At 54.8% G+C, this 41713-nt stretch carries 40 protein-coding genes and 1 tRNA gene (1 of these 41 running past the window's edge); 25 read left to right on the top strand and 16 right to left on the bottom strand.

Annotated elements, in window-relative coordinates:
* Window positions 1-700 carry the 5' end (the start) of a hypothetical protein gene (locus tag GEAM_RS13125; RefSeq protein ID WP_034792199.1) on the bottom strand. The gene continues 866 nt to the left of window position 1, outside the view, so only the first 700 of its 1566 coding nucleotides appear in the window; it begins with the start codon at window positions 698-700; its stop codon lies beyond the left edge, outside the window.
* A gap of 165 nt (window positions 701-865) precedes the next feature.
* A complete protein-coding gene (locus GEAM_RS13130) occupies window positions 866-2170 on the bottom strand; it encodes an Nramp family divalent metal transporter (RefSeq protein ID WP_034792201.1) in 1305 nt (434 codons plus the stop codon).
* Between the two features lie 557 nt (window positions 2171-2727).
* On the opposite strand from GEAM_RS13130, the gene GEAM_RS13135 reads away from it, so the two are divergent.
* Window positions 2728-4290, top strand: a complete 1563-nt coding sequence (locus GEAM_RS13135; RefSeq protein ID WP_051899516.1) for a methyl-accepting chemotaxis protein — start codon at window positions 2728-2730, stop codon at window positions 4288-4290.
* Between the two features lie 119 nt (window positions 4291-4409).
* Window positions 4410-5603 (top strand): cytochrome P450, encoded by a 1194-nt coding sequence (locus tag GEAM_RS13140; RefSeq protein WP_034792203.1) that lies wholly within the window; start codon window positions 4410-4412, stop codon window positions 5601-5603.
* 99 nt (window positions 5604-5702) lie between these two features.
* Here GEAM_RS13140 and GEAM_RS13145 read toward each other — a convergent pair whose 3' ends face one another.
* Window positions 5703-7880 (bottom strand): TonB-dependent receptor family protein, encoded by a 2178-nt coding sequence (locus GEAM_RS13145; protein WP_034792205.1) that lies wholly within the window; start codon window positions 7878-7880, stop codon window positions 5703-5705.
* 160 nt (window positions 7881-8040) lie between these two features.
* Between GEAM_RS13145 and GEAM_RS13150 the strand changes: the two genes are divergently transcribed.
* On the top strand, window positions 8041-9186 hold the full coding sequence (locus GEAM_RS13150) for an ABC transporter substrate-binding protein (RefSeq protein WP_034792207.1): 1146 nt from the start codon (window positions 8041-8043) through the stop codon (window positions 9184-9186).
* A gap of 40 nt (window positions 9187-9226) precedes the next feature.
* Here the strand turns inward: GEAM_RS13150 and GEAM_RS13155 are convergent, their stop codons facing one another.
* The gene (locus tag GEAM_RS13155) at window positions 9227-10117 is read right to left on the bottom strand and encodes a LysR substrate-binding domain-containing protein (RefSeq protein WP_034792209.1); all 891 of its coding nucleotides are present in this window, start codon (window positions 10115-10117) and stop codon (window positions 9227-9229) included.
* Window positions 10118-10230: 113 nt separating this feature from the next.
* Between GEAM_RS13155 and GEAM_RS13160 the strand changes: the two genes are divergently transcribed.
* Window positions 10231-10635, top strand: a complete 405-nt coding sequence (locus tag GEAM_RS13160; protein WP_128124446.1) for a hypothetical protein — start codon at window positions 10231-10233, stop codon at window positions 10633-10635.
* A gap of 34 nt (window positions 10636-10669) precedes the next feature.
* On the opposite strand, the gene GEAM_RS13165 is transcribed toward GEAM_RS13160, so the two are convergent.
* On the bottom strand, window positions 10670-10870 hold the full coding sequence (locus tag GEAM_RS13165; protein WP_034792213.1) for a tautomerase family protein: 201 nt from the start codon (window positions 10868-10870) through the stop codon (window positions 10670-10672).
* A 13-nt stretch (window positions 10871-10883) separates the two neighbouring features.
* The gene (locus GEAM_RS13170; RefSeq protein WP_034792215.1) at window positions 10884-11615 is read right to left on the bottom strand and encodes an SDR family NAD(P)-dependent oxidoreductase; all 732 of its coding nucleotides are present in this window, start codon (window positions 11613-11615) and stop codon (window positions 10884-10886) included.
* Window positions 11616-11764: 149 nt separating this feature from the next.
* Between GEAM_RS13170 and GEAM_RS13175 the strand changes: the two genes are divergently transcribed.
* The 7 genes from GEAM_RS13175 (at window position 11765) to GEAM_RS13205 (ending at window position 19959) form a co-directional block, all read left to right on the top strand.
* Complete coding sequence (locus GEAM_RS13175; RefSeq protein WP_034792217.1) at window positions 11765-12676, top strand: LysR family transcriptional regulator; 912 nt, start codon at window positions 11765-11767, stop codon at window positions 12674-12676.
* A 336-nt stretch (window positions 12677-13012) separates the two neighbouring features.
* Window positions 13013-14362, top strand: a complete 1350-nt coding sequence (locus GEAM_RS23145; protein ID WP_244956669.1) for a glycosyltransferase family protein — start codon at window positions 13013-13015, stop codon at window positions 14360-14362.
* A 52-nt stretch (window positions 14363-14414) separates the two neighbouring features.
* Entirely contained in the window at window positions 14415-15692 is a 1278-nt protein-coding gene (locus GEAM_RS23150) for a glycosyltransferase family 2 protein (RefSeq protein ID WP_034792221.1), read from the top strand.
* Window positions 15692-17131, top strand: coding sequence for a radical SAM protein (locus GEAM_RS13190; RefSeq protein WP_034792223.1), 1440 nt, complete (start codon window positions 15692-15694; stop codon window positions 17129-17131). Before GEAM_RS23150 ends, GEAM_RS13190 begins: the two co-directional genes overlap by 1 nt.
* An 11-nt stretch (window positions 17132-17142) precedes the next feature.
* Entirely contained in the window at window positions 17143-17970 is an 828-nt protein-coding gene (locus GEAM_RS13195) for a hypothetical protein (protein WP_034792225.1), read from the top strand.
* Complete coding sequence (locus tag GEAM_RS13200) at window positions 17967-19130, top strand: MFS transporter (protein WP_051899517.1); 1164 nt, start codon at window positions 17967-17969, stop codon at window positions 19128-19130. Before GEAM_RS13195 ends, GEAM_RS13200 begins: the two co-directional genes overlap by 4 nt.
* A gap of 31 nt (window positions 19131-19161) precedes the next feature.
* The gene (locus tag GEAM_RS13205) at window positions 19162-19959 is read left to right on the top strand and encodes a hypothetical protein (protein ID WP_034792227.1); all 798 of its coding nucleotides are present in this window, start codon (window positions 19162-19164) and stop codon (window positions 19957-19959) included.
* 64 nt (window positions 19960-20023) lie between these two features.
* Here GEAM_RS13205 and GEAM_RS13210 read toward each other — a convergent pair whose 3' ends face one another.
* A complete protein-coding gene (locus GEAM_RS13210; protein ID WP_034792229.1) occupies window positions 20024-20962 on the bottom strand; it encodes an alpha/beta hydrolase in 939 nt (312 codons plus the stop codon).
* Between the two features lie 265 nt (window positions 20963-21227).
* Here GEAM_RS13210 and GEAM_RS13215 point away from each other — a divergent pair, with 265 nt between their 5' ends.
* Window positions 21228-22034 (top strand): polysaccharide lyase family 7 protein, encoded by an 807-nt coding sequence (locus tag GEAM_RS13215; protein WP_244956670.1) that lies wholly within the window; start codon window positions 21228-21230, stop codon window positions 22032-22034.
* 46 nt (window positions 22035-22080) lie between these two features.
* On the opposite strand, the gene eco is transcribed toward GEAM_RS13215, so the two are convergent.
* The 3 genes from eco to GEAM_RS13235 form a co-directional block, all read right to left on the bottom strand.
* Entirely contained in the window at window positions 22081-22593 is a 513-nt protein-coding gene (gene eco / locus GEAM_RS13220; protein ID WP_034792231.1) for a serine protease inhibitor ecotin, read from the bottom strand.
* Window positions 22594-23111: 518 nt separating this feature from the next.
* Window positions 23112-24296 carry an ATP-binding protein gene (locus GEAM_RS13230; protein ID WP_034792235.1) on the bottom strand — a complete coding sequence of 395 codons (1185 nt, stop codon included), beginning with the start codon at window positions 24294-24296 and terminating at the stop codon, window positions 23112-23114.
* Complete coding sequence (locus GEAM_RS13235) at window positions 24293-24988, bottom strand: response regulator (RefSeq protein ID WP_034792279.1); 696 nt, start codon at window positions 24986-24988, stop codon at window positions 24293-24295. The genes GEAM_RS13230 and GEAM_RS13235 overlap by 4 nt, the downstream gene beginning before the upstream one ends.
* Window positions 24989-25114: 126 nt before the next feature.
* On the opposite strand from GEAM_RS13235, the gene GEAM_RS13240 reads away from it, so the two are divergent.
* Together GEAM_RS13240 and GEAM_RS13245 are read left to right on the top strand one after the other, a co-directional pair.
* The gene (locus GEAM_RS13240; RefSeq protein ID WP_034792237.1) at window positions 25115-25903 is read left to right on the top strand and encodes a MipA/OmpV family protein; all 789 of its coding nucleotides are present in this window, start codon (window positions 25115-25117) and stop codon (window positions 25901-25903) included.
* Window positions 25904-26017: 114 nt separating this feature from the next.
* Window positions 26018-26461, top strand: a complete 444-nt coding sequence (locus GEAM_RS13245) for a helix-turn-helix domain-containing protein (protein ID WP_051899518.1) — start codon at window positions 26018-26020, stop codon at window positions 26459-26461.
* A gap of 183 nt (window positions 26462-26644) precedes the next feature.
* Here the strand turns inward: GEAM_RS13245 and GEAM_RS13250 are convergent.
* Both GEAM_RS13250 and GEAM_RS13255 read right to left on the bottom strand, forming a co-directional pair.
* Window positions 26645-26721 (bottom strand) — tRNA-Arg (locus GEAM_RS13250).
* Between the two features lie 160 nt (window positions 26722-26881).
* Window positions 26882-27793 (bottom strand): L-lactate dehydrogenase, encoded by a 912-nt coding sequence (locus GEAM_RS13255; RefSeq protein WP_034792239.1) that lies wholly within the window; start codon window positions 27791-27793, stop codon window positions 26882-26884.
* Window positions 27794-27975: 182 nt separating this feature from the next.
* Between GEAM_RS13255 and folD the strand changes: the two genes are divergently transcribed.
* Together folD and ybcJ are read left to right on the top strand one after the other, a co-directional pair.
* On the top strand, window positions 27976-28842 hold the full coding sequence (folD, locus tag GEAM_RS13260; protein WP_034792241.1) for a bifunctional methylenetetrahydrofolate dehydrogenase/methenyltetrahydrofolate cyclohydrolase FolD: 867 nt from the start codon (window positions 27976-27978) through the stop codon (window positions 28840-28842).
* 28 nt (window positions 28843-28870) lie between these two features.
* Window positions 28871-29092 (top strand): ribosome-associated protein YbcJ, encoded by a 222-nt coding sequence (ybcJ, locus tag GEAM_RS13265; protein ID WP_034792243.1) that lies wholly within the window; start codon window positions 28871-28873, stop codon window positions 29090-29092.
* A gap of 97 nt (window positions 29093-29189) precedes the next feature.
* Here the strand turns inward: ybcJ and cysS are convergent, their stop codons facing one another.
* The gene (gene cysS, locus GEAM_RS13270; protein ID WP_034792245.1) at window positions 29190-30581 is read right to left on the bottom strand and encodes a cysteine--tRNA ligase; all 1392 of its coding nucleotides are present in this window, start codon (window positions 30579-30581) and stop codon (window positions 29190-29192) included.
* Between the two features lie 285 nt (window positions 30582-30866).
* On the opposite strand from cysS, the gene ppiB reads away from it, so the two are divergent.
* Window positions 30867-31361, top strand: coding sequence for a peptidylprolyl isomerase B (gene ppiB, locus GEAM_RS13275; RefSeq protein WP_034792247.1), 495 nt, complete (start codon window positions 30867-30869; stop codon window positions 31359-31361).
* Between the two features lie 11 nt (window positions 31362-31372).
* Window positions 31373-32095, top strand: a complete 723-nt coding sequence (gene lpxH, locus GEAM_RS13280) for a UDP-2,3-diacylglucosamine diphosphatase (RefSeq protein ID WP_034792249.1) — start codon at window positions 31373-31375, stop codon at window positions 32093-32095.
* Window positions 32096-32114: 19 nt separating this feature from the next.
* Here the strand turns inward: lpxH and GEAM_RS13285 are convergent, their stop codons facing one another.
* Window positions 32115-32726 carry a MiaE family protein gene (locus tag GEAM_RS13285; RefSeq protein ID WP_034792250.1) on the bottom strand — a complete coding sequence of 204 codons (612 nt, stop codon included), beginning with the start codon at window positions 32724-32726 and terminating at the stop codon, window positions 32115-32117.
* Between the two features lie 182 nt (window positions 32727-32908).
* Between GEAM_RS13285 and purE the strand changes: the two genes are divergently transcribed.
* Window positions 32909-33418 (top strand): 5-(carboxyamino)imidazole ribonucleotide mutase, encoded by a 510-nt coding sequence (purE, locus tag GEAM_RS13290; RefSeq protein ID WP_034792251.1) that lies wholly within the window; start codon window positions 32909-32911, stop codon window positions 33416-33418.
* A complete protein-coding gene (gene purK, locus GEAM_RS13295; RefSeq protein ID WP_034792252.1) occupies window positions 33415-34479 on the top strand; it encodes a 5-(carboxyamino)imidazole ribonucleotide synthase in 1065 nt (354 codons plus the stop codon). The genes purE and purK overlap by 4 nt, the downstream gene beginning before the upstream one ends.
* A gap of 77 nt (window positions 34480-34556) precedes the next feature.
* On the opposite strand, the gene ybbP is transcribed toward purK, so the two are convergent.
* Window positions 34557-36989 (bottom strand): putative ABC transporter permease subunit YbbP, encoded by a 2433-nt coding sequence (gene ybbP / locus GEAM_RS13300; RefSeq protein WP_034792253.1) that lies wholly within the window; start codon window positions 36987-36989, stop codon window positions 34557-34559.
* Window positions 36986-37672 carry a putative ABC transporter ATP-binding protein YbbA gene (ybbA, locus tag GEAM_RS13305; protein WP_034792254.1) on the bottom strand — a complete coding sequence of 229 codons (687 nt, stop codon included), beginning with the start codon at window positions 37670-37672 and terminating at the stop codon, window positions 36986-36988. The genes ybbP and ybbA overlap by 4 nt, the downstream gene beginning before the upstream one ends.
* On the opposite strand from ybbA, the gene tesA reads away from it, so the two are divergent.
* The 5 genes from tesA to GEAM_RS13330 form a co-directional block, all read left to right on the top strand.
* Window positions 37643-38284 carry a multifunctional acyl-CoA thioesterase I/protease I/lysophospholipase L1 gene (tesA, locus tag GEAM_RS13310; protein WP_034792255.1) on the top strand — a complete coding sequence of 214 codons (642 nt, stop codon included), beginning with the start codon at window positions 37643-37645 and terminating at the stop codon, window positions 38282-38284. The two genes, ybbA and tesA, sit on opposite strands and share 30 nt — an antisense overlap.
* A gap of 58 nt (window positions 38285-38342) precedes the next feature.
* The gene (locus tag GEAM_RS13315; protein ID WP_034792256.1) at window positions 38343-39119 is read left to right on the top strand and encodes an SDR family oxidoreductase; all 777 of its coding nucleotides are present in this window, start codon (window positions 38343-38345) and stop codon (window positions 39117-39119) included.
* A 126-nt stretch (window positions 39120-39245) separates the two neighbouring features.
* Entirely contained in the window at window positions 39246-40103 is an 858-nt protein-coding gene (locus GEAM_RS13320) for a co-chaperone YbbN (RefSeq protein WP_034792257.1), read from the top strand.
* A gap of 280 nt (window positions 40104-40383) precedes the next feature.
* Window positions 40384-41292: an SPFH domain-containing protein gene (locus tag GEAM_RS13325; RefSeq protein WP_034792258.1), complete on the top strand. Its 909-nt coding sequence runs from the start codon at window positions 40384-40386 to the stop codon at window positions 41290-41292.
* Window positions 41292-41713: NfeD family protein (locus GEAM_RS13330; RefSeq protein ID WP_034792259.1), on the top strand; the 422-nt coding region annotated here is incomplete at its 3' end. The genes GEAM_RS13325 and GEAM_RS13330, both read left to right, overlap by 1 nt.

A 41713-nucleotide genomic window follows, 5' to 3' on the forward strand; every position in this document is an offset into this window, starting at 1 on the left:
ATTCCAGCGCAAAAAACACGTTGTCATCGTTAGCCAGCGCCTGAATATCCATTTTCGAGGTGTTATCTTTCGGGAAAGGCACGCCGTCGCGCACCAGCTTTTGTCGCGAGGAGAGCGATACCACGCCGGTTTCACTATTTTGCACTTTATCCAGCGCATTGGTGGCGTGGGTGATGCTCAGCGGCGACTCGAGCAGTCGCTTGAGAAAGGCTTTTTCATAAGGCGCCAGCGGCTTATTCAGCTCTGGCCCCTGCAAACGGATGTGCAGGTCTTTGACGTTTTCGCGCGACAGTGTTTTGACGGTGGTTTGTGGCGTCAGGTCATCCCAACGCGCGCCCTCATTCAGCATCTGCTTGTGGATTTTCTGCCCCATATTGCGGCGCATGGCGTAAGTCACCAACCGCGCAGCCTGATCCTCGCCCTCAGGGCCGACAAAAGCTTTGCCTTCGCGGGTGCGCGGCGTGACGCTTTTCAGCCCGCCTGCGTCCTGCGCAGAAGCTTTGCCCTGCTCATCCGAGGCAGACATTTTCCACTCAGACGCCATCGCGCCAGAACCTTTGGAAGAAACACTCACCTGCTTCGCTTGCCCGGCGGCGGTAAATCCGCTGGCCTTGGTGCTGCCGCTCGGACCCGAACTGGAGCCGGACCCCGAGGTTTTCACAGTGGATGGAAGAGGGACAGAACTGATGGCTGAATTCATTAATGCCTCCGGACAAAACGCAAAAGGCGCGAGGCAGACGCAGAGCCATGCCGGGCGCGTTGGTCTTGGTTATGTGGAGGCCGAGGCGGAAAAGTTCCCCCTTGGCTCAGCGAATCAGCTGCGCGAAAGCCAAGGGGGAAGAAGCAAGCAAGGCGGGTTTAAGGCTTATTCCAGACCGGGGATGCTCACCCCAAAAATTTGCAGCAGCAGGATGATGTTCAGCGCCACGATCACCACGGTGCCGAGAATGGAGATCCCCGCAGTCAGGCGACTGTTGACGAACTCGCCCATGATGTCGCGGCGGCGGGTGAACATCACCAGCGCAATCATTGGCGCGGGCAGCGCCAGACTGAGTACCACTTGGCTATACACCAGCGCATCGGTGGCATTCACCCCCAGCGCGACCACGATAAAGGCCGGGACCATGGTGACCAGACGGCGCAGCCAGATAGGAATGCGGAAGCCCACAAAGCCCTGCATGATCATCTGCCCGGCCATGGTGCCGACCACTGAACTGGAAATACCGGAAGCAATCAGCGAGAGCAGGAAGAAGCCCGCCGCGCCAATCCCCAGTAGAGGCGTCAGAGTGTGGTAAGCGGTTTCGATTTCCGCCACCTCGCTATGCCCGGCGTGGAAAGCGCTGGAGGCCATGATAACCATGGCGATATTCACCAAACCGGCGATGCTCAAGGCAATCACCACTTCGATATTAGAAAAGCGCAGCAGTTTGCGGCGTTCGCCCTGATTCTTGGCGTGGGTGCGGTGCTGAGTCAGCCCCGAGTGCAGGAAGATAGCGTGCGGCATCACGGTGGCACCGATGATCCCCACAGAGATGGTCAGCGCCTGCGCGTCCGGCAGCTGCGGGGTGATCATCCCCAACCCAGCGGCAGCCCAGTCGACCGGCACAATAAACATTTCCACCAGATAACACAGCGCGATGACCGCCACCAGCCCGCCGATCATCAGCTCTATCGGTCGGAAACCGCGTTTTTCCACCATTAATAATGCGTAGGTGATAATCGCCGTGATGCCCATGCCGACCAGCAGCGGCATATGGAACAGCAAAGAGAGCGCCAGCGCGCCGCCGAGGAATTCGGCGAGATCCGTCGCCATAGCCGCCACTTCGCTGACGCCCCACATGCCCCACACCACGGGTTTGGGGAACTGGTCGCGACACATTTCGGCTAAGTTTTTGTTGGTGACGATCCCAAGCTTGGCGGAGAGCGCCTGAAACAGCATAGCGATGATATTGGCCATCACCACCACCCACAGCAGGGTGTAGCCGTAGCGAGATCCGGCCTGAATATTGGTCGCGAAGTTCCCCGGATCCATATAAGCGATCGAGGCGATCACCGCAGGACCGGCGAACAGCAACGGCGTCATCAAACCGCGTTTGCGGCCCGACAGCGCGTTGTCGATCGCGGTGTTAGTTCTTTCAGTTAAGGAAGAAGTCTGGCTTGTTCCACTCATACTGCACCTACCCTGTTCTTGCTTGTTATTTTTTTGTGTAGTTTTCACCCGGCTGTAACGAATATAGCATCGGCTATACTCTATGGTGCAAGCTTAGTTTGGCGGTTATTAGGGACATTATGTTTCAAAATATGAAAATCCAGAAAATGCGCGAGATTATGAAAATGAAATGATTTTTTTTACCGATGAAATCGATAGGCAATATTTTAAATATGACAGTTAAAAGACAGCGAATTGAATTAAAAAGCCGTTTAGGCGAATCATTTGAATTAAGTCAGCGGGAATGTCGGCCTTAAAATGCCAAATCCAACCCACACAAATCTTCAATAATTATAGATATTTACCTATTTTTTGAGTGAAATGATTAGACGCAAAATCTTCACCTTTTCTTAATTGACACCCTTTCACCTCGCAGTTTATTTTCTGCCATTCTCAGTGGTTTATTTATTATCAAAATAAAAACCACCGCACTTTACACAGCCCCCACGCTTATTCCACTTCACTGCATTTATCCCGCAGCGAAGTTGCTAAACCCTACAAAAACAAGAGACATCACTATGTGGAAGAACCTCTCCGTCGGCGCAAGAATCTCCGGAAGCTTTGCCGTCATCCTCTGCTCTTTAGCCCTGCTGGCGGGCATTGGTATTGTGCAAGTCGGCAAAATCAACAACGCGCTCACCACCATTAATGACGTGAATAATGTCAAACAGCTTTATGCGGTGAATTTCCGAGGCAGCGTCCACGACCGTTCCATCGCCGTGCGCGACGTGACGCTGGTTTCAGCCGCCGAATTGCCGTCGGTAGTGGCGCACATTGCTCAGTTAGAGAGTGATTATTTGGCTTCCGCCGGGCCGATGAACAAGATTTTTGACGCAGGAACTAACGTCACGCCAGAGGAACGCCAGCAATATCAAAAGATTAAAGATGCTGAAGCCAAAACCATGCCGCTGGTGCATGAGATAATCACCCGCCAGCAGTCCGGGGACTTTGCCGGAGTAAAACAGGAAGTGCTCGATCAGGCTCGCCCGGCCTTTATTGAGTGGCTGGCGACCATTAACGGCTTTATTGATATAGAAACCCACCTTAACGATCATCAGGCGGCCATGGCGCGCGGCGTCGGTAAGGACTTCCAGTATTTAATGCTGATTTTGGCGCTGGTGACCATTGGTTTCGGCGTCTTAATTATGCTCACCACCACCCGCACCATTACGCGCTCGCTGGGCGGTGAACCGGCGCAAATCAAACGCATTGCCGATGCCATTGGCGGCGGCGACCTCTCCACCGCGCTGCAACTGCGCAAAGGCGACAGCAACAGCATTCTGGCGTCACTCAGCCGCATGCAATCGGCCCTGCGCAAAGTGGTCAGTGACGTGCGCAAGCATGCCGAAGGCGTCGCCAACACCAGTGGCGAAATCGCTCTGGGCAGCGCCGATTTGTCGCGCCGCACTGAGAGTCAGGCTTCGGCATTGCAGCAAACCGCCGCGTCGATGGGCCAAGTGGCGGGCACGGTGAAAAACAACGCTGACAATGCCCAGCAGGCTAGCCAGTTGGCGACCTCCACCGCCTCTGACGTTGCCAACGGCAGCGACATGGTTCAGGGCATTGTCCACACCATGCGCGACATCACCGACGAGTCGAAGCGCATCGCCGATATCACGTCGGTTATCGAAGGTATTGCCTTCCAAACCAATATCTTGGCGCTGAACGCCGCGGTAGAAGCCGCCCGCGCCGGGGAGCAGGGGCGCGGCTTTGCCGTGGTCGCCACCGAAGTGCGCTCACTGGCCCAGCGGTCGTCGAGCGCCGCGAAGGAGATCAAAGAGTTAATTGGTCACTCGGTGGAGCGCGTCAATGCGGGCGCGGTTGAAATCAACAACGCGGCGAACGCCATGACCCAAATTCTGCGCTCGGTGAATCAGGTGAATAGCATCGTCAATGAGATAGCCCACGCCTCCGCCGAGCAGGCGTCCGGGGTGCAAGAAGCCGCGCAGGCCATAACCCATATGGACGCCACCACTCAGCAAAACGTCCGTTTGGTTGAATTAACTTCAGCCGCCGCTCTGACGCTGGACGGCCAGTCCCGCGAGCTGCGCGAGGCCGTTGGCGTCTTCAGTCTGGCGTAAGCCGAAACACAAAATTACCCATAACACTGCCAATAACCATAATTTTTTGGCGCTCTTTAGTGATTTTTTCCACTCAGCTACAGAGCGCCTTTTGTTACTCACCCGGGAGTACCCTAGCCATGCAATTAAAAGACCTTTCTTCACCTGAATTTATTGAAAACCCCTACCCGTTTTACCAAAAGCTGCGCGCCAGCGGGCCGCTGCTTCAGGTTGGGCCAAATACCTTCCTCGCCACCCAATTCGCCACGGTCGATGCCCTGTTCAGCGACAAGCGAATTGGTAAAAGCTATATGGATACCGTGCGCATTCGTTACGGAGACAAGGCCGACAGCATCCCGCTATTTAGCGCGTTTAGCCGGATGTTCCTGATGCTCAACCCGCCGGATCACAGCCGCATTCGCGGGCTAATGATGAAGGCGTTCAATGCGCGCAAGATAGATTCACTGCGCGAAATGGCCGTGGCGATCGCCCATGAGCTGATCGACCAAATCGAAGATCAGGGCAACTTAGATCTCACCAAGGATTTCGCCTTCCCGCTGCCGGTGCGCATCATCTGTAAAATGCTCGACGTGCCGGTGAGTGACGCACCGCGACTTGGCGTTGCCACCGGGCTGCTGGTGAAAGCTTTCGACCCGTCGATCAGCGAAGAGGAGATCAATCAGGCCAATGACGCCTTTATGGTGCTGGATGACTACTTCTCGGCGGTGATCCACCAGCGCCGCGAGCAGCCCGGCGAAGATCTGATCTCGCTGCTGGTGCATATCAATGACGGCGGCGAAACCCTGACCCACGATGAGATTGTCTCCAACGTGGTGCTGCTGTTCTTGGCCGGGCATGAAACCACCACCAATATGATCAGTAACTCGCTGATTGCCCTGTTCCGCCACCCGGAGCAGTTGGCGCAGATTAAGCATAATCCTGAGCTGCTGCCGAATGCGGTGCTGGAGTGCCTGCGCTATGACAGCTCGGTGCAAATGACTATGCGCACCGCGCTGGAAGAGGTGGAAATTGGCGGCGTTAAGGTGCCAAAAGGCGCGATGATCCTGCTATTGATTGGCGCTGCCAACCGCGATGCCGGGCAATTCGAGCACCCAGAACAGCTCGACATTACTCGCCGCCTTGGCCGTTCAATGGCCTTTGGCGCGGGCATTCACCACTGCATGGGCCATCGTCTGGCGCTGATTGAGCTGGAATCGGCGCTAAGCGTGTTGCTGACGCGTCTGCCGAATCTGCAACTGCAAGATCTGGATAAGCTGGCGTGGATCCCGCGCGCCAACCTGCGTGGCGTCAGTAAGTTGATCGCCAGCTTCTAATCTTCGAAACCTATCTTTAAACCATAAAAAAATCCCCCGCAGGCGCTGGCCCACGGGGGATTTTTATTTTTTAAGCCACCGCTAAGTGGCTTACTTTTCTTAGAATTTGATGGAGGCCTGCATGAAGTAAGTGCGAGGTTCGCCAACATATTTGCCACTGTTGTTGTCGGTAGAGCGAGTGAAGTAACGCTCATCAAACAGGTTTTTAATCCCTGCGCCGACGGTCAGGTGCGACCAGCGCGGTCCGAAGTCATACTGACCACGGGCGTTCCACGTCATATAGCCCATGATGTCGCCGTATTGGCCGTCAGCAGATTCGTCAGTGATATAACCGTTGCCGGAGTCAGCAGAGCCCGGTGAACGCTGTTTGGACTGCGCGAAGCCGTCGACATTCCACACCCAGTTACCCACTTCATAACGCGTCCCTACGGTGAACACCTGACGGGAGTAGAACGGCAAGTCTTTACCGGCAAACTCACCGTTGACTGACGTCGCTTTGGTGTAAGTATATGAACTGTAGACACTTGCGCCATCCAGTGCGTGGCTCAGTTCGCTCAGATCATAGCTCAGTGCCAGTTCCACACCCTTGTGCTTGGTCGCACCCAGCGAGGTCCAGCCGATGGTGTTGTTGATGTACTGAAGCTGGTTGTCGAAGTCGATGTAGAACGCCGTCAGCTCGGCTTTAACCACGGTATCATCGTAGTGAGTACCGATTTCGTAGGTCTTGGCTTTCTCTGGCTCGAGGCCCGGCGCTGGCTGGCCGCCGCTGCCGCCACGGGTCAGCTGGAAGTATTGCAAGCTGCCGAAAGAGGTGTTGGCGTTAGCAAACAGCTTCCATGAGTCGGTCAGGTGATACATCACGTTGACGGAAGGCAACGGCTCGCTGTACTGCTTCTCACGCGAGATATTCAGGAAGCCGTCATCAACGTGAGTTTTGATGCTTTCATAGCGCAGGCCCGGCGTTACGGTCCAGTTGCCGAAGTTCATCGCATCGTCAATGTAGGCCGCGTGAGCTTCGCTGCCGCCGGAGGAATGCTGGTAGTAGGTAGCGCGTGAATCCGGTGCCGAGTAAGTGGTGCTCGGATCGTACCAGCCAGAGCGGTAGCCCTTCTCGTCGGAGGTTTCGTTCAGATAGCGATAGCCGACCGTCACTTCGTGAGCCATATCCCAGAAGCGGAACAGCTGCGAGTACGTTGGCTCAATGGCGTACGTGGTGTAGTTACGCGGCGCGGCGCTGAAGCGGCTCAGGCCAGCGTTAGCCCCTGCGCCGGTTGAGCCGATGTCGCTGCTACGGAAGCTTTTGGTGAAGTAAGTCAGCAATTCGAACTGGCTGTTGTCTTCCTGATGACGGTATTTGAAGGACATATCCTGACGACGGCCTTCGAACTGGTCAAAGCGACGCACCGACTGGAACGGGTTGTCTTTATACTGCTGCGCGGTCAGGCCGCCCGGCATACCGGCGCTGGCGTTGTAGTAGTGGAAGTTAGCCAACAACTCATCTTTTTCAGTGAAGTTGTATTTGGTTTTGAACATGAAGTCGTCAATGTCGGTGTTATCGTTATTGTCACGATAGCCCTGCCCGTGCAGGCCGGAGTAGAGCAATTCTGCGCCTAGTCCGTTATCCGCCGTGCCGCCTACCGAGGCGCTGGTTAAGGTTTTTAAACCGCCGTGCGCTGCGCCTTCAGTTTGGGTGCTGACATCGCCGCCGAAGGTTTTTGGAATATCCTTGGAGACGAAGTTAATCACCCCGCCGACGTTCTGCGGCCCGTAGCGCACTGCCGCGCCGCCGCGAATGACGTCAATTGACTGGATGTTGCCCATGGAGAGCGGCGCCATGGAGAGCTGTGGCTGACCGTAAGGCGCCACCGCCAAAGGTACGCCGTCCATCATGATGGTGGAGCGCGGAGAGAGGCGAGAGGTTAAGCCGCGCACGCCGATGTTCAGAGAGATGTCGCTACCGCCGGTGCCGTTGTTTTCCTGTACCTGAACGCCCGGCGTGCCGCGCAGCGCTTCACCAATGGTTTCGGCACCTTTTTCGCGGATCTGTTTTTGGTCAATAATAGTACGTGCGCCTGGGTGATCGAGTACCGCCGTTTCATTGTCGCCGCTGTCTAACCAGTTACCTACCACGGTCACAGAATCCGTTCTGTCTTCCGGCGTGGCGGTGGTCGATGGCGTGGCTGCGGCTGGCGTTTTGGTGTCGGCTGCTGAGGCGTAATAAGGAAGAGCGATGGCCACGGCCGTGGCAAGGACTGAAAGGCGGTAACGCGCTGACATATCTTGTTTTTTCCTGTTATAAAAAGTGTTAACTTTGCGTAAGTAACGTCTGTTTAATGCTAATTGTAATGAGAATTGTTTGCATTATAATCAGGACTGTAAGTATTAGTAAATACTGTGTTTTTTGAAGATTTAACCCCGTTTAAGCTGCCTTTCAGGAATGCCCTTTATGCTCGCGAAAACATTGCCTGCCCTGCTGTTATTAGGACTGAGTAGTCTGGTGTCTTTTGTTGCTCAGGCTGACCCCATTACGCTGACCGATGTCACCGGCCGGCAAGTGGTCTTACCAAAACCTGCTGAACGCGTCATCTTGGCCGACTCACGCGCGATACAAGCTCTTCAGCTTGTTCATCCGACTAAGCCGTTCGAGTCAATCATCGCCTGGGATAACGCGCTAAAAGCCAAGGCCCCGGACTTGTTCACGCTTTACCAGAACGACTACCCGGAACTGGCAAAATTGCCGATGCTGGAGAACGCTTACTACAGCGATTTCAGCGTGGAGAAGACCGTAGGTTTGAAGCCTGACTTAATTATTTTTGATGCAGGCGTTAAAAAGAAACTGGAAGAGAGCCGGGTTCTTGAGCAGCTAACCAAGATTGGCGTGCCGGTGGTGTTTATCGATTTCCGCCTGCATCCGTTGACCAATACCGTGCCGAGCATCCGCCTGTTGGGTCAGGCGCTGGGCAATGAGCAGCAGACTGAAGGCTTTTTACACTTCTACCAGTCGCGCATCGACATGATTAACCAGCGCGTGGCGACCCTGACCGAGCAGCAGAAGCCAAAAGTGTTTATCGAGCGTCACGCCGGAATGACCGGCGAAGAGTGCTGTTTTACCTACGGAAAAGGCAGTTTTGGTGAGTTTATTCAAACGGCGGGCGGGGTGAATCTCGGCAGCGCGCTGTTTGCGGGCAAAAGCGGCACCATTAATCTGGAACAGCTGATCACCAGCAAGCCTGACGCTTACCTGATGACCGGCGCGGACTGGAGCAGCAGCTTTAAAGAGAGCATCGGCGTGCCATTGGGTTACAACGCGGATGCCGCGCTTTCGGCGCAACGTCTGAACAAGCTGATGGCGCGCAACGGCGTCAACGTGCTCGATTCCATCAAACAGCATCGCGTTCTGGCGGTTTATCATCAATATTACGACAGCCCGCTGAACATTTTTGCTATTGAAGCTATCGCCAAATTCCTGCACCCGGAGCTGTTCAAGGATCTCGACCCGCAGGCCGACCTCGATATGGTGCATAAAGAGTTCTTGCACCAGCCGTCGAAAGGCCTGTTCTGGCTGGCGGCCAAGCCGCAGTAACCGACTTTAGTCAACAGAGAGGGTTCTTCGAATCCTCTCTTTATTCCATCCCCTCGCACTTCTGCATCACAAACTGCACAAACTTATCCAGCTTAGGGACATCATTCTTCTTCGGCGCATAGAGCAGATGCACCGGGCGCGGCTTGGGTAGAAAATCCTCCAACAGCGTGACCAATCTGCCGCTGGCTATCTCATCTTTCACCAGAAAATGCGGCTGCATCAGAATGCCATTACTGGCCAGCGCCGCGTCGCGCAGGGCATAGCCGTCGTTAGATTTCATCACCCAATTATTCGGCCAAGCTATATCGCTCCCCCCTTCGCGCAGGTTCCAGGCAAAGCGCGAATTCCACGTCGAGTGGATCAGTAAACGATGCTGACTCAGCGCCTCGGGCCCGGCTGGCGTGCCGTGCTGGCGCAGGTATTCCGGCGTGGCGCAAATAATCATCCGATAGAGAAACAGCGGCTTGGCCACCAAAGCGTAATCTTTCAAATCGCCAATGCGGAAAGCGCAGTCGTAGCCTTCGGCAATCAGGTCCGCCACGCTGTTATTCAATACCAGTTCAATGCGAACTTGCGGGTAAATCTGCATAAATTCGGCGACGATAGGCCCAACAATCTCTTTGCCCACGGTCATCGGCGCGCTGATGCGTAATAAGCCCTGCGGCTCATTGTTCAGCCCTTCCATTGCCTCATAGGCTTGGTTGACGTTGGCGATAATCCCCTGCGCTGACTCATAAAATAGCTGCCCGGCGGAGGTCACCATCATGCTGCGGGTGGTTCTTTGCAATAAATCCGTTTTAAGGGTCTTCTCAAGGTTATTAATATATTTCGCCACCATCACCACGGACATATCTTCTTTCTTCGCCGCGCCGGTAAAACTCCCCTCTTCAACAACAGAGATAAATACCTCCATGGCTTTAAGCTTATTCATACTAAACCTCAAGTTAATACTGTTTAAACCTTCGTTGGGTTCACCCAGTTAGCTATTTCCTATACCTTGCAGGCCCTAAGACTAATACAGAATGCCAGACAAGTGGAAATAAGATGTCAGTTAATCATGGAGAGAGAAACACCCTATCAATAATAAAAAAGTCTAAATTACTCATCACGTTACTCTTCAGCCTGTTCTCGCCAGCCATTTGGGCGATGCAGCAATATCAGCTCACTTGCCCCGGCAGAGGTGAAATGTCGGTCAGCAATACTGATTATGTTATTACCACACTGCTATGGGATGACGGATTTATCGTCGCGCCGCGTCCGGCAACTTATACCGATAAAAGCGGCAACGTTTTGACGGTTTATCAATTTAGAAATAATGAGATGTTGTTAGTCAATAAAATAAAAAATCGTTATTTCTTTATTTATCGCGATGAGAATAAAAGTCAAAAAGAGGTGGAGTGTATAAAAGGCCCCAATCAGCGCATCGCGGTTAAATGGGCTAATGGTTAAAAGCGAGGCTTATATCAAGCCTCGCCAGAAACGACTAGCTGCGTTTACGCCTCTGGGTGATGGTTTCTCCCGCCACGCCCCAGTTGTCGGTATCCACTTCGTCAATAATGACAAACGTGGTTTGCGGATCTTTGTTCAGCACTTTCACCAGCAAATCTGTCGCCCCGGAGATCAGCGCGGCTTTCTGCTCGGCGGTCACCCCTTCGCGGGTAACTTGTATATTAATGAATGGCATAGCCTATCTCCTGTTACCAAACACCGGCGGTTGCGCCGCCATCGATGGGCAATACGACGCCGGAAGTAAAACGCGCATCCACCAAATAAAATACCGCGTCGACGATGTCTTGCGTGCTTCCCGTGCGTCCGGCCGGTGACAGTGCGCGCAGGAATACGCCGTCGCCACCGCTGTGCAGTGGCGTTTCAATCACACCGGGTGCAATCGCGTTGACCTGCACGTTTTTATCCGCCAATTCCAGCGCCAATGACTGGGTCGCGGCGTTCAGCCCACCTTTGACCATCACCGGCAGCAGCGAAGGCAAGTTGCGCAGAGGTTGCACCGCAAGGCTGGCAGTGATGTTGATGATGTGGCCGCTACGCTGGTTGCTCATCAGCTCCGCCGCGCGCTGGGCCGGGAAGAAGAAGCCTTTGAGGTTGGTCGCCAGCAGCGCATCCAGATCCTCTTCGGTGTACTTCTCGACCGGCTTGGCGATGAAGATCCCGGCGTTGTTGATCAAAATATCCACTCGCCCGAACTGCTCCAGCGCGGTGTCAAACAGGCGCTGGGTGGTGTCCGGCAAGGCAATATCCCCAGCCACGCCGACGAAGTTTTTCGGGTTACCGAGCTTTTTCGCCGCCTCGGCCAGACGCTCACTGGTGCGGGCATTTCCCACCACATTGTCGCCACGCTTTAAGAACGCTTCAGCCAGTGCAAAACCAATACCACTCGATGCGCCGGTGATCACCACAGTTTGTTGACTCATAACACACTCCTATAAACGCTAAGTTGGCACTCGGATAAATGCCGCTGTTGACTCACTGCGGTCACTTTACTTATGCGTTCAGGTGCGATAAATAAGGCTAAATGACATTCATTTATTACTTCATGTAATTAATAAGGCGTAACTCACCCATGCAACGCGACTTCGACGACATCATGCTTGGCAGTCTGGAATTATTCTGTCTGGCGGCGGAAACCGGCGGATTCAGCAAGGCGGCGACGCAGGCGGGAGTCACTCCGGCGGCGGTGAGCCGGGCGGTATCGCGTTTAGAGGAGCGCCTCGGCGTGCGGCTGTTTGTGCGCACCACACGGCAGATTCGCCTGACCGAGGCAGGCGAGCAGTATCGCGCGCAGTGTTTGGCGGCGCTGACGCTGTTGAAAGACGCCGAAATGTCGCTGAGCGGGCAGCAGTCACAGCCCGCCGGAAAAGTGCGACTCAGCATGCCGACCGCCTATGCCCATTGGCGGGTGCTGCCTTTGCTGGCGCGCTTTCAGACGCTCTATCCCCAGTTGGCCGTCGACACCCACATCAGCAATCGCAATATCGACTTTTTCGAAGAAGGCTTTGATTTGGCAATTCGCGGCAAAGCCCCCGCCGAGTCCAATATGATTGCCCGTAAAATCGAGGATGCCGAGTTGATTGTCGTGGCCTCCCCGCACTATCTCGCCAGCGCGCCCGCGTTGAAGACTCCGGATGATTTAACTCAGCATCGCTGCATTGGCTATGAGCTTTCTAGCAACGGGCGGCCTCTGCCGTGGCTATTCCAGCAGCAGGGGGAAGTGAGCGAAAGAGTGATGGATCATCACATTACCTGCTCTGAAGATTATATCGGCGGTCTGACGCTGGCTCGCCACGGCGCGGGGCTGTTCCAAATTTATCGCTTCGTGGCGCAAGAAGATCTCAACAGCGGGCAACTGGTGGAAGTGCTGCAAGAGTTCGGTGGCACCCGCCGCCCGTTTTACCTGCTCTACCCTCATGCCCGTTTTCTGCCATTGCGCACCCGCACCATGATTGATTTCCTGCTCGCCGCGCTGCGCCACTGATCCCCTTTCCCCCGCCAAGCTTCTCTCCCCTGACGGGGAGGATACCCACATAGTTTATGAATTTTTTGCTGTCAAAAAATAACCAATCTATTTCCTGCGATCTTTGAAGATTTGAGAAGCCCCTCACAAAACATAAATCCCTCTAAAGTTTGTGGAACTGGTGAAAATTCCTTCTCACTCATTGGAGGAAGTCGAACAGCACAAGAAGGCCGTCTGCGCCGTTCGACTGGGATCGTTACCGGAGAAAAAGACACAAAGATAAAATGCTATTAAATACATGAATTAAATGGAAATAGCCTGAGGTGTGCAATGCGACATAGCCAAGATAAGTGTGCAATGTTTGTTTCGTTCGATGCTGTCGCGGTATCAGGGATCACGGTTGAGGCGATGAAAATCGCTAAGAAGCTGCAAGACCGGGGGTTCCGGTCGTATCTGGATTTGGGGTACGACATCAAGATTGATAAGGGAAACTTTAATAAGCCTTATGACGTGGAGCCGGCGATTTATCGCGACGTCTTCACACTAGTGCGTATCGACGACATCACGTCGATCCCCCATTACAACCTCGATTTTATCGAATACGCCCACAGCGCGCTGATCAGCCAAAAAAGCCCGATTAGCGATGATGAAAAAGCCGCGCTGTTGCAGACCATCGACCAGACGGCACATCTGCTTGCCCAGCGTATCGTGGCGCTCTGGCAGCAGTTGGGTATCAGTAATCTGGTGGTGGAAAATGGCACCCTGCCGGAAAATATCATTTATACCAAGGCGTTGTATCTGGCGATTGAACAGTACGGCCAGCAGCAGGATTTGGGTAATTTCGTTATCTGGCGCGACCACGACCTGATGTGGAATAGCGAAAAGACGGTGATGAAATATGGCCCGGCGCCCTACTCTCACGCCATCAAGCCGGTCAAGTCCAAGCACATCACTTATGTCACGCTGAATGACCACCTCAAGCAGAAATTAGAAGCTTGGTGTAATTACGACGTAGACGTCAAAGTGAAGAAAAATACCTATGATTTTTCCCAGCAGAAGGTGCGCTGCAATATTAGAGAGCGGCTAAGCGTTCGCGCCGATGATATTTTAATTGCCCGCACCACGCGTATTATTCCGCAAAAACGCTTAGACCGCGACGTGATGCTGGTGAGCCATCTCAACACCTTATTCCATAATAGTAACAGTGACCGACGCGTCTATTTAGCGGTTGCCGGAAATGAAAAGGAAAATCACGGTTATTTTCAGGAACTGGATAAACTGTCGCAAGAGCTTAATGTAAAACCCTATATTAAATTTATCGGCGCGCTGCCTCATGAATGTATGCAGTCAGAAAGCGACGCCATCGCCATAGAAGACTTATATCACTCCTGTGATCTGGTCTCTTTCCTCACCTCTTATGACTACGACAGCTACGGCAACCCAATTGGCGAGGCGGTGAGCCACCGGCGCTGCTACATCACCACCAGCTATGAGTATTATCACGAGGTATACGGCCAGCACGGCTTCGAAGCGCCGGTCATGGCGATATCCGAACAGCAGGACGGTTTACCCAACCCTGAGTTTATTCATGATTTATATCAGTTCCTCAACAATAAGGAATATATGGCGCACGTGGCGGATAAAAATTTCGCCTTAGGGCAGCAGGTGCTCTCCAATAACGTGATCGACATTTTAAATGTGAATTAATTTAAAACCCTAACCCATTTCATTGTGGATCTTACTCTATTCTGGAGAACTTATGCGCGATTCTATTTTCGTGTCAGTAGTGCTACCCGTATATAATGAAAGCGACCGTATTGATGAAGTATTAATTTCACTCTTCAATCAGAAAACCAAAGATAACCTGATCACTCACGACAGCTATGAGTTAATTATCGTGGATAATAATTCCACCGATGATTCCGTGGCAAAAATAAATGCGTTTAGCGCCAAGAACCCGTCAATGGATATTCATGTCATTGATGAGAAAGTTCAGGGCGTCTCTTCTGCCAGAAAGCGCGGCATGGATTACGCCTCGCTGCGCTCTAAAGCCCGCGACAGCCGCCTCGGGCAGAAGCGAAAACATTATATTGTCTCCGCCGACGCCGACTGCACCGTCGACACCTACTGGCTGTATGAGCTGATTAACACCATGGTCAGCCAGCAGGGCGACTTAGGCACCTGTAACTACTATTACAATGCCGAAGATTTCGAAAAACGCCCTAACCTGTTCAATGAAATCAAGAAAACCCTGCGTCTGCGCGAATACTCCTTCTCGCTGTTTGGCGGCTTCCCCGACGGTAAAGGCTTTGGCGTCGAGCGCGGCCTGTACGACACCATTGGCGGCATCGAAATCTTCTACCAGCTCAACAAAGGCCGCTTTGTCGAGCACCTGTCCGACGACTGGGACTTCGGCATCAAAATCATCGCCTACGGCGGCAAGCCGGTCTACGCCAGAAATTCCTATGTCGAAATCAACAGCCGCCGGGTCGACACCATTCTGGATGAAGTGATCACCGGCGTTGCTTACGGCAGCGACGGCATCATCATCATGAAAGACGTGCGCCCGGACGTTGAGCAGCAAAAGCCAACGCTGGTTGACACCACCCCGGCCGAATCCAAACAGGCGTGGGACTATTCGGTGAAGGATTACACGCCGAAAAATATCATTCTGCCCGCCCTGCTCAACCCTTACATCTTGTTAGAAAACAGCGAAGTGCGCGACTTCTTCTCCGGTCCGCTGGCTGACAAGCTCTACCGCCGCATTCATGAACTCAAACATGAAATGCGCATTATCGATTTCAAACCGATCCACGCCTATAAGACCCCGGCTTATCGCCTCTATTTCGAATTCCGCGATGAGATCTTTGCCGCCATGCGCCGCGCCGTCGGCGACGACATTGGTTATCCGCCTGACCTGCCCGCCTGTTTCGATCAGGTGAAAACCGAAGACTTCACGCGCTTCGTTTACTACTTCTGCGAAGACCGCGAGTCCGGTGAAGCCCACAACTATTTTGCCAATGGAGGCGTATTCTGATGAACAACGAAGCCCTGAACTCCCTGCTGGATATTGATGAAAATTACCCTGTTCCTCTGGTAAATGAATTTCTGGCCCAGCCGGAAAACCGCGCTTTTCTGGAGTATGTCTACAAAGATCCCTTTGGCTGCCACGTCTTCCCCGGCGACATCACCGACTACCCGCTGCCGTCGTTCTTTGCCGATATGGACAGCGACATCAAGAAAGCGGGCAAAATCCACCTCTGGGCCTATATCCCCACCTGCCGCTATCGCTGCCACTTCTGCCAGTATCCGACGGTGATCCTCAACCCGAAAGCCGCCTCTTCGCAGGAGGTATTCCGCGATTTGGTGGACTTCAACATCAAAGAAGCCCTGATGTGGCTGGAGCGCGTGCCGAACCTCGCCACGGTGGAAGTCGGCGAATTCAATATCTTCGGCGGCACCCCGTCGCTGCTGCCAGAGCCAGAACTGCGCCGCATGATGGCCTTCTACAAAAGCCACTTTAACTTCTCCACCGCCACCATGCGTTTCGAGGGCGAGCCGGGCACGCTGAACAAAGAGTATTTGGCGATATTAAAAGATCTTGGTTTCAGCAAAATCAGCTTCGGCACCCAGTCCTTCAACGACGAAATCATCACCGCCTGCGGGCGCATGCACTCGGCGGACGAGTGCGTGGAAACCATCTATCAGGCGCGGGAAATCGACATCGACTGGGTCAGCGTCGACCTGATTTACGGCATGCTCGGCCAGACGGTGGATGACGTGAAATATGACATGGAGAAGACCCTCGAGCTGGGACTATCCCACGTGGTCTGCACCAAGCTGCACATGGATGAATTCATCAAAAACCGCACCGGCGTCTCCGGCGAGCGCGAAAGCCTGTGGCAGAAAAAGGGGCTGATTAACATTAATAACATGAGCTTCCCCGGCCTCGGCAAGCAGTACCAGATGCGCGAACTGGTGGAGAAATATCTGGCCGACGGCTACACCGAGCATCCAACCATGTACTTCCACCGCAATGACCAGCAGCCGGAAAAGTGGAAAGCACTCATCACCGACCTCGACAAACAGTACCCAGAAGTGGCGATTGGGCTGGGCGGCAGCTCTAAATCGACCCGCTCCGAGGCAATCAACATTACCGGCTATAAAAAGTATAAAGAGGCGCTGAACGAAGACCGCCTGCCAATCGAAGAGAGCCGCGGCTTCTCTCCTGCCCAGCGCGAGGTCAACGCCTTCAAGATGGCGCTTTCCACTCTGATCCCGGTGGATGACAAGGTGTTCAAGCAGCGTTTCGACGGCAACAGCTTCTTCGAAAATCCGCTGATTAATCGCACCTTGGATAAGCTGGTGCAGAAGAAGCTGGTGACGGTTTCCGGCGACGTCGTGACCCTGACGCCCATCGGCATCACGCTGGTCGAGGCGATCATCAACACCCAATTCACCACCGAGACGGAATAAGGAGCTTCGCCATGGCAACCTCTTCATCCGCCACCCATCCGGTTTTCAGCCTCTATTACATTGGCATTGATACCGAAGTGGGCGTCACCAACGAGCAGTTTGAAGCTTTTGTCCGCGAGCAGGGGGTGAAAATCCCCTGCTATCCCGGCTGGCGCTGGACCTTGCTGCGCGGCCTGCGCGGCGAACGCGTCGGGCAATATCTGATGCTGTATGAGATGGACAGTCAGGCGCACCGCGACCGCTATGTCACCGCCACCGGTCAGAAAACCGAGGCGGCAAAAGCCTTCTGGCAGCAGCATCCCGAGGCGCTGGAGATTCTGGCGGCGTGGCGCAAGCTCGGTACCTTCAGCCAGTTACCGACACTATTCACCGACTACCAATTGCTGGCGGAAAACACCAAAAGCGATGTTCCCCATGGCCCGCGCTATCGGGACCAGCCGGGCGAGGAGCCAATTGCCCGCATCATCGGTATTCACAATCTGGCCCTGCGCGAAGGAGTGATGCCGGAGCAGTTCGAGCAGTTTATTGCCGAAAATCATCATCGTATTGAAGATTATCCCGACTGGAAGTTCCATTTGCTGAAAGGCGAACGTGGCAACCGGCTGGACCAATACGTGGTGATGATGGAGATAGCCAGCATGGACGCGCTGGACGTCTTCTACCCTGAGCCGGATATCGCCACCGACGAGGCGGCTAAGTTCGCCAAGGCGCACCGCGACACCAAGCAGATGTATGAAGAGTGGAAGCAGCTGGCCTCTTTCTCCGGCTCGCCGCAAATCTACACCGACTATCTTTGCGTCGCGGAAAGCCTGCCCGCTGAGGAGAGCCGGTCGTTATGACACTCAACCTGCTGATTCGAGGTGCCACGGAGAATGTCCGTCAGCAAATTGCCACCCGGATAATTTTCTTTCTGGCCGGATTAGGCATGTCGGCATGGGCACCGTTAATCCCCTTCGTGAAGTCGCGAATTGGCATTGATGCCGGCTCGCTGGGGCTGCTGCTGTTCTGTATTGGCGCGGGCTCGATGCTGATTATGCCGTTTACCGGTCAGCTGATCGGCAAATTGGGCTGTCGTAAAATCATTCTCACCGCCGGTTTGCTGTTAGTGCTGGATTTGCCGCTGCTGACCTTGCTCGACGCCCCGCTGCTGATGGGGGCAGCCTTACTGGTGTTCGGCGCGATCAACGGCATCATGGACGTGGCGATGAACTCGCAGGCGATCATTGTCGAACGGGAAAGCGGGCAGGCCAAAATGTCCGGTTTTCACGGCTTCTACAGCATTGGCAGCATCTCCGGCGCGGGCAGCGTCAGCCTGCTGCTGTGGGCGGGCGTCTCCCCAACGACCGCCATTGGGCTGATTGCGGCACTGATCGCCCTGCTGCTGGTTATCGCTTCGGCGGATCTATTAGCCAAAAGTGAGATCGACGGCGAGCAGAAAGGCGGCACGCTGTTCGCTCTCTCCCACGGCAAGATCTTGTTTATCGCCCTGCTGTGCTTCTTTGTTTTCCTTACCGAAGGGGCGATGCTCGACTGGTCCTCCCTGTTGCTCAATGCCGAGCGCGGCGTGGCGAAATCTCAGGCCGGACTGGGTTACACACTCTATGCCATCGCCGTGACCCTCGCGCGGCTGTATGGCGACAGGCTGATCAACGCCATTGGCCGCTATCGCATGCTGCTGCTCGGCAGCCTCTGCGCGGTGCTCGGCCTACTGCTGGTGACCACGGTTAATCTGGCGTGGGTGGCTTTCGCCGGGCTGATTTTGGTCGGCCTCGGCATCGCCAACGTGGTGCCCATTCTGTTCAACGCGGCGGGTAACCAAGAGCATGTGCCACCCAATCTGGCCTTCCCCGCGGTGACCCTCGTCGGCTATGTCGGCCTGCTGGCAGGCCCCGCGCTGATTGGCTTTATCGCTAAATACTCCAACCTTACGCTGGCCTTCGGCTGCACGATTTTCTGCCTGTTGCTGGTCAGCCTTAGCGCCCGCGCCTTAACGCGCTAACTCACCCATTTCATCTAAAGAGGACGTTTCCATGAATGAAGCATCAAGCCCGGTTTTCTCCCTGCACTATGTCGGCATCAACCTGAAGAGAGGCGTCGCCTCGGATCAGTTCGAAGAGTTCGTGCGCCAAAAAGGGGTGAACATTCCGGCCTATCCGGGCTGGCAGTGGACGCTGTTGCGCGGGCTGCGCGGTGAGCGCGAGAACCAGTATTTGATGGTTTATCAGGCCAAAGATGCCGCCACCTATGCCCGCTATGTCGATAGCAACGGCGAGCAAACGGCGGAGGCTCGCGCCTTCTGGCAGCAGCACCCCGAGGCCGCCAAGCTGATTGACGAGTGGAAAACCTTCGGCACTTTTGCCGAACTGCCAACCATTTACACCTACTACAGTCTGGTGGCGGAAAACCAAAACAGCTCACTGCCTGCAGGCCCGAACTACCGCAACGTGCCGGGGCAGGAGAAAATCGAGCGCATCGTCGGTATTCACAACTTGGCCTTAAAGCCGGGCGTCACGCCGCAGCAGTTTGAGCAGTTCATCACCGACAACATTCATCGCGTCGAGGACTATCCGGGCTGGAAATTCCATATGCTGAAGGGCCAGAGCGGCAACCGTCTGGATCAATACGCGGTGATGTTAATCATCGAGAGCCTCGAGTCACTTAACTCCTTCCACCCGGATTTGGACGTTTCCACCGAGAAAGCCTTGAAGTTCGTGGCCGAGCATCAGGACACCGAGCAGATGTACACCGAGTGGAAGGAGCTGGCGTCATTCTCCGGCGCGCCGCAGATTTACACCGATTACATCACCGTCGGCGGCAATCAGGGTTAAGCTTTCGACATACTAGCCGTATAAAAAAGGGCAGCCACTGGCTGCCCTAATTGCATCTTACACCTTAAGCTTCCAGCCACGCCTTGTAGCGCGAAGGCCACTCCACCGTTGGCGTGCCCGGCTTGCCCATGCCAAAACCGTGGCCGCCGGAGGAGTAGCGGTGCATATCCACCGGCACGTGCTCGCGCTCACAGGCGGCAGCCATGATCAGCGTGTTGTGCGGGTCAGAGATCGGGTCATCCTCAGCCTGCACTAAGAACATCGGCGGCGTGCGCGGAGTAACAAAATTCTGTACCGACCACGCGGCGTTCTCCTGATCCGTGGCCCTCGGCCCGACTAAAACCTTGTGGGTTGAAGTGCGGGTGTAAGGCTTCTCAAGAGTGATAATCGGGTAAATCAGCGCCGCGCGGTCGGCATAGGCCGGGGTGCGGTCCAACGCGTCCTGCTCAGGGTAAGAGCGAAAATCCGGGCGCGTCGACGCCAGACCGAGCAGGTGTCCGCCCGCCGAGAAACCGAGCACGCTGACGTGCTTTTCGCGGCTGCGCACAATGCGCAGCGCGCGCTGGGCGTCCTGCAAAGCCACCACGCTGCCGTCATTCCAGCCTTCGCTCGGCAGGCGATAAGTCAGGACGTAGGCGGTGTAGCCGAGCTTGGTCAGCCAGTCCGCCGCAGGCCACGCCTCCTGCCCCATCTCCATGCGTTTATAGCCACCGCCGGACGCCACCAGCACCGCCTGCCCGTTTGGGCGAGCCGGTTGGAACACGCGCAGCGACGGATGAGTGACATTACTCAGCGCGCCTTTTGCCGAGAGAACTTCACCACCAGACGGCCCACCGCCACCCGGCGGAGTCCCTTTCCATAAAGCAATTTCGGTGTACTGCCCCGACGGTTGCGCGGCCAGAGCGCCGTCTTCCGACACCGCGTGTTTACGCGCCAGTGCCGACCCAGTGCGTACCGCCACCATCGCGGCGGCTGACCCAATAATAAACTGACGACGATCCATGGATTTCCTAATTGGTTGGGGCTGATATTGCTCCTATAACAGCATAGAAAATAGCAGAGATCTTGAAGACTTTATTTCGCAGAAACGGGTTATTGTAAGCAGAACTTTCGGCGCAATAAACGTCAGGAAAAAAGAGAATTAGACAAAGGTTGTTACTAACAAATGGCGCTAAATGCCGGGCGAATGGCGTTCGTTTAATAAGCCAGTGCTTTACTGATTCAAGTACCAGAACCCACCAGAAAAGCATGATTGATGAGGGCCAGTTATGACGGTAAAAATGCAGTGGATGATTCAGCGTAAAAGCACCCTATTCAGCGCCCTGTTGCTGGCACTGAGCAGCGCCAACGCCTTTGCCGAAGGGGGACAAAATACCCCCGCTAAAAATTTTCCCATCCTGAAAGACGCCTATATTTTGCAGGCTTTTGACAGCAGTAAAAAACCCAATGAAGAGCCGATCACCAGCGGCCTGAAAAACAGCTATTTTTACAGCAACTGCGCCGACGCCGAACGCTGCGACTCCGCCATTCCGCAGGGCGCGACCATGTTCAGAGCGCCGTCGGGCTTTGGCTCCACGCCGCACAGCGAGTTTCCACGCGCCGAACTCCGTGCCAAGAAAAACTTCGTCAACGGCGACGACTTCACTAACACCCAGACCGGCTCGGTGTATATCGTCAAAAATCCCGACACCAAATCCATCATCTTTGCCCAGATCCACGGCGACAAACCGGGCGGCTCGGAGCTGCTGAAACTGCGCTGGCAGAACGGCGACATCGTTGCGGGCGTCAAACCGCATTATGGCGATAAAGAGCAGCGCACCACCCTGCTCTCCGGAGTGGGTTTAAAAGACAAAATCGACTATAAAATCGAAGCCAAAGGCAGCAAAAGCGAGATAAAAGTCACCGTCGAAACCACGGCAGACGGCAAGACCAGCAAGAAAACTTTCAGCTATCCAAAAGAGAGCTGGCAAGGCATCGAGTTGTACTTCAAAGCGGGGAATTATAACCAAGATTCCAGCAGCGACGGCTCAGAAGCCGTGGTCGCTTATGGCGCGCTGGATGTGAGTTATCGGTGATAGCCAATGAGGGGCAGCGCTGCCCCTCATTGATTGCAGATGCGACTTACTTCGCTTCTGCCGTCTTCACATTATTATCCGTGGTCCAGACGCGGTATTTCACTTCCACATCTTTTGGGGTGTAGACCACGATTGGCAGCTTGCTGTTGTAGCGATCGAAGGTCTGGTCGCCGAGGTTCGCGGCGATGAACTTCTTGGTTTTGGTCTGGTTCGGGCAGGCCATCATGGTGGAAGCCGGGGAAGAGAGCTGCTCCAGCACCAGATAATCGTAGCCCCAGCCTTGCAGCGTTTTGCTGGTCAGCTTGCCGCCCATCATGTGGCGGTTGCAGTCCACTTCTAAGGTTTTACCAATCAGCAGTTCAACCTTGAAATTATCCTCATTTTCCAGCTTCGGCAGGTAAATCACCTGACGAACCATCCCCTTTTCAGCCTGCGGATAAGGTGCGACTTTCTCCAGCGGCAGCTTGCTGATGTCTGCTGTGTCACCCGTTGCCGCCGCCATCGAATTAGCAGAGAGAGCCATCATCATTCCAGACAGTGCCAAGGCCATGAGTTTCATATTCAATCCCTATGTTTGTGTTCTCTGAGAACCTTTCTCAGATGAAAGAATTACTTCGGTGAGTTTTTTTAGCATAAATGATTGGTTATATCAAAATTCATAGCGGTAATTTTACGTAAATCATTAATCATCGGGATCATGTAAAACCCTTTGCTACTTTTTCCCTGTTTCTTTCACCGGCAAACCCCGCTTAGCTCTAGAACCTAGGAGCCGCAGGTTATACCGACTATTCTCCCGCCCTCGGCGCTTGAGCAGCATTAAGCCAAGCCGAATTCTTGTCGAGTAATAATTCAGCACCAAAAGAGTGGGAAAAAGGATAAGCCATGGCAGTAAATGACGCAGCCGATGCAGGGTAAAAATATGGCCTAATGCCCGTCTGGCGTAATCGATGAATATCAGCGTCATAACACGGTTCCTGAATAGCAATGACGCTATTCAACTCAAACCGTGTCCAGACTTACGCGATGTTTCATCAAGGATGTATCAAGACGGGCAATTATTGTTGCCCGCCTCGACCATCAGAGTGATGAGGTTAAAAAGGAAGGTAAAAAGATCGAGATAAGTAATCCACCAGTTTCCGGCTGGGTGGCCTTAATGGTGCCCCCATGCGCCTGACATATCGCGCGTGCAATGGAAAGTCCGAGGCCGCATCCGCCAGAATGGCGCGCCCGCGAGGAATCTGCTCGGGTGAAACGCTCGAAAATCGTCGGCAAAAACTCAGTTGGCACGCCCGGACCATAATCGCGAAATGTTATTTCGTGGCCCCGATCATTCTTGGCAATGTCAATCACCAGACGTCCGCCCTCTGCGGCGTAGCGCAAAGCATTTTCCATCAGAATGGTGAATACTTGCCCAAGGCGGAATGGGTCGCCGGTATAACGACATTGGGCCGGCGCGTTAACCGTGATTGCCATACCTGCTGCGGTGGCCTGCGGCTTTAACCAAATTACCCGTTCATGCAGAATATCGGTCAAATTAGTGGCGCTTTTACTGAGTTTCAGCTGGCCGGCATCTGCCAGTGAAAGCAGAAGAAGTTCATCGGAAAGTCGGCTCAGATACTGCAACTGCTTCATGACCATCTGAAGCTGCTGAGGTTCGGCGGCAAAAACCCCGTCGATCATGCCCTGTAGCCTCCCCATCGCGGCAGTTAAGGGTGAACGCAGCTCATGGGCCATGGCTACGTGAGATGCGCGAAGTTCACGGTCATAACGTTCAAGTTGCTGGGTCATGACATTGAAATCTTCCGTCAGCCGGATGAGCTCCATCGGCACCTTTTCCGCCACCACGGCTCGCGTGCCAAACTCCCCTCGCGCCACGGCACCGGCGGCATTAGCCAGTTGGCTGACCTGCGCCGAGAGAGGCCGCGCGGCACGTAGCCCCAGTACAATGATAAAAGGGATAACAATCAGAACCAGAATGCCCACCATCGCCCAATCCGAGGTGGCAATGGTGGGCTCCGAATAGCGTAGACCCCAGCCTTGATCGACAATTTGATGGAAACGGGCCGGATTCAATTCCGGCTGGTCACGCAATAACGCAAACTCAGCTCGCATCTCCGGCGACATATGCGAGATTATCCAGAAATTGAGAATGCCGTAGCTTAGCCACATACACAGGGCGATCAAAACGACAGAGCTGATAGCTAATGCTAAAACACGGACGCAAATCCAGCGCCAGAGGGACTGCGGTTGTGTACTTCTCATGGTTGCCTGAACCTATAACCGACCGAGCGGACATTGATCAGCACATCAAAAACCCCTGCCGATTCGAGTTTTTTACGTAAGTTGTAGACGTGTGTATCCACCACTCTCTCCAGCGCCTCGCTGTCCGGCAGGCAACGTTCCAGTAACTCTTGGCGGGTAAAAGCGCGGGTTGGCGCGCGCATTAGCACCACTAGCAATGCGAATTCAGTGGGCGTCAGCTCAAGCCCAGATGAACTTCCGGCATCATCCGTTACCTTAACTGCCATCGACTCAACATCAATCTCCAGCCTCTGCCAACGTAAAATCTGCTCTTGGCGATGTTGTGGCGCGACGCGCCTTAACACAGCCTGAACCCGCGCCACCACCTCGCCGGGATTGTAGGGCTTCACCACATAGTCGTCCGCTCCGTAACGCAGAGCACCGATTCGGTCCGGCGCCTCCCCCATGGCCGAAACCATAATCACCGGGGTATCGCTTTTACGGCGCAGCGTTGACAGCACTTCAGTACCATTCATACCGGGCAGCATGACATCAAGCAGGATAATGTCAGGCTTCCAGCTGCGAGCCTTATCCAGACCGCATAAACCGTCGCCGGAAATGGCTACGTCATAATTTTCGCGATCAAGATAAGCCTCGAGCACGCTGGCGGCGTCAGCATCATCCTCGATAATCAGCACTCTTTTTTTCTGCATTTGAACGACCTTGACAGTTTCTTCATAAAACCCAAGCAGATTATTGACACAATGGCGCCACACTTCCTGCATCAAACGCACCATTAATCTGTTGTTGAGCCCAACCCCGTGGGAATGAGAAACCTAATGATATCCAGAAAACTTATTATGCCTATGGCCTATATTGCCTTTGCGAGCAGCATCACAACCGCGCAAGCCGGCGAGACAAGCCCCTCAGAATCCACCGTGACTTTGGGGATTGGGGCACAAAACGCACCGGCTTACAGCGGCTCGGAGAAGCGCCGCACTGATGTATTACCCGTCATTCAGGCACGCCAAGGCGCCGTGTTTTTCGATTCACTCAAAGGTATCGGCTACGACCTGCAAAGCGAAAATGGGTTGTATCTGGAACATACGCTGGGCTACCAGTTGGGTCGTGCTGACAAAAAATCCAGCTGGCGTGATGGCTCGGACAGGCTAAAAGGCATGGGCAATATTAAAGCGGCCCTTAATACCGCGATAGCGGTGGGCTGGCAAGCCACCTCGTGGCTTTCGCTGGAGGGCAAAGCCACACTGCCCCTGACTGATGGACAAGGGGGACAATATCAAACTTCGGTGACAGTGGTGCCGTGGCAGGATGAGAGCGATACCGTGGCGTTTGAATCCGCCGCGCTGTTTGGCGATCGCCGTTACATGAAGACATTTTATGGCGTGAGCGAACAACAAAGTGCGCGCAGCGGCTATGCAGCTTATCAGCCCGGCGGCGGGCTGTACGGCGTCGAAAGTGACCTGACGTGGAGCCATCAGTTAACGCCCCACTGGTCGACGATGATGAATGTTGGTTACACATGGCTGAATGATCATGCTTCAGATAGCCCGATAGTGTTCCGGCGTAATCAGGTGAGTACCTCGGCGGCGGTGCTTTACACCTTCTAAGGCGAATAAATTGTCTTGGGTGACAATAAATTCAGGCGGCCGAAACAACTCGGCCAGCCTATTCCTCTTTCGCGATGTTCGGAGCTTTTAATTCTCCCAACAGTAGTGATTAACATGACAAATAAAGAAGAGTTTCAGTTATCTATCGTCATTAATGTCTTAGCTTGGCTCGACGAAAATATTACTCAGGGACTGACTATTCATTCTATCGCGGAATACTCCGGGTATTCTCACTGGCATCTACAACGCATATTTAAAAAATATACTGGCGTGACGCTCGGTAGTTATATCAGCAAAAGGCAATTGTACTTCGCCGCACTCGACCTGCTTGGCCAAGAGAAAGATATCGTGCTGGTCGCCATGAAATATGGCTATGAATCACAACAGACCTTCACCCGCGCATTTAAATCTAGATTACGGGTCAATCCGGGCAGAGTGAAAAGATTCACTCCGACACAAGCCGAAGACTTTACCCAGCAAACATTGAAAAAAATGTTTGCGTTAAATGCCCCTGTTAAGAGATTCAATAATATACCGGACATCGGCTTGGCGGCCTGAAGGACGACTTTATTCGCGGATTGTGTTGTCAGGGTCAAGTGCATAGAAAGGGTTCGTCGCTATACTCAGCTTTCACCGAATCTTCTTTCGAGCACACCAAGAAATTCAATTCACAGTCTAGTGAACACGACACTTGAGATAAAACGAGTTGGGATGAAACTGAAGTAACTCTTTGATTTGAAATGGTACGCCCTACAGGGCTCGAACCTGTGACCTACGGCTTAGAAGGCCGTTGCTCTATCCAACTGAGCTAAGGGCGCATTGCAGTCCCGGATGGGAGCGTTGCGGACTCGGATTATACGGGCAGACCGCGGTGAGTCAATGGCTTTCGAACTCACTGCTTAATGACTGAACAATTTGCGATAATTTATCAGCCATTACGCGCCCTGCCCGTTTTTTTCCGTGCAAAATCAATCGGTACTATTTTTCTGAATTGATGGCGGCCAAAATCACGCGGGATGAGGCGTGGTAGGCGATATTCTCATAGGCCGTGAGTTCTGGCATCAAGGTTTGCACCACGCCGCGTTTGCCGATGACCGCCGGTTGGCCGATATACACCTTGAGGTTTTCATCCCACGCCGACACCGGATAGACGCTGTTGGCATCCGACAGAATGACGTCCACCAGCCTTGCCGTCGCGGTGGCGATGCCGAAACTGGTCCAGCCTTTGCCCTGTAGAATATCCCAGCCGCCGCCGCGCACTCTATCGTCCATCTGCGCCCAATCCACGTCGCGATCGCCCGCCAGTTCGGCTACCGGGCGGCCGCCGAGGCGCACGGTGCTCCAGGCGACAAACTGCGACTCGCCGTGTTCACCCAGCACGTAGCCAGTCACGCTTTTTGGGTCGAAGCCAAAGAACTCCCCCACCACGCGCTTCATGCGAGCGGTGTCCAGCGACGTACCTGTGCCGAGCACCTGACTGTGCGGGAAGCCGCTGGTTTGCTGAATGATTTGGGTAATGACGTCGCACGGATTGGTGATGTTGAGGATGACACCATCAAAGCCGCTGGCAATCACCTGCGGAATCACTTGCCGAACCGCCGCGCGGGTCTCGGCCAGCTCCTCCAGCCGGTCTTCGCGCAGCAGGGTTTTTGGCCCTACGGCGACCACCAGCACGTCGGCATCATGCAGTTCGGCGTAGTCATTCGCCAAAACTTTGACCCGCGAAGAGACTAGCGAGGCCATGTCACGCAGTTCTAATGCCTGACTTGTAGCCTTAGGCTGATTTTCATCCAGCAGGACGATGACGTCACATAAGCCTTGTGTAACCAGAGAAAAAGCGACGTCAGCACCGACATGGCCAGCGCCGACAATACCCACTTTACGTACCATCTTGTTTTATCCTTATTATTTTGATGTTGTGCCTTTTTAAAATAGCTATTTTTTAACCACAAGTCGTAACAAAACTGCGGCTATTTTTATGCTGAAGATCATTCAACGCCTGACAGCGCCTCTCGCTTCTGCCAAAATAGCGCCATCCCCCTGCATTTACTCATTGATGGATTTACTCCCTAATGTCAGCAAAGATTATTGACGGTAAAACGATTGCGCAGCAGGTTAGAAGCGAAGTTGCGGAAAAAGTTAAACAACGAATTGCAGCCGGAAAACGCGTTCCAGGCTTAGCCGTTGTTCTGGTGGGTGAGAACCCGGCCTCGCAAATTTATGTCGCCAACAAGCGTCGCTCTTGCGAAGAAGTGGGCTTCCTGTCGCGCTCTTATGATTTGCCGATGACCACCACCGAAGGTGAGTTGCTCAAATTGATTGATGAGCTGAATAACGACAGCGATATCGACGGCATTTTGGTGCAACTTCCGCTGCCAGCGGGCATCGATAACGTCAAAGTGTTAGAAAGCATCCGCCCAGACAAAGACGTCGATGGCTTCCACCCTTATAACGTTGGCCGCCTGTGCCAGCGCGCGCCGACCCTGCGCCCATGCACCCCGCGCGGCATCGTCACCCTGCTCGAGCGTTATGGCATCGACACTTACGGCCTCAACGCCGTGGTGATAGGCGCGTCCAACATCGTGGGCCGTCCGATGAGCATGGAATTACTGCTGGCGGGCTGCACGACTACCGTCACCCATCGCTTCACCAAAAACCTGCGTCATCACGTTGAACACGCCGATCTGGTGGTGGTTGCGGTCGGCAAACCGGGCTTTATTCCGGGTGAATGGATAAAACCGGGCGCAATCGTGGTGGATGTGGGTATTAACCGGCTGGAAGATGGTAAAGTTGTCGGCGATGTGGAATTTGATGCCGCCGCCGAGCGTGCTTCATTTATTACACCGGTGCCGGGCGGCGTAGGCCCGATGACGGTCGCGACGCTGATTCAAAATACCTTGCAAGCCTGCGAGGAATACCACGACATCAGCGCCAACTAAAAATCTGTAATTGATAAGTCAGGAATACATGGAAACTTTTTATCTCGAAAAACACCCGCACGTTGAACTGTGCGACCTGCTCAAGTTTATGGGCTGGTGTGAAAGCGGTGCCGCGGCCAAAGCCGTGATCGCCGAAGGTCAGGTGAAGGTCAACGGGCAGGTAGAAACCCGCAAACGTTGCAAAATTCTCGCCGACCAACAGGTCGAGTTCGCCAGCAGCAAGCTGGTGGTCAAAGCTTCTGCTGAATAAGCTCGGCTAAGACAATAAAAAAGCGCGGTGGAGAAATCCATCCGCGCTTTTTTTTATTTTAGAGCACTACCCGGGGGAAAAATGACAAGTAAATAGCTTATTTGCGACGCCAAGTGGTGCCTGCTGGGCCATCTTCCAACACAATTCCCATCTCATTCAGACGATCGCGAGCTTTGTCCGCCATACCCCAATCTTTGCTGGCGCGGGCGTCGTTACGCTGTTTGATCAAGGCTTCAATCTCAGCCACTTCGTCGTCGTTTTCTGCCTGAGCGCCGGATTGCAGGAACTGCTCTGGGTCTTTCTCCAGCAGGCCCAGCACGCCAGCTAACTGACGCAGTTCTGCCGCTAAGCCGTTGGCCGCGTTGATATCTTCCGCTTTCAGGCGATTGATGTCGCGCGCCATGTCGAACAGCACGGAGTAGGCTTCTGGGGTGTTGAAGTCGTCATCCATGGCGTCACGGAAGCGCGCCACGAAGGCTTCGCCACCGGCAGGTTTTGCCGCAGCGTCAGTGCCGCGCAGCGCGGTGTAGAGGCGCTCCAGCGAGGTACGCGCCAGTTTGAGGTTATCTTCGCTGTAGTTCAGCTGGCTGCGGTAGTGCGCGGACATCAGGAAGTAGCGCACGCTTTCGGCGTCGTAATATTTCAGCACGTCGCGCACGGTGAAGAAGTTATCCAGCGATTTGGACATCTTTTCGCGGTCAATCATCACCATGCCGGAGTGCATCCACGTGTTCACATACGGGCCGTCGTGAGCACAGGTAGACTGGGCGATTTCGTTTTCATGGTGCGGGAACATCAGGTCAGAACCGCCGCCGTGAATGTCAAAATGCTCGCCCAGCTGCTTGCAGTTCATGGCTGAACACTCAATGTGCCAGCCCGGACGGCCTTCGCCCCACGGGGAAGTCCAGCTCGGTTCGCCCGGCTTGGACATCTTCCACAGCACGAAATCCATCGGGTTGCGTTTGACGTTAGCTTCAACTTCCACCCGCGCACCGGCTTGCAGCTGCTCGAGGTCCTGACGGGAAAGCGCGCCGTAGTCCGCATCGCTTTCCACCCAGAACATCACATCGCCATTAGAGGCCACGTAGGCGTGGTTGCGGTCGATAAGCTTCTGCACGATGTCGATGATTTCAGCAATATGGCCTGTGGCGCGTGGTTCTGCGTCTGGCGGCAGAATGCCAAGCGCGGCGAAGTCAGCGTGCATCTCGGCGATCATGCGGTCAGTCAGCGCGGTGAAGCTCTCGCCGTTCTCCGCAGCACGTTTGATAATTTTGTCGTCGATATCGGTGATATTGCGCACGTACTTCAGCGAATACCCGGCATAACGCAGGTAACGCGCTACCACGTCAAATGATACGAAAGTACGACCATGACCAATATGACAGAGGTCGTAAACAGTTATCCCACACACGTACATACCGACTTTACCGGCATGAATTGGCTTGAATTCCTCTTTTTGGCGACTCATGGTATTAAAAATCTTAAGCATCAGGCTATTCCGTGTGTTGGGCATAGAAAACGTCAATTGTGGTCATAATATAACGAAAATGATTTCACCGAAACGGCATAAGCCGCCGCAGAGCGGCTTTCTCTGGTCATATTGTTATAAAGTAACACTTAATGTTAGAGAGAAGGCGATTATCAGGCAACCCTTGTTTGTAAAGCGAGCAACTAAAACCCACGGCTGACGCCTGCTTTTGAGTTGTGGTATAAGAAAAGGCTATATTGGGGGCTCACACTGAGAGCACACATCAACATAAGCAGGATGATTATTATGGTTACTTTTCACACCAACCACGGCGACATTGTTATCAACACCTTCGCGGATAAAGCGCCGGTTACCGTTGAAAACTTCCTGAACTATTGCCGTAAAGGCTTCTATAACAACACCATTTTCCACCGTGTCATCGACGGTTTCATGATCCAAGGCGGCGGTTTTGAGCCAGGCATGAACCAGAAAAACACCGATGCGCCGATCAAAAACGAAGCAAATAACGGTCTGAAAAACACCAAAGGCACGCTGGCTATGGCCCGTACCAATGACCCGCATTCAGCTACCGCGCAGTTCTTCATCAACGTCACTGACAACGACTTCCTGAACTTCCGTGGCGAAAACGCACAGGGTTGGGGTTACTGCGTGTTCGCAGAAGTCACCGACGGTCTGGACGTGGTTGAGAAAATCAAAAAAGTAAAAACTGGCCGCAGCGGCATGCACCAAGACGTTCCACAAGAAGACGTGATCATCACTAGCGTTACCGTTAGCGAATAATCGTCGTCTTAATGGCAACGTTTTTTATTGCAGATATCCATCTGTGCGCACAAGAACCGGCAATTACTGCCGGTTTTCTGCGTTTTTTACGTGAAGATGCGCCGCAGGCCGACGCACTTTACATCCTCGGCGACCTGTTTGAAGCGTGGATAGGCGACGACGATCCCGAGCCGCTGCACGCTGAAATTGCCTCCGCGCTCAACGAGTTACATCAGCAAGGCGTGCCTTGTTTCTTTATTCACGGTAATCGCGATTTTCTTGTTGGCCGCCGCTTTGCCCGCGCCAGCCTGATGCAGCTATTGCCGGAGAAGAAAGTGCTGGAGCTGTATGGCCGCCGGGTGCTTATTCTGCACGGCGACACCCTGTGTACCGACGACGTGGGTTACCAGAAGTTCCGCAAGAAAGTGCATAACCCGCTGATTCAGAAGTTGTTCTTAGCCCTGCCCCTCAAGTGGCGTTTAGCCATTGCTGCCAAAATGCGCGCCAACAGCAAAGCCTCAAACAGTGGCAAATCTTTAGAGGTGATGGACGTCAATCCGCAAGCGGTGATCCGCGAAATGGAAAACAACGGCGTCGAGTGGATGATCCACGGCCACACGCACCGCCCCGCGGTCCACGACGTGCCGCTAGACGGTAAAACCGGGCATCGCGCGGTGTTAGGCGCATGGCACGAAGAGGGATCGATGATCAAAGTCAGCGCCGAGGGCGTCGAGCTGATCACCTTCCCATTCTGAATAAACTGATGCGTAAAGGTTAGACCGGTACGCCGCTGTGGAAGCGGAATTGCTCGTCTGGCGACAGAATTAACTCCGCCTCAACTCGTCCGAAAGATTGCACACGCTCGCTAATATCCTCCCCCGCGTACTGCTGCGCCAGTTCGAGATAATCCGTGAAATGGCGCGCCTCGGAGCGCAACAGCGACGTGTAGAAGCGCGACAGCGTCTCATCGAGATGCGGCGCGATTTTGGCAAAACGCTCGCACGAACGGGCTTCGATATAAGCCCCGATAATCAATCTATCCACCAGAATATTCAACTCATCGTGATGGCGCGAATGCTTGATCATGCCGCTGGCGTAGCGCGATGGCGACAGCACGGTATAGGGAATATTGCGCTGCTGCATGATCTCCACCACCTGCTCGAAGTGGTGCAGCTCCTCACGCGCCAGACGGGCGGCGCAGAACAGCAGCTCGGTGCGCTCGACGTATTTGGTCATCAGGCTCATGGCGGTGGCCGCCGCCTTCTTTTCACAGTTGGCGTGGTCAATCAGCATGATCTCTTGATTCTCCAGCGCCACGTCCACCCAACGCGCCGGGGTTTCGCAATGCAAAAAATCATAAATCGGAGCCAACAAAGCCTGTGTCATAAATCAGTTTCCAGTTCATTTATTTAGGATCGTATTGATACGGATTATACAAATCCCGGGCTGACTTCTCACCATAAAACCAACTGTTTCCGGCGACGCAACCGTTTTCCTTGCCAGTTGAGCGTGATATGATTTGCGGCCTCTGCGCGTTACTTACTGATTATCACAGGAGCATTACCGACATGTCATCCAACGTTACCCCAGCCAAAATCGCGATTGTTATGGGGTCAAAAAGTGACTGGGCGACCATGCAGTTCGCCGCCGAGATCCTCACGACGCTGAATATTCCTTTCCATGTCGAAGTTGTTTCTGCTCACCGTACGCCAGACAAGCTGTTTAGCTTTGCTGAACAGGCGTCTGCCAACGGGTTTGATGTGATTATCGCCGGAGCCGGTGGTGCTGCTCACCTGCCGGGTATGCTGGCAGCCAAAACGCTGGTGCCAGTGCTTGGCGTGCCGGTACAAAGCGCCGCGCTGAGTGGCGTCGACAGCCTCTATTCTATTGTGCAGATGCCGCGCGGTATACCAGTGGGTACGCTGGCTATCGGCAAAGCCGGAGCCGCCAACGCCGCGCTGCTGGCCGCGCAAATTCTGGCGCTTCACGACGCGCAGATTGGTAAAGATATCGCCGCATGGCGTCAGGCGCAGACTGACGAAGTGCTGAACAATCCCGATCCTCGGGAGGAAGCATGAAGCCGGTTTGCGTACTCGGAAATGGCCAACTCGGCCGCATGCTGCGTCAGGCCGGTGAACCTTTAGGCATCGCCGTTTACCCAGTCGGGCTGGACGCCGAGCCGGAAGCCGTGCCTTTTCAGCAGAGCGTGATCACCGCTGAAATCGAGCGCTGGCCTGAAACCGCCTTAACGCGCGAGTTGGCAACCCACAACGCCTTCGTTAACCGCGACATTTTCCCGCGTTTGGCTGACCGCCTGACGCAAAAACAGTTACTCGACCAACTCGGTTTAGCCACCGCCCCTTGGCAGTTGCTGGCTGACGCCGCCGAATGGCCGCAGGTCTTTTCCCAGCTTGGCAAGTTAGCCATCGTTAAACGCCGCGTCGGCGGCTATGACGGTCGCGGCCAGTGGCGCTTACGTGCCGGGGAAGAGCAGACTTTGCCCGCCGACTGCTACGGCGAGTGCATTGTCGAGCAAGGCATTAATTTTTCGGGTGAAGTGTCACTGGTAGGCGCACGCGGCCACGATGGCAAAACCGTGTTCTACCCGCTGACTCACAACCTGCATCAGGACGGCATTCTGCGCACCAGCGTGGCCCTGCCAACTCCTGACGCCGCTCTGCAACAGCAGGCTGAAAGCATGCTGGCCGCCATCCTCAATGAGCTGGAATATGTCGGCGTGATGGCGATGGAGTGCTTCGTGGTAAGCGAAGGTTTGCTGATCAACGAGCTGGCTCCGCGTGTACACAACAGCGGCCACTGGACGCAAAACGGCGCGTCCTACAGCCAGTTCGAAATGCATTTACGCGCCATTCTCGGCTTGCCGCTGCCTAAGCCAGTGGTCAGCACGCCGTCCGTGATGGTCAATCTGATTGGCACGGATGTCTCCAACGACTGGCTGAGCCTGCCGCTGGTGAATCTGCATTGGTATGAGAAGGAAGTGCGCGCCGGGCGTAAAGTCGGGCATCTCAACCTGAATGACGCCAGCGCTGAGTTGTTGAAAGATAACCTGAAATCGCTGATCCCGCTGTTACCAGCGGAATACGCCAGCGGCATTGATTGGGCCTTGGCGAAGCTCTGATTAGTACGGCTCCCGCAAGATTGAGGGAGCCGTTTTTATTTACCCTAGTTCAGTTGCCGTAAGTCAGTTGCGGTAAATCAGTTGCCGTAAGCTCTGAACAGCGCCCTTCCCCGCAGTAATCTCACGCCCATCCAACCGCCACAGAGTGACAGCAAAATAGCGCTGATGAGCGGCACCGACCACCACAGCACCATGTTCGGCTCCCAAGGAAAATCAAACACTTTGCGCGTCAGCAGCCACAGCGCGGCTTCGGCACCGACGGCGGCGGCAATCCCCGCAACCAGTCCCAGCACCGCGAATTCACACCACAGGGTGCCGCGCAGCAGCTTCTTACTGGCTCCCAGCGTGCGATACACAATCAGCTCCTGACGGCGCTGGCGCATGCCGACCTGAATCTGCGCCAGCAGCAACAAGCCGCCGCACAGCATCACCAGAATCACCATCACTTCCAGCGCACGGCTTACTTGCTGTAGCACCTGACCCACCTGTTTTAGGATCGAGCCGACATCCAGCAGGCTGAGAGTTGGGAACTGGCGGTTAAGCTCGGTGATCGCCTTGGCGTCCCCTTCGTAGCGGAAGCTGGTCAGCCAGCTTTGCGGCTGAGCATCCAGCGCGCCCGGCGGGAAGATAAAGTAGAAGTTTGGCCGCAGGCTGTCCCAGTCCACTTTGCGCAGGCTGGTGATTTTGGCGCTGAAGTCCTGCGTGTCGCCGCTGAAGGTCAGCGTATCGCCAAGCTTCACGCCCAGACGCCCCGCCAGCCCTTCATCTATCGACACTTCTCCAGCCTTCGGCGGCCCGTCACCGGCCACCAGCGGGTTGTGATCCGGCAGGCCTTGCATCCACGTCAGGTTAAGCTCGCGGTTAACTGCCTCTCCGGCGGCGTCGTCCGGTTTAATGATATCCGTCGACACCTGCTGGTTAATTTTGGTCAGCCGCACGCGCACAATCGGGTAGAACTCTTCCGGCTTGGTCTGATGCTGATTCAGGAATTCCGTCACCTGTGGGATCTGATCCTTGGTGATGTTCAACAAGAAATAGTTAGGGCTGTCCGGCGGCAGCTGCTTTTCCCAACGGTCGAGCAGGTCGCCGCGCAGTACCAGTAGCAGCGCCAGCAGCATAAAGGACATGGAGAAGGCCGCCAGCTGGCTGAGCGTCACCCACGGCTGGCGCACCAGACGGTTGATTGCCAGCCGCAGCGGCAGTTTGCCGACGGTAACGCGGCGCAACAGCAGCAGGCTGCCCCAGCCAATCGCCCCGAGCAGCAGCGACAGAACTACCACGCCCGCCAGCAGCGACCACAGCAAGGTGCTGCCGCCGACCAGCGCCGCCAGTAGGCCGACCACAATCAGCAGCATCACCGGAATAAACCAGCGCAGCGGCCAGACATTGGCGACGACGTCATTGCGCAGCACCCGCAGTGGCTGAGTCGCCAGAAGCTGTTTATAAGGCCGCGCCCCCACCAGCAGGGAGATCACCAGCAGCGAGCCCATCGACCAGATCCACGGCCAAACGCCCGACGGCGGCAAGGCGGTAGGCAGCACTGGCGTCAGCATCTTCATCAGCAAGGCTTCGAACAGCAAACCAATTACACTGCCCGACACCGCCGCCAGCAGCAGCACCGCCACCCACTGGCCGATAATCAGTTTTTGCAGCGAACGGCGGCCCGCGCCGAGGGTTTTCAACACCGCCACCAAGTCATAGCGGCTGCGGCAGTAATGGCCCATGGCGACGGCCACGGCGGCAATCGACAGCATCAGCGTCAGCAGCGCCGAGAGCAGCAAGAACTGCTGGGAACGCTGCAAGGATTTACCCAGAGCGCCCTCGGACTCCTCCATGCCGTACCAGCGCTGGTCCGGTTTCAGCAGCCCTTTGATGGCGTCGCCGTAAGCCTGAATATCCTCCGGCGGACCGGCAAACATGTAGCGATAGGTCAAACGACTACCCGGCTGCACCGCGCCGGTTTTAGGCACGTCCGCCAAGTTCATTATCAGACGTGGCGCCGTCTGGAACGGGTTAAAGCCGGTATCCGGCTCTTGAATAATCTCTCCGGCAATTTTGAAGGTTGAATCGCCGACTTCAAGATTGTCGCCCACTTTCACATTGAGCAGCGCCATGAGGCGCGGGGCGGCCAGCACGGTGCCCGGCTCAGGCTTCATGCCCGGTGGCTGGGTTTGCAAATCGCCGTATAACGGATAAGCAAGATCCGTCGCTTTGACATCCGCCAGCTGCGGCGTGTCTCCGGCGAAAGTCATGGTCATGAAACTGAGCTGGCGGCTGACTTTCAGCCCCTGCTTCTCGGCGTCCTGCAACCAAGCTTCGGTAATGGGGCGTGCAGAACGCAGCACGCGGTCAGCGGCAATAAAATCGCGGCTTTGCTGACTCAGCCCCTTCTCCATGCGGTCGCTGATGCTGCCCAATGCCAGCACGCAGGCCACCGCCAGCGTCAGGGCCAGCCAGACGATTAATAGCGAAGGCGAGCGCCACTCTCGCCAAAACCAGCGCCAAATCATGCTTCCTCCCACAATTTACCGTCACGCAGGCGCAGGCGACGCTGGCAGCGGGCCGCCAGTTGCTCGTCGTGGGTCACTAGAATCAGCGTGGTTGCCGCGTCGCGGTTGAGAGAAAACAGCAAGTCGACGATGCGCTCGCCGGTGGCGCGGTCAAGGTTGCCGGTCGGTTCGTCGGCGAACAGCAGTTTAGGTTTGCCGATAAACGCCCGGGCCAGCGCCACGCGCTGCTGCTCGCCGCCGGAAAGCTGGGCCGGAAGATGGTGCTGGCGCGCGCCCAAGCCAAGCTGCTGCAACAGCTGCACCGCCTGTGCGCGACTATTGGCGTCAGACTCGCCGCGTAGCAGGGCTGGAAGCTGGACGTTTTCCAGCGCGTTGAGGGTCGGCACCAGCATGAAAGACTGAAACACAAAGCCGACGTTTTTGGCGCGCAGCGCGGCGCGGCCCTCTTCGTTCATGTCGGTCAGCGACTGGCCGAGCAGCTTTACATCGCCGCCGGTGCCATCATCCAGCCCGGCCAAAATACCCAGCAAGGTAGATTTACCTGACCCCGACTCGCCGATCAGCGCAATGGTCTGCGCCGGTTTGACAACCAGCTCGACACCGGACAGGATGGTTAACTGACTTTCACCCTGACCGACGTGTTTACTAAGATGATGAACTTCAAGAACGTTTCCCGCTGGCATCTTCCTTTCCTTTTACTTGTATCAATGCTGGTCGCTGCAACGCTGAGTGCTCGCGCTACTGCGGCTGATAAGTTACTGATTGTTGGAGACAGTTTAAGCGCGGTTTATCGCCTGCCGGTTGCTCAATCCTGGCCCACACTGCTCAACAACAAGTGGCAGAGTGAGCAAGGCAAACCCACCATTGTGAATGCCAGTATCAGCGGCGACACCGCGGCGCAAGGGCTGGCTCGCCTTCCCGCGCTGCTCAAACAGCATCAGCCGCGCTGGGTGCTGATTGAGCTGGGGGCTAACGACGGCCTGCGTGGCTTTGCCCCTACGGCTATCTCCCAGACGCTGAACCAAATCATTGGCTTGGTGAAACAGGCCAACGCCGAGCCGCTGCTGATGCAAATCCGCCTGCCGCCGAACTACGGACGCCGTTATACTGACGCCTTCTATGCCATTTACCCGGCGCTGGCGAAGCAGAATGATGTTCCGCTGGTGCCTTTCTTTATGGAACAGGTCGCCGTGAAGCCAGAGTGGATGCAGGATGACGGTTTGCATCCGGCTCAGGTAGCTCAGCCATTTATTGCTGACTGGATGGCGGACAAGCTCGCGCCGCTGGTCAAATAGGCCGAAACCCTAAGTAAACCACAGTCCTGAAAAATAGGGGCTTCTGACAGGTAAAGTTATGCAAAAAGCAGTATTGATCACCGGCTGCTCAAGCGGCATTGGGCTGGTTGCCGCGCACGATTTGCGTCAGCGCGGCTATCGCGTGCTGGCGGCTTGCCGCAAAGCGCAGGATCTTGAGAATCTTCAACAGCAGGGTTTCGAAACCGTACAGCTTGATTTGGATGATAAGCAGAGCGTCGAACGCGCCGCCGCTGAAGTCATCGCGCTGACCGGCAATCACCTGTACGGCCTGTTCAATAACGCCGGTTACGGGGTTTACGGGCAGTTGAGCGGCATCAGCCGGGAGCAGTTCGAGCAGCAATTTTCCACCAATCTGTTCGGCACTCATCAGCTCACCCAGTTGCTGCTGCCCGCCATGCTGGCCCACGGCGAAGGGCGCATCATTCAAACCAGCTCGGTGATGGGCTTAATCAGCACGCCGGGGCGCGGGGTCTACGCCGCCAGTAAATACGCGCTAGAGGCTTGGTCTGACGCGCTGCGCATGGAGCTGCACGGCACCGGGATTCAGGTCAGCCTGATTGAGCCCGGCCCGCTGACCAGCAACTTCACGCAGAACGTTAATCAGTCGCAGGCCGACAAGCCGGTGAATAATCCGGGTATCGCCAAGCGTTTTACCCTGACGCCAGAGGCAGTTTTGCCAAAATTGCGCCATGCTTTAGAAAGCCCGAAGGCGCGACTGCGCTATCCGGTGACGCTGCTGGCGCACGGCATCACGGTGCTGCGCCGCCTGTTACCCGGCCGCGTGCTGGATAAAATCCTGCGCGGTAATAGCTAGCAGCTAGGGGTTGAAGCTGGCACAAGTGCCCCCATTTAGCTTTTAACATCTTATTATTTATCACAATCTCGGTGCGAAACTGTTCAACAAGGGACATGGCTTCACCAAGATAAGAGAGACTGATTTATGCTGGCACAACCTTCTGTCATTAATATCAATGAAACCAACCTGCACCAGACGTTAGAACAGTCCATGTCGGTTCCGGTGATGTTTTACTTCTGGTCCGAACGCAGCCAGCACTGTCTGGTGCTGGGGCCGATCCTCGACAAGCTGGCGGCTGAATACGCCGGGCAGCTGATTCTGGCAAAAGTCGATTGCGACGCGGAACAGATGATTGCTCAGCAGTTCGGTCTGCGTTCAATCCCGGCGGTTTATCTGTTTAAAGACGGCCAGCCGGTTGACGGTTTCCAAGGCCCGCAGCCGGAAGAAGTGATCCGCGAACTGCTGCAAAAAGTGTTGCCGAAAGAAGAAGAGTTGAAAGTCGCTCAGGCTCAAGAGTTACTGCAAGCCGGTGACCTGACCGGAGCCCTGCCGCTGCTGAAAGAAGCCTGGCAGCTCAGCCAACAGCGCAGTGATATCGGCCTGTTGCTGGCTGAAGTGCAAATTCAGCTCAACCGCAGTGAAGATGCCGAAGCCGTGCTGGCGACTATTCCGCTGCAAGATAAAGACTCGCGCTATCAGGGGCTTATCGCGCAGATCGAGTTGTTGAAGCAAGCTGCCGACACCCCAGAAATCCAGCAATTGCAGCAACAACTTCAGCAAGAGCCGGACAACGTTGAGCTGGCGGTTAAGCTCAGCCTGCAACTGCACGCGGTTGGCCGTAATGAAGAGGCGCTGGAACTGCTGATGGCACCGCTGAAGAAAGATCTCGGCGCGGCTAACGGTTCTGCGCGCAAAACGCTGATGGATATTCTGGCTGCGCTCGGCACTGGCGACGCGCTGGCCGCCAAATATCGCCGCCAGCTGTACTCCTTACTTTACTGATCCTCAGATGCTTCCCCCAGCGCGGCACTCGTCGCGCTGGTCCTTGAACTCGATCTTCATTTGTCCTGAACTATCCTTATTCCATACGACTTACGCCTGTTTTGTGCGACAATCTCCTATGAGCAAAATATATGCATTGTGCTCACATGAATTTGTTTTTTCTGGAGAATCTCCAGAAAACAATAGGACACGCAGCCATACCCCAAATAGTTCCAGTTGCAGGAAAGCAACTCACGCCTGCCTAGCTTGAAATATCTAAGGTATTACAGGAGTTCAAACTATGTTGACCGTAATCCCGATTATTGTGGTTCTCGCCCTACTGGTGGTTTTCGCCGGTGTAAAAATCGTTCCTCAAGGCTATCAGTGGACCGTCGAACGTTTTGGCCGTTATACCAAAACCCTGATGCCCGGCCTGAATCTGGTTGTGCCCTTCGTCGACCGCGTCGGCCGCAAAATCAATATGATGGAACAAGTGCTGGATATTCCTTCTCAGGAAGTGATCTCCCGCGATAACGCCAATGTGGCCATCGACGCCGTCTGCTTTATTCAGGTGATTGACCCAGCGCGCGCCGCCTATGAAGTCAGCAACCTTGAGCAGGCGATTGTTAACCTGACCATGACCAACTTCCGTACTGTTTTGGGTTCGATGGAATTGGACGAAATGCTGTCACAACGCGACAATATCAACGCACGTTTGCTGCATATCGTCGACGAAGCCACCAACCCGTGGGGCGTGAAAATCACCCGTATCGAAATTCGCGACGTGCGCCCACCGGCAGAGCTTATCTCGGCGATGAACGCCCAGATGAAAGCCGAACGTACCAAACGCGCGGATATCCTTGAAGCCGAAGGTGTGCGCCAGTCAGCCATTCTGCGCGCCGAAGGTGAAAAGCAGTCTCAGATCCTGAAAGCCGAAGGTGAGCGCCAGTCGGCATTCCTGCAAGCTGAAGCCCGTGAACGTGCGGCAGAAGCAGAAGCTCAGGCCACCAAAATGGTGTCTGAGGCAATCGCCGCGGGCAGCGTGCAGGCCATCAACTACTTCGTGGCGCAGAAATACACCGACGCGCTGACCAAAATCGGCTCAGCCAATAACAGTAAAGTGATCATGATGCCGCTGGACGCCAGCAGCCTGATGGGCTCCATTGGCGGTATTGCGGAACTGTTGAAAGAAACCAAAGGCGGAAAATAATGCTGCAACAGCTTATAGCAAGCCCGCACCTGTTTTGGCTGTCACTCGGCGGCCTGTTGCTGGCAGCAGAACTGCTCGGTGCGAGTGGTTATTTGCTGTGGAGTGGCATTGCGGCGGCGTTGGTCGGCTTACTGACTTGGCTGTTGCCGCTGTCGTGGGAATGGCAGGGTGTGAGCTTTGCCGTGCTGACGATGGTCGCCGCGTGGCTGTGGTGGAAGTGGCTCAGCACGCGCCAGAGGCCGGACCGGCACAATGGTTCGCTCAATCAGCGCGGCCAGCAGTTGGTCGGCATGCATGCCACGGTGCTTGAACCCATGAGCAACGGCTACAGCCGCGTGCGCATTGGCGACAGCACGTGGCGCATCACCAGCACCGCGCAACTCAGCGTGGGCGACGACGTGGTCATCACCCAAGTCGAAGG

This window comes from Ewingella americana ATCC 33852, assembly GCF_000735345.1.
GTDB classification, from domain to species: Bacteria; Pseudomonadota; Gammaproteobacteria; order Enterobacterales; family Enterobacteriaceae; genus Ewingella; species Ewingella americana.

Excerpts from the sequence above, each read along its gene's own strand:
- GEAM_RS23150 (WP_034792221.1), top strand. The coding sequence starts at position 14,415 with ATGCGCGATTCTATTTTCGTGTCAGTAGTGCTACCCGTATATAATGAA.
- GEAM_RS13145 (WP_034792205.1), bottom strand. The coding sequence starts at position 7,880 with ATGTCAGCGCGTTACCGCCTTTCAGTCCTTGCCACGGCCGTGGCCATC.
- GEAM_RS13190 (WP_034792223.1), top strand. The coding sequence starts at position 15,692 with ATGAACAACGAAGCCCTGAACTCCCTGCTGGATATTGATGAAAATTAC.
- GEAM_RS13130 (WP_034792201.1), bottom strand. The coding sequence starts at position 2,170 with ATGAGTGGAACAAGCCAGACTTCTTCCTTAACTGAAAGAACTAACACC.
- GEAM_RS13165 (WP_034792213.1), bottom strand. The coding sequence starts at position 10,870 with ATGCCATTCATTAATATACAAGTTACCCGCGAAGGGGTGACCGCCGAG.
- ybbP (WP_034792253.1), bottom strand. The coding sequence starts at position 36,989 with ATGATTTGGCGCTGGTTTTGGCGAGAGTGGCGCTCGCCTTCGCTATTA.
- GEAM_RS13155 (WP_034792209.1), bottom strand. The coding sequence starts at position 10,117 with ATGAATAAGCTTAAAGCCATGGAGGTATTTATCTCTGTTGTTGAAGAG.
- lpxH (WP_034792249.1), top strand. The coding sequence starts at position 31,373 with ATGGCAACGTTTTTTATTGCAGATATCCATCTGTGCGCACAAGAACCG.
- tesA (WP_034792255.1), top strand. The coding sequence starts at position 37,643 with ATGAACTTCAAGAACGTTTCCCGCTGGCATCTTCCTTTCCTTTTACTT.
- GEAM_RS23145 (WP_244956669.1), top strand. The coding sequence starts at position 13,013 with ATGTTTGTTTCGTTCGATGCTGTCGCGGTATCAGGGATCACGGTTGAG.
- GEAM_RS13200 (WP_051899517.1), top strand. The coding sequence starts at position 17,967 with ATGACACTCAACCTGCTGATTCGAGGTGCCACGGAGAATGTCCGTCAG.
- ybcJ (WP_034792243.1), top strand. The coding sequence starts at position 28,871 with ATGGAAACTTTTTATCTCGAAAAACACCCGCACGTTGAACTGTGCGAC.
- cysS (WP_034792245.1), bottom strand. The coding sequence starts at position 30,581 with ATGCTTAAGATTTTTAATACCATGAGTCGCCAAAAAGAGGAATTCAAG.
- GEAM_RS13135 (WP_051899516.1), top strand. The coding sequence starts at position 2,728 with ATGTGGAAGAACCTCTCCGTCGGCGCAAGAATCTCCGGAAGCTTTGCC.
- GEAM_RS13195 (WP_034792225.1), top strand. The coding sequence starts at position 17,143 with ATGGCAACCTCTTCATCCGCCACCCATCCGGTTTTCAGCCTCTATTAC.
- ybbA (WP_034792254.1), bottom strand. The coding sequence starts at position 37,672 with ATGCCAGCGGGAAACGTTCTTGAAGTTCATCATCTTAGTAAACACGTC.
- GEAM_RS13325 (WP_034792258.1), top strand. The coding sequence starts at position 40,384 with ATGTTGACCGTAATCCCGATTATTGTGGTTCTCGCCCTACTGGTGGTT.
- purE (WP_034792251.1), top strand. The coding sequence starts at position 32,909 with ATGTCATCCAACGTTACCCCAGCCAAAATCGCGATTGTTATGGGGTCA.
- GEAM_RS13170 (WP_034792215.1), bottom strand. The coding sequence starts at position 11,615 with ATGAGTCAACAAACTGTGGTGATCACCGGCGCATCGAGTGGTATTGGT.
- GEAM_RS13235 (WP_034792279.1), bottom strand. The coding sequence starts at position 24,988 with ATGCAGAAAAAAAGAGTGCTGATTATCGAGGATGATGCTGACGCCGCC.
- GEAM_RS13320 (WP_034792257.1), top strand. The coding sequence starts at position 39,246 with ATGCTGGCACAACCTTCTGTCATTAATATCAATGAAACCAACCTGCAC.
- GEAM_RS13245 (WP_051899518.1), top strand. The coding sequence starts at position 26,018 with ATGACAAATAAAGAAGAGTTTCAGTTATCTATCGTCATTAATGTCTTA.
- ppiB (WP_034792247.1), top strand. The coding sequence starts at position 30,867 with ATGGTTACTTTTCACACCAACCACGGCGACATTGTTATCAACACCTTC.
- GEAM_RS13230 (WP_034792235.1), bottom strand. The coding sequence starts at position 24,296 with ATGAGAAGTACACAACCGCAGTCCCTCTGGCGCTGGATTTGCGTCCGT.
- GEAM_RS13210 (WP_034792229.1), bottom strand. The coding sequence starts at position 20,962 with ATGGATCGTCGTCAGTTTATTATTGGGTCAGCCGCCGCGATGGTGGCG.
- GEAM_RS13255 (WP_034792239.1), bottom strand. The coding sequence starts at position 27,793 with ATGGTACGTAAAGTGGGTATTGTCGGCGCTGGCCATGTCGGTGCTGAC.
- GEAM_RS13240 (WP_034792237.1), top strand. The coding sequence starts at position 25,115 with ATGATATCCAGAAAACTTATTATGCCTATGGCCTATATTGCCTTTGCG.
- GEAM_RS13205 (WP_034792227.1), top strand. The coding sequence starts at position 19,162 with ATGAATGAAGCATCAAGCCCGGTTTTCTCCCTGCACTATGTCGGCATC.
- purK (WP_034792252.1), top strand. The coding sequence starts at position 33,415 with ATGAAGCCGGTTTGCGTACTCGGAAATGGCCAACTCGGCCGCATGCTG.
- GEAM_RS13150 (WP_034792207.1), top strand. The coding sequence starts at position 8,041 with ATGCCCTTTATGCTCGCGAAAACATTGCCTGCCCTGCTGTTATTAGGA.
- eco (WP_034792231.1), bottom strand. The coding sequence starts at position 22,593 with ATGAAACTCATGGCCTTGGCACTGTCTGGAATGATGATGGCTCTCTCT.
- GEAM_RS13215 (WP_244956670.1), top strand. The coding sequence starts at position 21,228 with ATGACGGTAAAAATGCAGTGGATGATTCAGCGTAAAAGCACCCTATTC.
- GEAM_RS13315 (WP_034792256.1), top strand. The coding sequence starts at position 38,343 with ATGCAAAAAGCAGTATTGATCACCGGCTGCTCAAGCGGCATTGGGCTG.
- GEAM_RS13285 (WP_034792250.1), bottom strand. The coding sequence starts at position 32,726 with ATGACACAGGCTTTGTTGGCTCCGATTTATGATTTTTTGCATTGCGAA.
- folD (WP_034792241.1), top strand. The coding sequence starts at position 27,976 with ATGTCAGCAAAGATTATTGACGGTAAAACGATTGCGCAGCAGGTTAGA.
- GEAM_RS13175 (WP_034792217.1), top strand. The coding sequence starts at position 11,765 with ATGCAACGCGACTTCGACGACATCATGCTTGGCAGTCTGGAATTATTC.
- GEAM_RS13140 (WP_034792203.1), top strand. The coding sequence starts at position 4,410 with ATGCAATTAAAAGACCTTTCTTCACCTGAATTTATTGAAAACCCCTAC.
- GEAM_RS13160 (WP_128124446.1), top strand. The coding sequence starts at position 10,231 with ATGTCAGTTAATCATGGAGAGAGAAACACCCTATCAATAATAAAAAAG.